The sequence below is a fragment of the Klebsiella sp. MISC125 genome, from assembly GCF_051131775.1.
GTDB lineage: Bacteria > Pseudomonadota > Gammaproteobacteria > Enterobacterales > Enterobacteriaceae > Klebsiella.
In genome coordinates this window covers 5,564,333-5,622,003 of the sequence record NZ_CP180448.1, presented here as the reverse complement: position 1 = coordinate 5,622,003, position 57,671 = coordinate 5,564,333, and the positions used below count along the sequence as shown (strand labels likewise).

Sequence of the window (57,671 nt, the reverse complement as noted above, 5' to 3'; positions counted from 1 at the left end):
GATGGTAAAATTTTATTATTAATAAGGAAATATTAATATGCAAAAATCAATTATGACTCTCTCTATTGCAGCGGTACTGGGTTTAGCTGCGGTCTCTGCTCAGGCGGCGTCTACCGGGACTATTACTTTTAACGGCGAACTGACTGATACAACTTGTGAAGTCGACATCGAAGGTCAGGGTGCTGATGCTACCGTTACCCTGCCGACCGTTGGTATTAACGAACTGGCTGCTACTGGTGATGTGACTGGGCGTACTGCTTTCAATATGAGCCTGTCTAAATGTTCTATTGGTACAGCTGGTCACTCTACCGTTGCCACCTTCTTCCAGCCTGGTAACTCTGTTGATCTGAGCACTGGTCGTCTGAAGAATATGACGGGTAACGCAACCGGCGCTAGCCTGCAACTGTTAGACGCATCTAACAGCTATGCAGTGATTAACGTGGGTAATACCGACCAGGTTAACAACACGGCTTATGTCGCAATTGACACTTCTGCGGGCGCCACTGCAGGTAGCGCACTGCTGCCGTACGCTGTTCAGTATTATGCTGAAAGCGCGACGACTGCCGGTACCGTAAGCAGCTCCGTTGTTTACAACCTGATGTATAAGTAAGCCTCAGTAATTTCTGTACAGGGGGGAGGATCCCCCCTTTTTTATCTAAGGAAGATTCTATGCTGCGAAAATTGAGTCAGTTAGCGCTATCCGGTGGGATTATTTTTTCCTTATTATTACCTGTTTCAGGTATTGCCAGTGTAGTTGTGAATGGTACTCGAGTTATTTATCCTGGTACGGAGCGGGAAGTCACGGTTAAGCTATCAAATACAGGAACGCTACCAGTGTTGGTTCAAAGTTGGATCGATAATGGTGATGTGAGTGCTAAACCTGAAAAAATTGTCGCCCCATTTATTCTGACGCCGCCAGTTAATAGAATTGAACCCGATAAGAGCCAGACGCTACGCCTTAGTTATACTGCCTCTCCTCAATTGCCAGAGGATCGTGAGTCGGTTTATTGGCTCAATGTTCTGGAGATACCTCCCGCTAAACAGAATGTGCCTAACCGTTTGCAGATGGCATTTCGCACTCGTATAAAGCTTTTCTATCGCCCAAGTGCTATTGCCGATAGAGCTAAAGCGTCTGATGCTGCTGAGAATATTAAGTGGTCAATTGTGGGTAACGAACTGCAAGCGAAGAATACATCCCCATATTACATCTCCCTGGTTTCTATTGCTGTAAATCAAGGGGGTAAAAAGTCTACCGTTGCGGGTGAAATGGTAGCGCCAATGAATCATCTAAATTTCAAATTAAAAGGTAACGCCTCCCTCGTTAGCGGCGCCAATCTTTCGTATGAATATATTAATGACTGGGGTGCCGTAAAAAAAATTAAAGCGGTTCTCTGAGTTGATACGGAATAAAACTGTGAACAGGAATGTTTGCCATGCATCATATTTTCCATTTATCTCTGCTGGCAATGGCCGTTATGACGGCCATAATTCAGGTTGCCAGGGCTGATGACACCGCCGAGAAGGTGACCTTTGACCCTGAGTTCCTGAATACATCGGAAGTTGATACAATTGATTTAAGCCGTTTTTCTTATGGGGCTTCAGCGACCCCGGGAAAACATTTGACGGAAATTTATGTGAATGGCATCGCCGCCGCTCATGAGAATGTACTATTTGTTGAGCAGAAGACTAAGCAGGTTCTGCCCTGTTTATCCGCTGAGATACTTAAAAAAATAAGCTTTGACTATAGCAAACTTCCCTCTACTTTTACCGCGGCGTTGCAACAAAACATGTCGTGCTATCCGTTATCACAGCTTATTCCTCAGGCAAAAGTTGTCTATGATTCCGGAGTTCAGCGTTTAGATATTAGCGTTCCCCAGGCCATGATGAATAATACGGCCCGCGGCTATGTTAGCCCTGAGTTATGGGATGCGGGCATTCCTGCACTTCTTTTTGGTTATAATACCAGCACTTACTCAACCCACTCCAATGGCGAAACGAACAACTCAGCCTATGCCGGGATTAATGCGGGGCTCAATATTGGTGCCTGGTATTTTCGCCATGATGGTAGCTATAACTGGGATGAGAATAGCGGCAGCAATTACCAATCAATCAATAATTTTGTTCAGCGCGATATTCCACGGATCACCGGACGCTTACTGGTAGGGGAAACGTCAACGGGTGGACAGGTTTTTGATACGTTACCGTTCAAAGGAATTGAGTTAGTCAGTGATGACAGGATGTTACCTCAGTCGCAGCAAGGCTATGCCCCGGATATCCGCGGTATTGCGCGAACCAACGCTCGCGTGACGATATCTCAGAACAGCAGAGTGATATATGAAACAACGGTGACACCCGGTGCGTTTGTGATTGACGATCTGTACCCCACGGGTTTTGGTGGCGATCTGGATGTGACGATCACGGAAGCCGATGGCTCGATTCAGACGTTTAAAGTTCCTTATGCCTCAGTGACTCAACTCCTGCGGCCCGGTGCTCATCGCTATGACGTTGTTGTTGGTAAGATGAATGACCCATCCGTTCAATCCGATCCGGGTTTGTATATGGCGACCTGGCAGCAAGGGTTAACAAATAGTTTAACCGGATATGGCGGCATTCAGGGTAGCGGCAGTGATTACTATGGGATCATGCTCGGGGCTGCGGTCAGTACCCCTATTGGTGCGTTTGCCGCCGACGTCACTCAGGCACGAGTGCACTTGCATACCGATGAAGTTGCCGCCAGTTCCGGGCAAAGCTACCGCGTTAGCTACAGCAAATTTTTGCAGCAGACTAACAGCAACCTGACGATCGCGGCTTACCGCTATTCCACCTCCGGCTATTACGACTACAGCACGGCAATGCGGATGCGAGACGAACTGGAACATGACGGCTCAGTTGACAATATCTGGCGGCCCAAAAACCGGTTTAACATCACGGTAAACCAAGGACTGGCAGAAGGATGGGGCCAGGTATATGTCACGGGTTATACCCAGGATTACTGGAACTACGGCAAGTCTGATTTGCAGTATCAGATGGGTTACAGCAATAGCTGGCGTACGATCAACTATAACATTAGCGCCGCGCGGGTCAGAAACAGCAGCGGGGGAACAGAAACCAACTGGCTGTTTAATATGACGATGCCGCTAGGCTCCATTAACGGTAGCCATGTACCCACCCTGAACACCAGCTTGAGCCATAGCACCAACGGACGCACCGGCGAACAAGTTGGCGTGTCGGGCACTCTGGGAAGTGATAATCAGTTCAACTATGGCGTAACGGGAATGAACTACAACCAGGGAACGGGAAGCAGCATGTCTATGAACGGCGGCTATCGTTCGCCATTTACCAACATGACTGCCACCTACGGCGCGGGTGAACATTACCAGACGACATCCGTTGGCCTGAGCGGCACGGTGATTGCCTGGCAAAATGGCGTGGTGATGACGCCTTATACCGGAAATACCTTTGCCGTTGTCGAAGCGAAAGGGGCTACGGGGGCTAAAGTGGGCGGTTATTCCGGTGTTCGCATCGACCCGTGGGGGCATGCGGCCATTCCTTATCTTAACCCTTACGAGATGAATGAAATCACTATCGATCCGAAAGGGACCTCTCAGGATGTCGAACTGGAAAATACCAGCTCTAAGGTGGCCCCTTATGCCGGAGCGGTAAGCCGGGTGGTCTTTAAGACCCGTCGCGGCACGCCGTTACTTATCACTGCGAAGCGTGATAGCGGTGAGGAAGTGCCGTTTGGCGCAGACGTCTTTGATAGTCAGAACAATAACATCGGCAGCGTGGGCCAGATGGGGCAAATCTATGCTCGAGTGGAAAACCAAAGAGACACGTTGACGGTGAAATGGGGAAGCGGTCAGGCGCAGCGCTGCCAGGTGAGCTATCTGCTCACCCCACAGCCTAAAGAGGGTCCAGGGAAAAACCTTGTGCGCGTGAATTCCACTTGTAGCGGAGGTGCCAAATGATGAGTAGCAGAAAAAGAGTAATAAGGGCCATCACGCTTTTCCTACTGACTTTTTCAGGGGCCAGCTTTGCTGATGTGAACTGTACTGGATCAAAAAACAGTTTTGCTGATACGGTAACGCTGAATGGCGGCATGATTACCGTTGGCGACGATCTGCCTGACGGTACGGTCATCTATAACGCGCAATATCGCGCTGATGGCCACGTATATATGATTTGCGAACCGGATGACTATTATTTGAGTAACTGGGTTGATTATGAATCTACCCCGATGCCGCTATCGTCCTGGTCAAGCGGGTCTTTGGGGGGCAAAGTTTATCAAACCAGCGTTCCCGGTGTTGGCGCACTGGTGACCGGGCTGACCAGCTATGGTTCTATCAGCGGGGCGCTATTCCCCAGGATTGAATCTAGCTTTACATTGAATCTCACAGGTAAAGGTCATGGTTACCAGCTCTGGCTCATTAAAACCGGGCCCGTATCTGCAGGGATGATAAATGGTGCGATACTGCCTACTGTAAAATCGTATGTTCCCGCAACACCTGGATATACCGGTTTGCCGATGACGGTTGGGACGCTAAGATTTGCCGGTTCCATTAATATTGTTAAAGGGACCTGCAGCGCTTCTGATGTCACCGTAGAGTTGGGACGTCACGATCTTACGGAGTTTAGCGGCGTGGGATCCACGACGGCGTGGAAAGATGCGGCGATTATTCTGACTAACTGCTCGCAGTTTCACGGTACATATGGCAGCAGTAATTCCACTGTGCAAGTGACGGGCTCAGGTTCATTACCAACGGGTACGCCTAATGGTAATACCTTCAACGTTTATTTACAGCCGACCAGTGATGAAGTTCTGGATGCTTCCCGAGGTATCCTGAATATCAGTGCCCCGAATGGCAAAACAGCCGCTGTCGGATTCGGCATTGAAATAGGTTGGGGAAAGGCTGCTGGTTCGCCAACAACATTTGACTTTAATAGCGCAAAATCGTTTGCGGCTCCGAGTAATGGAAACCCTATCATTGCAATCCCGCTGGCTGCTCGCTATATCCAGACCCAGTCGCAGGTGATGCCTGGAATCGCCAACGGTCGGGTGACGTTTATTGTCGATTATATGTGATTTTCTCTATCGATATAAACAAACGGCTCCCAACGGGAGCCGTTGATGTTTCTGGGCTTATCCCTTCATTTCCGCATAGCGTTTACGGTACTCGCCCGGCGGGATGCCGTTATGTTTACGGAAAATTCGCGTGAAATAGACCGGATCTCCATAACCCACCGACAGCGCGATTTTATTAAGCGGCAGCGAGGTACTTTGTATCAGCCACTTAGCGCGGTTGATTCGCTGGGTCTCGCGCCAGGCGTATACCGTTTGTCCCAGCTCATTTTTGAACAGATGCGCCAGTCGCGACGGGGAGATAAAAACCATCGCCGCCAGAGTCTCAATCTTAACCTCCTGCGCGATATGCTCGTTAAGGTAGTCGCATATGGCGTTAATACGCGGATCGTGAGCGTGGCGGTTGCTGATCGGCTGTAGTTGGAAGCAACTGAGGATCAGGCGCTCCAGTGCGTTCATCGCCAGCGCTTCTGAGAGTGGGGCAGATGCCGAGTGATGACGGATGACCTCATAGAAAAGATCGCGCAGATTTTGCAACTGCTCAGGATCGTTAACCGTTGTCTTGCCGATACCGTGGGTGGATTGATCCCATTTCAGCCAGTCTATCCAATAGGGCCGGGGGATAAAGTAGATCCATAAATGATCCCAGTACTCGCTGTGTTCGTCCCGCCCATAATGGTGAGCCACGCCGGGCGGGAACAGCAAAAGATCGTTTTCACGGAACAGAAGGGAGCCGTCGCCCGCTTTGGCGCGCGCCTGCCCACGCAAGGTTAGATTGATGATATAGCCTTTCATTCCCTGCGGGCGGTTAATGTAGTAATCCAGCTTTGACCCACGGGTAATCGGGGTAAAGCCTGCGACAACCCAGGCGTTGAAGGTAAAGGTCTTCATCAAGGGTGAGAAATTGAGTAACTCGTTGATATCCAGCTCCATATTTCCCCCGCCTGAGCGCCGCTGCTTGATTAACTTTCGATGATACTAAATTCCCATGCCTTGAGACGCAACGGCTGGCCGCAGCGCACTTCATCCCCGCTCAATAACGCTTTGCCTGCCGTTTCGCTGATAAACTCCAGCGGCTCACCGGAGTAGTTGAACAAGAAGTGGATGCTGTTGCCATTGCGATTGCGCATTTTTTTGACCACCAGTGGATAGCGATATTCAGACGTGCGCGAGTGCAGATCCAGACCCGCGGTCAGGGCGTCAAACAGCTGGCTAATCAATGTCTTCTGCGGCAGAAAGCCTACGTAAATCGCGTGACCCTGACCGTAAGCCGCCTCGGTGGCGGCAGCATATTCGCCCCACGACGGATGCTGATAACGTAATAACGTGCAGGTGCCGGAATCCGGCGTCAGCAGCTCCATCCATAGCTCGGCCTGGTTATCCTTGCTGCAATCGATCGCTGCGCTGCATGAGGCCACCGTGGTCTCCTCCGGCAGGGTGAACTGACTGTAGCTCACACCGCAGGCCCGGTGCAAAATCCCCGGCTGCGTGCCGCTACGCACCTTCACATTTTCATCGCTAAAGCCTGATTTAAAGCCGATAAGCGCTCTGCCGCCCTGTTCAATATAGTGGTTGATCCGCTCCAGCAGGCCATCGTCGGCGGCGTATAACCCGGGTATAACCAGCGTGCGATAGCGCGAGGTTTCTTCGTTGACGTCGTGGATGATATCGACGCTGATATTGTGGTCGTAAAGCGCATCATGGAAACGGCGGAAAATATCGTTGTAAATATTGCCCTGCGCGTCGCCGGGGCGGAACTGGTTTAGGGCGTCCATCGCTTCATTGCTTACCAGCAGCGCGACGTCGTTTTCTGCCCGCAGATCCGCCAACTGTGGTGACAGACGGGCGAAGTCAGCGCCGATAGTGGTGGCTTCCTGCCAGGTCGCGTTGCGCGAGAAGTCATGGCTTAGCAACCCCTTCCAGTAGGTCTCGAATGAGTTATGAATTGAATGCCAGTGCCAGTAGGAGACCATCGCCGCACCGGATGCTACGTGGCTAAAAGCCTGTAGACGTAGCTGACCGGGGTAGGGTGTCCATTGGGCGAAGCCCTGTGCCTGGGTCTCCAGTACGAAGTAGTTCCGGCCCTGCTTTAGCGAACGGGTGATAGCACCGCCAAAAGCGATTTCCCGCCCGGTCAGGTGCTTTTGGCTCGGGTGATAGATATCGACACCGGCAATATCCAGCGCCTGTGCAGCCGCGAAGTGATCGACTCGCGGCTGTACGCCATAGGAGTAACCGCGCCATTCAAAATCGAAGTTATGGGTGACAAACTGCTGCGGCTGCGCATATTCGCGCACGATCTCCGCCTGCCAGGCCAGATATTCCGTCACCTGCTGGCGCTGGTAGCGGGAGAACGCGCAGGCGAGGCTGGCGTTAATGGTATTTTCGACCGGCGGAAAATCCTGCCAGCTATCGATGCGGTTGCTCCAGTAATCCAGGCCGAAGTCTTTATTCAACTGCGCCAGATCGGGATATTGCTCTTGCAGGCTGCGCACAAAGCCTTCCTGCATATAGCGGCCAATATTATCGTAATGCTTGGTTTCGTTATCCAACTGCCAGCCAATAATCGCCGGATGGTGTTGCACGTGGGCCATCAGAGTACGGATAATTTTTTCGGCATAGCGACGAAAGGTCGGGTTAACGATATCCATGATCTGTCGTGGGCCATATTTTTGCTGCCCGTCCACAGTAGTGACCAGAATGTCCGGGTGTTTCGCCACCAGCCAGGTCGGGACGGCGTAGGTCGGCGTGCCGATAATTACCGCGATCCCGGCTTCGTGCATGGCGTCCAGTACCCGGTCGATATGGTAGAAGTTGAACACTCCTTCTTGCGGCTCAAGGGTGCTCCAGGTGGACTCGGCAATACGTACCACGTTAATGCCCGTTTCTTGCATTAAGGCGATATCTTTCGCCAGCCGATCTTCTGGCATATATTCATCGTAATAAGCAACACCATAATATAAAGCAGACATAAAATTTACCTCCTTAAATTAATGCGCGGGGACCGGCTGTGGAACAAAAGTTCGGGCTTTGTCGAGAGTAATAAACGAAATCAGCGTAAAGCACAGCGCAATACCGCCGAGAACGATGTAGCTGCTGGTAAAGCCCATGCTCTGGTACATATGACCGATACCGGTAGAAAGGAAAATAGAACTAAAGCTTTTAGAAAACTGGAAGCCGATTAAATAAACGGTGGCGGAAAGCAGCGGGTTGAAATTGGCAAAAATATATTTTAATGCTGCAACGAGCAGGACCGAACTTTCGAAACCGTGGAGCAGTTTAATCAAGCTGATGGAGACCGGACCAACAGCCCAGGCGGAACCGATAATACGCAGGCTCATAATCATCCCGCAGTACAGCAGGGCGTTTTTCGGGCCAATTTTATTAACGAACCACGGGGCGAAGAACATCACGATGGCATCAAGGAAAATCTGACCGGTGGTTAAATAGCCGAAGACCTCTGCGCCGCGTGCTTTGCTCTCAAAGAAGTGGCTGTAATAGATGGCGAACTGTTGATCGTAGGTTTCATACACCGCGCCAACGCCAACCATATAAATGGCGAAGAACCAGAATTTCTTCATTTTCAGCAGCGATGTGGCATCGCTTAAGGTGACCGGTGAAGCCTTGCCAGACTGCACTGCACCTTGCTTACGAGTATCAATCTGCATTTTCCAGACAATCACCAGCAGGCAAACCCCGGCACAGCTGGCCAGCCAAAAAATCATATTCTGGTCGATCCCATAGAGCTTACCTGCCGCAAAGGTGCCGATAGCGGCGCCAATGCCGCCAAACATTCTGGCGCGGCCGAACTCAAACCCGGAAGCGCGGCTGACCTTATCAATGTAGGCTTCGCAAATACCGCAGCCTGCACCGTAGGCCAGACCAATATAGATGCCTCCTGCCAGCGCGCCGAGAAAGACGTTAATTTTTAATAGGGGGGCGAAGACGTAAATCCAGTAGGGCGCGAATAAGGTAATAATTATCGCCAGCATCCACATCAGATTCTTACGGTAAACTAATTTATCAGAGACAAAGCCGAATAATGGCTGAACGCAAACGGCAATAATCGCAGTGAAGGAATAAACCAGACCCACATCGGTGTAATTAATACCGATAGTCTCCGTCAGCCACAGAGATAAATAGGGGTAACAGCATCCCCAGCCAATAAAGAAGAACAGGAAAAATAGACAGCTTATATAGTAATTTTTATTTGATTCTATCATGGTAACCCTCGCTTCCTTTATGCAGGAATATGATCGTGTTGTCGCGAGCAAAGTTACCTTTTTGCGTAAGGGGGAGTCATGAAAGTTTCGCTATGGAGCAGTAAAAATCTGCTATCGCCAGTGAGGCGTGAGCCGCTTCACATTCGGGCAATAAAAAAGGCGGATTTTTAATCCACCTCAGTTTATTGGTAAAGTGCACTTCTCTGGAATCGCCCGGTGGCGGCTAGCGCCTTACCGGGCCTACGACAAATGCGGAATTCGTTGATAGTGTGGGTTTTGTAGACCGGGCAAGGCGTTAGCCGCCGCCCGGCAGGAACCGCGAGCACGATTGTGTTCGAGAAAAAATTACGCCGACTCTTTTTCTTTATCCGCGGCATCCGGCAGTTTAGGTACCAGCACCGTCGGTTTATTGTCGATTCGGGTCACCAGCAGCTGGTCGATGCGATAGTTGTCGATATCCACCACTTCGAACTTATAGCCGGAGAATTTCACCGCATCGGTGCGTTTGGGGATTTTCCGCAGCATAAACATCATAAAGCCGCCAATGGTCTCGTAATTGCCGGACTGCGGGAAATCATCGATATCCAGCACCCGCATCACGTCGTCAATTGGCGTGCCGCCGTCAATCAGCCAGGAGTTTTCATCGCGCGCGACGATTTGTTCTTCCAGCCCCTGACCAACCAGGTCGCCCATCAGGGTGGTCATCACGTCGTTGAGGGTGATAATCCCGACCACCAGCGCATATTCGTTCATGATCACTGCGAAGTCTTCACCGGCGGTTTTGAAGCTTTCCAGCGCTTCGGATAGCGTCAGGGTATCCGGAACAATCAGCGTATTGCGAATTTGCACGCCGCCGGTCAGCACCAGGCTCTGGTTCGCCAGCACGCGGTTCAGCAGGTCTTTGGAGTCAACGTAACCGATGATGTGGTCGATATCTTCATTACAGACCAGGAATTTGGAGTGCGGATGTTCCGCCACCTTATTCTTCAGGCTCTGTTCATCTTCGTGCAGATCGAACCAGATGACGTTTTCACGCGAGGTCATTGATGAAGGCACGGTGCGTGATTCCAGCTCGAACACGTTCTCAATCAGCTCATGTTCCTGCTTACGCAGCACCCCGGCCAGCGCCCCGGCTTCAAACACCGCGTAGACATCATCGGAGGTAATGTCATCTTTACGCACCATTGGAATTTTGAAGATGCGGAAGATGTTATTGGCCATGCCGTTAAACAACCACACCAGCGGGCGGAAGATAAACAGGCAGAAGCGCATCGGGTTGATGATGCGCAAAGCGACGGCTTCGGGCGCAATCATACCGATGCGTTTCGGAGTCAGGTCAGCAAACAGGATGAACAGGCTGGTGACCAGGGTAAAGGAGATGATAAAGCTTAACTGCTCGGAGAGCTCCGGGGATAAATAGCGGCTCAGCAGGCCGTGAAAAGCCGGTGAAAATGCAGCGTCGCCGACGATACCGCCGAGAATTGCTACCGCGTTAAGGCCGATTTGCACCACGGTGAAGAACATACCGGGGTTTTCCTGCATTTTGAGCACGCGTTGAGCGTTGACGTTGCCATCATCGGCCAGCAGTTTGAGTTTGATTTTACGTGACGCGGCCAGCGAGATTTCCGATATCGAAAAGAACGCACTGACGGCTATCAGACAAAGTATTACTAAAATACTGTTTAACATATCTTATCTGACCGTTGAGATCAGATCCTCGGAAGGGAAGTGGATAACGCTAAGTGGAATTCACAAAAAACCGGTCCGAAGGCTCTGGACCGGCGATAACACGGGGTAGTATAGCGTAAGGTACTGTAAAGCCGCCAGAGCGTTAATTATTCAATCCGGCGGCCTGCCGATCTGTGAAATCAGGCCTGCGGCGGCAAACAAACGCCAATCCCGCCGATACCGCAGTATCCATACGGGTTCTTATGCAGATACTGCTGGTGGTCATCTTCCGCATAATAGAACGGTTTCGCTGTGGCGATTTCGGTGGTGATCACGCGAGTGTCGTTCGCTTCATTCATTGCCGCCTGAAAACGCGCCAGGCTGGCCTTCGCCGCTTCACTCTGCTCTGGCGTCAGCGGATAAATCGCGGAGCGATATTGCGTACCGTGGTCGTTACCCTGCTGCATCCCCTGTGCCGGGTCGTGATTTTCCCAGAATACCTGTAGCAGCTGATCATAGCTGATGACCTGCGGATCGTAGACCACGCGCACGGCTTCGGCATGACCGGTATCGCCGCTGCACACTTCGCGATAGGTCGGGTTTGGCGTATAGCCGCCAGTGTATCCAGCAGCGGTGCTGTAAACTCCAGGCAACTGCCAGAACAGGCGTTCGACGCCCCAGAAACAGCCCATGGCAAACAGGGCGACTTCCATTCCTGCAGGTACGTTAGTCATCGAGTGGCCATTAACGGCGTGGAGTGTGGCTACCGGCATTGGCGTGTTGCGCCCCGGCAGCGCATCCGCTTGGGCGACAAGATGCGTTTTATCAAATAGACTCACGGTTGGCCTCTCAAAACAGAAAATGTGGTTAATGTGGTTAAGGTTGTAACGAAGCGTGTCTTTTAACACAATAGACACGCTCAATACGTCTAGATTTAACCATAAGAATAATTTGGGCTATCGTCACTTTTTCAACCCTTAGTTGTTAGGGTTTTGTTAAGCCGTGGAGCGGCACTTTCGTTTCCTTCGGGGGGAAACAAGGATATTCAGGAGAAAACGTGCTACAAATCCGCCAGTTATGTATCACCAGCCTTTTGCTGGTCAGCGGGGTCGCCAGCGCAGCGAGCGTGCGTTTGCAGGTTGAGGGGTTATCCGGGGAACTGGAAAAAAACGTCCGCGCCCAACTATCCACGATCCAGAGCGATGAAGTGACGCCGGACCGGCGCTTCCGTGCGCGCGTTGATGACGCCATCCGCGAAGGCCTGAAAGCGCTGGGCTACTACGAACCAACGATCGATTTTGATTTACGTCCGCCGCCGGCGAAGGGGCGTCAGGTCCTGATCGCTAAAGTGACGCCCGGCGAGCCGGTGCGTATTGGCGGCACCGAAGTGATTTTGCGCGGTGGGGCCCGAACCGACAGCGACTATCTGGATCTGCTCAAAACGCGCCCGGCTATCGGCACCGTGCTAAATCACAGCGACTATGATGGCTTCAAAAGCTCCCTGACCCGCGTTGCGCTGCGTAAAGGCTACTTTGATAGCGAGTTTAATAAAAGCCAGCTCGGCGTCTCTCTCGACAGACATCAGGCCTTCTGGGATATCGACTACAACAGCGGCGAACGCTACCGTTTTGGCCCCGTGACCTTTGAAGGTTCGCAGATTCGCGACGAATACCTGCAAAACCTGGTGCCGTTTAAGCAGGGCGACTACTACACCTCGCAGGATTTAGCCGAACTCAACCGCCGCCTGGCGGCAACCGGCTGGTTTAGCTCTGTCGTTGTGGCACCGCAGTTTGAAAAGTCCCGTCAGACCAAAGTTCTGCCTTTACAAGGCGTGGTCTCCCCACGTAAAGAGAATACCGTTGAAACCGGCGTCGGCTATTCCACCGACGTCGGGCCGCGTGTCAAAGGGACGTGGAAAAAGCCGTGGATGAACTCCTACGGTCATAGCTTGACCTCCAGCCTCAGCGTTTCCGCCCCTGAACAGCAGCTCGATTTCAGCTATAAAGTCCCGCTGTTAAAAAGCCCGCTTGAGCAGTACTACCTGATGCAGGGCGGCTTCAAGCGTACGGATCTTAACGACACCAAAGCCGATTCCACAACTCTGGCCGTGTCGCGCTACTGGGAGATGTCGAGCGGCTGGCAGCGCGCGCTCAACCTGCGCTGGAGCCTTGACCACTTTACCCAAGCCAACGTCACCAACACCACCATGCTGATCTACCCCGGCGTGTCGGTAAACCGGACCCGCTCGCGTGGCGGCCTGATGCCGACCTGGGGTGATTCGCAGCGCTACTCGGTGGACTACTCCAACACCATGTGGGGCTCGGACATTAACTTTATCGTGATGCAGGCGCAGGACGTCTGGATCCGTACCCTCTACGATCGCCACCGCTTCGTGGTGCGCGGAAACCTCGGCTGGATTGAAGCCGATAACTTCAGCAAGGTCCCGCCAGACCTGCGTTTCTTCGCCGGTGGCGACCGCAGCATTCGTGGGTATAAATACAAATCTATCTCGCCTAAAGACGATGATGGCAAGCTGATGGGGGCCTCGAAGCTGGCCACTGGCTCGCTGGAATATCAGTACAACGTGACCGGCAAGTGGTGGGGGGCGGTGTTCGTCGATAGCGGCGAAGCGGTGAGCGATATCCGTAAGAGTGATTTCAAAACCGGCGCGGGCATGGGCGTGCGCTGGCAGTCACCGGTCGGGCCGATCAAGCTGGATATTGCCAGGCCGATAGGCGACAAAGAAGAGCACGGTTTACAGTTTTACATCGGTCTGGGGCCAGAATTATGAGTTTATGGAAGAAAATAAGCCTCGGCGTGCTGATCTTTCTGGTGTTGCTGCTGGGGACGGTTGGATTTCTGGTCGGCACCACCACCGGCTTGCATCTGGTGATTAAAGCCGCCGACCGCTGGGTGCCGGGGCTGGACATCGGTAAAGCCACCGGCGGCTGGCGCGACCTGACGCTGGAGAACGTACGCTTTGAACAGCCGGGCGTGGCGGTTACCGCCGGTCAGTTTCACCTTGGCGTCAAGCTGCGCTGCCTGTGGGACAGCAGCCTGTGCGTTAACGATATCTCGCTGCGCGATATCTACGTGGCGATCGATACCAGTAAGATGCCGCCAGCGGCGCCGGTTGAGGAAGAAGATAGCGGTCCGCTAAATCTTTCTACCCCGTATCCGATTACCCTGAGCCGAGTGGCGCTGCATAACGTTAACGTGAAAATCGACGATACCGCCGTTTCGCTGCGCGACTTTTCCACCGGTCTGAACTGGCAGGAGAAAAACCTGACCCTGACGCCGACCTCCCTGCAAGGGCTGCTGATCGCGCTGCCGAAGGTGGCGAAGGTGGCCCAGGAGCAGGTGGTCGAGCCGAAAATTGACAACCCGCAGCCGCAAGAAAAGCCGCTCGGCGAGACGATGAAAGACCTCTTCTCGAAGCCGGTGCTGCCGGAAATGGCCGACGTCCATCTGCCGCTGAATCTCAATATCCAGGAGTTCCGCGGCGAACAGCTGCGCCTGACCGGCGATACCGATATGACCATCTACAATCTGCTGCTTAAAGTGAGCAGCATTGATGGGCAGATGAAGCTGGACGCGCTGGACGTGGACTCTGACCAGGGGAAAGTCACCGCTTCCGGTAGCGCTCAGCTGCAGGACAACTGGCCGGTTGATATCACCCTCAACAGTACGCTGAACATCGACCCGCTCAAGGGCGAGAAGGTACAGCTGAAAGTCGGCGGCGAAGTACGTAAAAAGCTGGCTATCGGCGTGGATTTAGCCGGTTCCGTGGCGATGACGCTACGCGCCGAAGCGCAGCTGGCGGAAGCTGGGCTGCCGCTGGATATGGAAGTGAAAAGCAAGCAGCTCTACTGGCCGTTTACCGGCGAGAAAGAGTTCCAGGCTGACGATGTGCTGCTGAAATTTAACGGCAAAATGACCGACTACACCCTGGCCTTCAGCACTGCGGTGAAAGGGAAATCCCTGCCTCCGGCGAAGATTAACCTGAACGCGAAGGGCAATGAGCAGCAGGTCAATCTCGATAAGCTGACCGTCGCCGCACTGGAAGGGAAGACCGAGCTGAAAGCGCTGCTCGACTGGCAGCAGGCAATCAGCTGGCGCGGCGAGTTGACCCTTGACGGCATCAATACCGCCAAAGAGGTGCCGGACTGGCCGTCGAAGCTCAACGGTCTGATTAAGACTCAGGGCAGCCTGTACGGTGGTAGCTGGCAGATGTCGGTGCCGGAGCTGAAGATCACCGGTAACGTGAAACAAAATAAAGTTGATGTGAGTGGCTCGCTGCAGGGCAACAGCTATATGCAGTGGAAAATCCCCGGTCTGCATCTGGCGCTAGGCCCTAATAGTGCCGACGTGAAAGGCGAGCTGGGGGTCAAAGACCTTAACCTCGACGCCACCATTGATGCCCCGCATCTCGACAACGCGCTACCGGGCCTCGGCGGCACGGCGAAGGGGCTGGTGAAAGTGCGCGGCACCGTTGATGCGCCGCAGTTGCTGGCAGATATCACCGCCCGTGCGCTGCGCTGGCAGGAGCTGTCCGTTGCTCAGGTGAACGTGAAGGGCGACGTTAAATCAACCGACCAAATTGGCGGCACCCTCGATGTGCGCGTTGACCGTATTAGCCAGCCGGGCGTCAATATCAGCCTGGTGCAGCTCAATGCCAAGGGCAACGAGAAGCAGCACGACCTGCAGCTGAGAGTGCAGGGTGACCCGGTATCAGGGCAGCTGTCGCTGGCGGGGAGTTTTGACCGTAAAGAGGAGCGCTGGAAAGGGACGCTGAGCAATACCCGCTTCCAGACGCCGGTCGGGCCGGTTGCGCTGACGCGTGATATTGCGCTGGATTACCGTAACCTCGAGCAGAAAATCAGTATCGGGCCACACTGCTGGACCAACCCGAACGCCGAGCTGTGCGTGCCGCAGACTATCGACGCCGGGGCAATCGGGCATGCAGTGGTCAACCTCAACCGTTTCGACCTGGCGATGCTCAAACCGTTTATGCCAGAAGAGACGCTGGCCAGCGGCGTGTTTAGCGGTAACGCTGACGTGAGCTGGGACACCACCAAAGAGGGGCTGCCGCAGGGCAAAGTGACGCTGAACGGGCGTAACGTGAAGGTGACTCAGACCATTAACGATGCGCCGCTGCCGGTGGCGTTCGATACGCTGAACCTCACTGCCGATCTGCATAATAACCGTGCTCAGTTGGGCTGGCTGATTCGCCTGACCAATAACGGTCAACTGGATGGACAGGTTGATGTCACCGATCCGCAGGGTCGCCGTAATCTGGGCGGTAGCGTTAATATCAGCAACTTCTCGCTAGCGATGATCAACCCTATCTTCTCGCGCGGCGAGAAGGCCGAAGGGAAGCTTAACGCGCGTCTGACTCTTGGTGGTAACCTCCAGAGCCCGCAACTGTTCGGTCAGATGCAGCTCAACGGCGTGGATATTGACGGCAACTTTATGCCGTTTGATATGCAGCCGAGCCAGCTGGCGATGAATTTCACCGGTACCCGCTCGACCCTACAGGGCACGGTGAATACCCGACAGGGGCAGATTGCGCTTAGCGGCAACGCCGACTGGACGCAGATTGACAACTGGCGTGCGCAAATTGCGGCGAAGGGCAGCCGGGTACGAATTACCGTGCCGCCGATGGTGCGTCTCGACGTGTCGCCGGATGTGGTCTTCACTGCCACGCCAAGCCTGTTCAGCCTTGACGGCAACGTTGATATACCGTGGGCGCGTATCATCGTCAAAGATGTTCCGGAGAGCGCCGTCGGGGTCTCTTCTGACGAGGTGATGTTGGATAAAAACCTGCAACCGATTAAGCAGCAGAGCGCCGGTATCCCCATCAACAGTAACCTGACGATCCACGTCGGTAATAACGTTCGTCTGGAAGCATTCGGCCTGAAAGCGCGTTTAACCGGCGATTTGAAGGTGGCTCAGGATAAACAAGGGCTGGGGCTGAACGGGCAGATCAACATTCCGGACGGTCGCTTCCATGCCTATGGGCAGGATCTGATCGTGCGTAAAGGCGAGCTGCTGTTCTCCGGTCCACCGGATCAGCCGTTGTTGAATATCGAAGCTATTCGCAACCCGGATGCCACAGAAGACGACGTGATCGCCGGGGTTCGCGTAACGGGCTCAGCCGATCAGCCGAAGGCGGAGATCTTCTCCGACCCGGTGATGTCGCAGCAAGAAGCGCTTTCTTACCTGCTGCGAGGGCAGGGTTTAAGCAGCGGACAGAGCGATAGTGCGGCCATGACCTCAATGCTTATTGGTATGGGGGTTGCACAAAGTGGTCAGGTTGTGGGTAAAATCGGTGAGACGTTTGGCGTAAGCAATTTGGCGCTGGACACCGAGGGAGTGGGCGACTCCTCCCAGGTGGTAGTTAGCGGCTATGTATTGCCGGGTCTGCAGGTAAAATATGGGGTCGGGATTTTTGACTCCCTGGCGACGCTGACGTTACGCTATCGTCTGATGCCTAAGCTATATATGGAAGCCGTGTCTGGCGTAGATCAGGCTCTCGATGTGCTCTATCAGTTTGAGTTTTAGCAATGCGAATATTTGTTTACGGCAGTTTACGACGCAAGCAAGGCAACAGCCACTGGATGACCAACGCTCAGTGGCTGGGCGATCATAGTGTCAACGATTATCAATTGTATAGCCTGGGCCACTATCCAGGCGCGGTGCCCGGAGATGGCACGGTACATGGTGAGGTCTATCGTATTGACGCATCGACGCTGGCCGAATTAGATGCGCTGCGTACCAAAGGCGGCGAGTATGCTCGTCACCTGATCCAGACGCCCTATGGTAGCGCCTGGATGTATGTCTATCAGCGCCCTGTCGAGGGCTTCACGCTGATAGAAAGCGGCAACTGGTTGGATAAAGACCAGTATTAATAACGATAACGCCACCTTCGGGTGGCGTTGTTTTTTGCGGGTTAGCACCGGCTGGTTTTTGCCGCCCGGCTTAGCGTAGCGCTTAGTTCCCCGGAGGCGGCGCTCAGCGCGCCTTGTCCGGGCTACCGGCCCGCAGACGGCTGGAAACCTGTAGCCCGGGTAAGGCGTAAGCCGCCACCCGGGAAATGCGGCAAATTAGCTATTCCTGATTTTTCGGCCAGAACATGTGTGGATAGCCGATCTCAGCTAAACCGGTATGCCGCAGGGTAAGGTATCTGGCGCTTTCTTTATCATAAATGGCAGTGGCTGAATGCGTATGACCACTGTAGTAAAGCGGTTGAATGTCATACATCTGTTCAAAAATATCCTTCTGAGCCCAGGCGGGGACATTTTCAATTTGGTAGTCATAGTCGATCTTTTTGCCTTTACTTCCCGGTCCCCCGGCAAACCAGGCCTTCACATCTTCCGTCCCGGTGGTTTTTAGGGCTTTTATCGAACCGAAGCAGAATGAGGACGTTTGTTTCCGCCAGTATTTACGCCCTTCAGCCGTGAGGATATAGCGGTTAATCGTCAACGTTTTATTATTTTCATAGGCGAGGGTTTGCGTGGCGAGCAGCCCCAAAGTGACAAGATTCTCCAGCGTCTGCTGGGTTTTTATGCTATCGGCACTTTGACTTTCCGGCTGCCTGATATCCCAGGGAAAGGAAATCCCCGGCTTACGAATCCCGAAGCAGTGCGCTTTGTCGGTCCAGGTTATCAACTGCGTGTTGATATCCGCCAGATAATCCCGATCGTCGCAGCCGAATAACGTGAAGATAAATAACCCGCAGAGCGTTTTCTTCCATAGCACAGGTAAGATCCTTATCAATTCACATTGAATAACTTGTCTTCACCAACGTAATAATTGCCGATACCGGACAGACTGCGTAGATGCGTTTTATCCGCCATATCGAATCGGGCGCTGCCAGTGATTTTGCCTTCTTTCATCTGCGGAAAAAACTGTGGCATTAATTCTTGCGCCCAGTCAGGAACGGCAGCGATATGGTAAATGAAATCGACTGTGACGGCTCTCTGGTCATTTGATGGACTTATCTGGCTAATTTTTTCCACTTGCACATTACCGAAGCACAGGCCGGTTCTCTCGCTATAGGGCCAACTTGGGCTACTGGAGGCACCTTTATCCGTGAGCCGGTAGTAGTAGTTGGTATATTTACCTGCCTCAATCTCAATTTTCTCCTCAACCAGGCCCTGTTGAATAAACCACGGGACTCCAGCAGTCGGTCGATACCAGGAGGTGAACTCCGCTTGCAGCCTTTCTCGGGTAATCATACATACCGCCTGATTGGCGTAGCGGTTAGCGATATCAAAACGTTTCTGAATTTCCGGGAGCCACTGCTGGTCGTTCAGCTGTGTAACCGGATAGGTGGTTTGCTGCTCTCTGTTATCACAGCCGGTGAGAAACAGGGCGAATGTCAGACCACAAAAGCGTAATTTTTTAATATCCATATATTAGTAGCTCCGTTTAATCCATACGGCTTTTCTTGCCATTCGTGTCCGGGAAATAAAATCATAAATGTTCTTATTGCCATCGGTATACTCAGGCAAACCATTAATTAAATACTCCATCGGATAAGGGAAACAACGTTTAGGATCGGCAGAGTAGTCGTATGCGAGACCTTCCAGCGCGCTGTCGCCTGGTGGTAGATCGCCGCAGGCAGGAACCTGATTTTCCTGATACTGGTAAGCGCTATTAAAGGTTATTCTGCTCACCCAATCGGCTAGCTGCGGCTGGAATTTTTCTGCGCCATAATAATCGCCATTGGTTAGCCAGATGATGTGCCGCTGGCCAAACATGACCGCGCTTATCTCTTGATCGGTGAAGCTTTCCGGGCGTTCATACGTTTTAGTTTTGTTGTCGTACACATAGCGATACGCCCAGGACAAGGTATGATTTTGTTTATTGTAATCAGGCAACTGTAGCCAGTTAAAATCGATTGTTTCAGGAAAGGACCAGGTATGCTTCGGTGGAATTCGCAGCTGTAGCTGTTCAGCCCTTTCTTTCAAAAGAGAAAGATCATCCGATAGTCTTAAATAACCGACGTTGGCAATTTTTATACATAACCTGTTCTTGCTGCTATTACGCGGTGATATATATCTGGTACATCTGAATTCTGAGGTGTTTTTCAGCGGATTGCCGTAGGTTTTTATCTCTTCAGCATAAATATAATTTTCTGGTAAATTTAGTACAGCAATCCCATTTAATGAAATTGTTGCGGGTCCGGCGATAATGGTCTTTTCTGTGCGATCGTCGAAATCATCATCTTCCCGGCTTATTTTCTTTAATTCATCCTGTGTTAAGGACGCCCCGGCGCTGGTATGTCCCGGTAATAGCATCAGGGCAATAAATACCGGCAGTGTTATAGCTATTGTTCTCTGAGCCATGAAGTCTCCTTTTGCTCAACTCTCCGTAAATAGGGACAGGCAGATTATTCAAATGTACCGATCTGATAGTTCAACGTACGGTAATACTCAGGGAAACGGATAAACCGATCGCCAGCGCCATCAAATACCACGTTTTTCCCCGGTAGCTTATAGCGTTGCCAGTTCTTGCCGTCATCGCGGGAAAGATACAAATGTGTTCTGTCGCCGATATCTTTTTCTACCGCCAGAAGATTGTTCCCGGCATAAATTTTCCCTAACCGATCGATATGCTCAAGCACCAACTGCGACGTACCATTTTCCTCTAGCCGATACAGGCCATAGCGTGAAGCGCTTATTCTGCTAACGAGGAAAATCTCCCCCTGCGGCGAACGGGCGATATCGCGGATATTGGTGGCGAGAATTTGCTCCTGCTGTGCGGAGATAATTTGATAGAGAAAACGGCGTTCTCCCCGGCCTTCAGGAAGCGAAACTGTGACGTCGGCCAGTAGCCGCTGGTGGTTATCGATATACCAGCGTAGCTGGCTCAGCCTGGCAGACTGTTCTGCGCTATTGTCCCACTGGATAGTGTTGCGCTTTAGTAGCGGGCGAATATCGGCTGCGATTTGCCAACTTTGTCCCTGGTCTTCTGAAACGGAAAGCGTGTACTGATCCGCCAGCCATAGCTTGCCTGCCTCGGCGCTGACCAGTTTCTGGGAATAAAAGTGTGACGGTATATCTGGCTCAGGAAAGCGCCACTGTGTCAGTTGCTGCCAGTTGATGCCGCCGCCCGGGCTATACCAGACGCTCTTGTTGGCGTGAAAAGGCCCATCGGCAATCAGATAGCACTCACCCTGAAGCGTGCAAACAGGGGCGTCGATGTTTCCCAGCCATAGCGCGGAAGTCTGGAGCTGGCCCTGGCGAGCGAGATGCATGATGCTGGTCAGAGGAATGTTAAACCTGTCATCCCCGCGGTCGGTAGAAGTAAACCGGTTATACCGGCCTTTAATATCGCGTTCCAGCTGCTCTTTTGCCACGAGACGGACATTAAGCAACTGGGACATAAGAGGCGTTATTCGTTCAAGCGGCGGGTTGTAATGGTGAATAACGCGCCGCTGTTGTTTATTCAGCTCATAGCGTTTGACGGTAAACAGCTGTTCGTGGCTGATAAACAGCGCACCGTTGGTAAAGCTGCTGATAATCGGGTCTTCAACCTCTTTTTCCTCGCCGCTCAGTTGGTGCTGCTGCCACGAGATGTTGGGCAGGAAGAGGTTAAACGAAAACGTCGCGGACCACAGGAACGCCGCCAGCGTGACTATCGCGAGAAACAGTAACCGGCGCTTTATCGTGCTGAACATCACATCAGCTCCTGAAGCGTGGTATTAGCTTTGGCGCGACCGAGGTAGCGCTTAAATGCACGCTGTAACGTTAGCCAGTCGCCCACGCGGCCTGAGAGCATACGGGTCGCCAGACTGCACAGTTCGAGGAGCGCGATTATCCCGCCGATGCACAACAACGTTAAGGAAAACAGGTCGAGCATCTCTGTGGCGAATTTCCAGCCGTCCCAGCCGGATGCTCGCATATCATTCATCTCCAGGCCGAACATAAACAGGAACATGACCAGCGCGATGCTATAAAACACCTTATAGACCAGCGACATTTGCTGTTCACCGGGATAGAACGGATGAGCTTTCAGATAAGCGCCGCCATCGCTGCCGTTATAGAGCGCTTGAATATCGCGATTGTCGCGCCGATATACGGCGATTATTCGATCGCCGCCAGCCAGAAAAGGCGGATGACGGCGGTAAAAAAGAGGGTGGAGGTCCCATCGGGTGCCGGTGGTTTGCCAGGAGAAAGAGAGCGGCGCGGCGTTGCACTGGAACAGGACGCCGTGATAGTCGCGATGCGTTTTTCCTGCGCCGGTGGACCACTTCTTAAAATAGAGGCTTTTGATTATCCCTTCTTCAACGCTGAAGCGCTCTGGAACGGGAGTATCGTCGGGAAAGGGGGGGATGCTGCGCCTGGTGGCGGTCGCTACAGGCTGACAGAAGGAGAAATCTCCGCGCCGGACCCGTTCCATTTTCAGCAGTAGCTCGCGCATTTCGGGATGTGCCGTTTGGGCAAAGCGGTGCACCAGGCCGCATAGCCCCACCAGCGCAACTCCCAGCGCCAGCGCCGCGATGACACCGAAAGTGATGACAGCCCAGACTGCGGTTAAATAAATGTAGGTTGGGCAGGCGATAGAGATAAACGCCAGAGTGCCGATAAAAAACGCCAGTAGTTTACCTTTCAGCGACGGCCTGGCCGGTTCGAGCAGAACGTTGCCGTCGCTCAGCCAGTGGATCCAGAAGCTGCCGTCCGGCAGGCGGCGAGCGCCAATATGCAGCGGCTGGTTGAGCTTAAGCTGCTCAAAAAGCGTGGGATCCTGGAAGTAACGCGTATCGGTATAAAAAACGTGGTCACCAGCGACGAGGCGCAGATAGCTCTGCTTCTCAGAAGCGGCAGGGGTAAATCCGGTAAAATTCAGGGTGAAATAGCGGGTGTTTTTCACAAGGTTCCCTCTTGTGCAAGGCTGCAGCGATCCGTTGCTGCAAACAGGCAGGGCGGGCGCCCTGCCTGAAAGAGATTACTTCTTAGCGCGCTCGAAGGAAGCAACGATTTCAGCTTTAGCTGCTTCAGCGTTGTCCCAACCGTCAACTTTTACCCATTTGCCCGCTTCGAGATCTTTGTAGTGCTCGAAGAAGTGGGTGATCTGCGCTTTCAGCAGGTCTGGCAGGTCGTTCACATCTTTGATGTGATCGTATTCTTTGCTCAGCTTGGTGTGCGGTACCGCAACCAGTTTCGCATCTTCGCCGGATTCGTCGGTCATTTTCAGAACGCCAACCGGACGGCAGCGGATCACAGAACCTGGCTCCAGCGGATACGGCGTCGGGACCAGAACGTCTACCGGGTCACCGTCCAGAGACAGGGTGTGGTTGATGTAACCGTAGTTGCACGGATAGAACATCGCCGTGGACATGAAACGGTCAACGAACAGTGCACCGCTCTCTTTGTCGACTTCGTATTTGATTGGGTCTGCGTTCGCCGGGATCTCGATCACGACGTAGATGTCTTCCGGCAGATCTTTGCCCGCAGGTACGTTGAGTAAGCTCATGTCTGTTTCCTTTAAAATGTATGGCAAACAAGTGCCCGGTATTATAGCCAACTCACATCGAATGTCTTTGCTTCTTTTTCCCCAGAACAGGTGGGCGAAGTCTGAATTTTTTGCCGCAAGACAACCTGAAAATCCATAAACATAGCTGCATCCTGAATAAATTTATGTAACCGTTTTCATCGCATATGCTTGATATCTCAAAGTGTGAAAAATTCCGGCATAAATGGTGAGGATGGCGTAGGTCGCGAAGCCTCACCGGCTCTCTACTGCCGTGAATCACGTCAGTTAACACCTGATTAACTTTTTTGAAGTGTGATGTAACGCATTCAGTTACATCTCCGATTGTCTATAGTTTGTCCGCAGGTGAGGCTTTAACCAACAATAACCCTACGAGGATCCTCTTATGTGGAAGCGCTTACTTCTTGTCACAGCAGTTTCCGCAGCTATGTCGTCTATGGCTATGGCTGCCCCTCTGACCGTAGGTTTTTCTCAGGTCGGCTCTGAATCCGGCTGGCGTGCGGCTGAAACCAACGTTGCGAAAGAGGAAGCCGCCAAGCGCGGCATCACTCTGAAGATTGCTGACGCCCAACAAAAACAGGAAAACCAGATTAAAGCCGTACGTTCCTTTATTGCTCAGGGCGTCGACGCCATCTTTATTGCCCCGGTGGTCGCGACCGGCTGGGAACCGGTACTAAAAGAAGCGAAAGAAGCAAAAATCCCGGTATTCCTGCTCGACCGTTCTATTGATGTTAAAGACAAAGATCTCTACATGACCACCGTCACCGCCAACAACGTGCTGGAAGGCCAGCTGATTGGCGAGTGGCTGGTGAAAACCGTTGACGGTAAACCGTGTAACGTCGTTGAGCTACAGGGCACCGTCGGGGCCAGCGTGGCGATTGACCGTAAGAAAGGCTTTGCTGAAGCGATTTCTAAAGCCTCCAATATAAAAATTATCCGCTCCCAGTCCGGCGACTTTACCCGCAGTAAAGGCAAAGAAGTGATGGAGAGCTTTATCAAAGCGGAAAATAACGGCAAGAACATTTGCATGGTTTACGCCCATAACGACGACATGGTGATCGGCGCGATTCAGGCGATTAAAGAGGCCGGGCTGAAGCCGGGTAAAGATATTCTGACCGGCTCTATCGACGGCGTGCCGGATATCTATAAAGCGATGATGGCCGGTGAAGCGAACGCCAGCGTAGAGCTGACGCCGAATATGGCCGGCCCGGCGTTTGACGCGCTGGAGAAATACAAAAAAGACGGCACTCTGCCGGAGAAAGTGACCATCACCAAATCGACGCTCTACTTACCGGATACGGCGAAAGAAGAGTTAGAGAAGAAGAAAAATATGGGCTACTAAGCGGCTGATACCCTCACCCCAACCCTCTCCCTGAAAGGGAGAGGGAGTCGGGCGGTGCGGGTTGCTAGTTGGGCACAATATGTTCCCTCTCACCCTCGGGGAGAGGGCCAGGGTGAGGGGGAGCGCAGCATGACCACTGAAACCAACCTGGAAATCCTCCGCACTGAGGGGCTCTGCCAGTATTTCCCCGGCGTGAAAGCGCTGGATAACGTTAACTTCAGCCTGCGGCGTGGTGAAATTATGGCGCTGCTCGGCGAAAACGGTGCTGGAAAATCAACGCTCATCAAAGCGCTGACCGGTGTTTACCATGCCAACAGCGGCAGCATCTGGCTGGAAGGTCAGGAGATCTCGCCGAAGAATACCGCCCATGCCCAGCAGTTGGGGATCGGCACCGTTTACCAGGAAGTGAACCTGCTGCCGAATATGTCGGTGGCGGATAATCTGTTTATTGGTCGTGAACCACGGCGTTTTGGCCTGCTGCGGCGCAAAGAGATGGAAAAGCGCGCCACGGCGCTAATGGAATCCTACGGTTTTTCCCTCGACGTGCGCGAACCGCTCAACCGCTTTTCGGTCGCGATGCAGCAGATTGTTGCTATCTGTCGGGCGATCGATCTGTCAGCAAAAGTCTTAATTCTTGATGAACCCACCGCCAGTCTGGATACCCAGGAGGTGGAGATGCTCTTCACCTTGATGCGCCAACTGCGCGATAGCGGCGTCAGCCTGATTTTCGTCACCCACTTCCTCGACCAGGTTTATGCCGTCAGCGACCGGATCACCGTTTTGCGTAATGGCGGCTTCGTCGGCTGTCGGGAAACCCGCGAGCTGCCGCAAATTGAACTGGTGAAAATGATGCTGGGCCGCGAGCTGGAGCATAACGCCCTGCAGCGTGCGGGCCGCACTCTGCTAAGCGACAAACCGGTTGCCGCCTTCGAGGGTTTTGGCAAAAAAGGCACCATCGCCCCGTTTAATCTGCAGGTTCGCCCCGGGGAAATCGTCGGCCTGGCGGGTCTGCTAGGCTCAGGGCGCACGGAAACCGCTGAGGTCATTTTCGGCATCAAACCCGCCGACAGCGGCAAAGCGTGGATCAAAGGCAAACCGCAAACCCTGCGCTCGCCGCATCAGGCCTCCTGCCTTGGAATCGGCTTTTGCCCGGAAGATCGTAAAACCGACGGCATCATCGCCGCCGCCTCGGTGCGGGAAAATATCATTCTCGCGCTCCAGGCACAGCGCGGTTGGCTGCGCCCGATTGGTCGGCGCGAACAAAATGAGATTGCCGAGCGTTTTATCCGTCAGTTGGGGATCCGTACCCCCAGCGCCGAGCAGCCGATCGAGTTCCTCTCCGGCGGCAATCAGCAGAAAGTGCTGCTCTCGCGCTGGCTGCTGACCAAACCGCAGTTTCTGATCCTGGATGAACCGACTCGCGGTATCGACGTGGGTGCCCATGCGGAGATCATCCGCCTGATTGAAACCCTCTGCGCCGATGGTCTGGCGCTGCTGGTTATCTCTTCGGAGCTGGAAGAATTGGTGGGTTATGCCGACCGGGTGATTATCATGCGCGATCGCCAACAGGTGGCGGAACTGGCTCTGAGCGAGCTCTCCGTCCCGGCGATCATGAACGCTATTGCGGCATAAGGAGTAACCGATGATGCCTCGATCTGTTCCGAAAACCGACCAGCCAAAACGACGCTTTAGCTGGCCAAAAGGGATGCCGCAAATTATTGCGCTGCTGTTGGTGCTGGTCGTTGATAGCCTGGTGGCCCCGCATTTCTACCAGATAGTGTTGCAGGAAGGACGGCTGTTCGGCAGCCCGATTGATATTTTGAATCGTGCAGCGCCGGTAGCTCTGCTGGCAATTGGTATGACGCTGGTTATCGCCACCGGTGGGATTGACCTGTCTGTGGGCGCGGTGATGGCGATTGCCGGAGCCACGGCGGCGTCGATGACCGTGGCGGGCCATAGCCTGACCGTTGTGCTGCTGGCATCACTGGCGGCCGGTGCGCTGGCCGGTTTGTGGAATGGGATTCTGGTCGCGATACTGAAGATCCAGCCGTTCGTCGCCACTTTGATCCTGATGGTGGCCGGACGCGGAGTTGCCCAACTGATCACTTCCGGGCAGATCGTGACATTTGATTCTCCACATCTTGCCTGGCTCGGCAGCGGGTCTCTGCTGCTGTTCCCGACGCCGGTGATCATTGCCATCGTTACGCTGGCGCTATTCTGGCTGTTTACCCGTAAGACCGCGCTGGGGATGTTTATTGAAGCGGTGGGCATTAACATCCGTGCGGCGAAAAACGCCGGGGTGAATACCCGCATCGTGGTGATGCTGGCCTACGTATTAAGCGGCGTTTGTGCGGCTATCGCCGGGATTATCGTGGCGGCGGATATTCGCGGTGCCGATGCCAATAACGCCGGATTATGGCTGGAGCTGGACGCTATTCTGGCGGTGGTGATCGGCGGCGGCTCGCTGATGGGCGGGCGCTTTAACCTGCTGCTCTCGGTGGTCGGGGCACTGATTATCCAGGGGATGAATACCGGGATCCTGCTGTCAGGATTTCCGCCGGAGCTTAACCAGGTGGTCAAAGCCGTGGTGGTGCTGTGCGTACTGATCGTTCAGTCGCCGCGCTTTATCAGCTTACTGAAGGGGATACGTGGCCATGATAAAACGTAATTTACCGTTAATGATCACTCTGGCGGTGTTTGTGCTGGGCTATCTCTACTGCCTGACCCAATTTCCCGGCTTTGCCTCGACGCGGGTGATCTGCAATATCCTGACCGATAACGCTTTCCTTGGGATCATTGCCGTCGGCATGACCTTTGTGATCCTCTCCGGCGGGATCGATCTGTCGGTGGGTTCGGTGATCGCGTTTACCGGGGTCTTTCTTGCCAAAGCGATCGGCTTTTGGGGGATCTCGCCGCTGGTGGCGTTTCCGCTGGTGCTGGTGATGGGCTGCGCCTTTGGCGCGTTTATGGGCTTGCTGATCGATGCGCTGAAGATCCCGGCGTTTATCATCACTCTCGCCGGAATGTTTTTCCTGCGGGGCGTCAGCTACCTGGTTTCTGAAGAGTCGATTCCCATCGATCACCCGGTCTATGACACCCTTTCCAGCCTGGCATGGATGATCCCCGGCGGCGGTCGCTTAAGCGCGATGGGTCTACTGATGCTGCTGGTAGTGGTCGCCGGGATTTTTATGGCCCACCGCACTCGCTTTGGCAATCAGGTTTACGCCATTGGCGGCAGCGCCACCTCGGCGAATCTGATGGGTATCTCTACGCGCAGTACCACCATTCGCATCTATATGCTCTCCACCGGGCTGGCGACGCTGGCCGGAATTGTTTTCTCCATTTATACCCAAGCGGGCTATGCGCTGGCGGGCGTTGGCGTTGAGCTGGACGCCATTGCTTCGGTGGTTATCGGCGGCACGCTGTTAAGCGGTGGGGTAGGAACGGTGCTGGGCACGCTGTTTGGCGTGGCGATTCAGGGGCTGATTCAGACCTACATCAACTTCGACGGCACCCTGAGTTCGTGGTGGACCAAAATCGCCATCGGGATCCTGCTGTTTGTCTTTATTGCGCTTCAGCGCGGCCTGACGGTGCTGTGGGAGAATCGGCAGAGTTCACCGGTCACGCGAGTGAATAACGTGCCAGCCAATCATGCTGGTGCGACCGACAAGTGGTGAAGTGACCGGGCCTGATGAGCAAAACGCCATCAGGCACTGGTTTTTTTAAAATCCATGAATATAAAACAGGTTCACGATCGCGCTGTTTCTGAGCCGGTTTTCCACCGCCGTTTCGGTGTAGAAGTTTAGCGTCAGGGTGTTATTGGCCGAATGATTCCACATCAGCCCGGGGCCAATGCCTAATACCTGCTCGCGTGAGTTTGGTAGGTCATCGCCATTTACTTTATCGTCGGAAATTTGCTTCAGATAATAGCCGTTAATACCCAGATGCCACTTGGGCGCCACTTCATATTCGGCAGCAAAGTTGAGCCAGGCCAGCTGACCGGCGCGGGTGCGTTGCACGCTTTCGCCTTTCCAGTCCAGCGGGGCGCTGCTGGCCGGGTTGGTATTATTGAAGTTCACCAGGTACTGTAAACGCCAGTTTAACGAGGCGCGCGGGGCAAAGAGCCAGGTGGCGGCCCAGGTTGGCGTAAACGACCATTGGTTCGCCCCCGGATTAATGTCCTGCTTCGCGTCATATTTTCCGGTGGGCACGTTGAAGCCGATTTCAAAACGCTGGGCAAACAGCGGCGTGCCCTGTGCATCCATCACCGGGTTAATTTGCAGATAGGTGCCGATAAAAATATCGCCAAACCCAGCGTCATTGGCCTGCAATTTTGCCGGAGCATCGCCGAAATCGGTATGAAAGCCGACGATCGGAATAATCAGGTCTAAACCCAGCGAGGCATTCTCAAACGGGGAGTGTGCAAAGGTATAGAGAAATTGGTGGCTGGTTAGCCAGGTATCCACATTGCTTTTGCCAAAGGCATCTATTTTATTCCCGGCGCTGTCTTTAATCGCATTCGCATGGGTATAGCGATAATAGCCCAGATAGGACAGCTGTCCCGGCGCGGCGGCCGGGAAGCCGTCAAAAAAGCTGGTCAGGCCGAGGTTGATGCCAGCAGGCTCTGCCACCGACGGTGTAGCGGCTTCTGCCGGAGCATGGGTCAGTAAAATGAGCGCAAGAAGCCCCCCGACTCTGCGAGAGAGCCTGGTAAATGATACGGACATGATTTTCTACCTTTTAACGACCTACCGTCTTTCCAGTTGCAGGGAGGAACCAAGTCGACACATCGGAATTGACCCGCCTTCCTGCAACTCGAAATCCATTAGGGTATAAAATAATCGTTTCTGGAATACATCGACCAGGCTTATCAGGAACGGAACTAGGCGATACGACGGGTCTGCACTGGCTCACCGTTGCGATAGAGCAGACAATCGCGGTCGTTCCGCTCAACGGCGACGACCGTGGCGGTCACGATGCTGTGGGTGGTGTCATCAATGATCTGATCCACCACGCAGTCGAAGCTCACCGCGGTGCCTTCCAGCATTGGTGCGCCTGACTTCAGCGGATACCAGTTTCCCTGGCTGAAGCGCTGCTCGCCGTGAAACGCTTTACTGGCGAAACGCATGGCGTGGTCGAGCTGTTCACTGGCCAGCACGTTGATGCCAATCCCCTCGCCAACGTTCAGCTGGCGATGGGCGCTGGCGCTTTTGCCAACGCAGACCAACACGCGCGGTGGATCGACGCTCACCGAGCAGAACGACGAGGCGGTTAAACCGTTACGCTGCTCGTCGGAATGGACGGTAATCACCGCCACCGGCAGCGTCAGTTGACGCATGCCCAGTTTGAACTCATCAGCAGACAGAGAACTCATGCGGCTTCTCCTGAGGCGGAATCATACGGACGGAACGGCTCACGCAGGCCACGGGCTTCCAGGCGCGGCAGCACTTTGTCGCGGAAATAGGGGAACTCGCTGACATAGTCGGTGAACGACAGCGTGGTGCCGGAGAAACCGGTACGATACAACTGCTCCAGGCCGTCGGCGACATCGTCCGGCGTCCCGACCAGCGGGAAGCCGCCGTGGCCGGCAGAGAAGCGGTCGCGAATCAGTTTGAGCTGATCTTTCGGGAACGATTCGGCGTTCTCGAACATCAGACGAATAATGTTATCCACCGCTGCCCAGTCGGCGTTCTGCTGGGAATAGTAGTGGTGATACTCCTCGGCTTCCGCGCGAGTTGGGCGGCAGACGACGTAGGAGAAGGTCAGAATATTGAGCGCTTTCTGGCGTGCGGCATCGAGGGCCTTCTGCTTCAACTCGACAATCTCTTTTGCGGAGCGCTCCAGGGTGATTGCGGAGGTGAACAGGAAATCGGCGTTGCGAATGGCGAAATCGCGCCCTTCGCCGGAACCGGCGGCGTTAAATATCGGGATGTCTTGTTGCAGCGGTAACGGCAGACCGTAGGTGTCTTTCAGCTTGAAGAAATTGCCGTCCCAGTTGAAGGCTTTCTCTTCGCGCCACAGTTTGCGGATCACCTCAAACCACTCCTGGCCGTAGGCGTAGCGGCTTTCGTGATCGTAGGCGAGGTCGCCGCCCAGCGCTTCATATTCCGGGCGGTTCCAGCCGCAAACCACGTTCAGCCCCGCGCGGCCCTGGCTGATGTGATCCATCGTTGCCAGCTGTTTTGCCACTACCACTGGATGGTTAAAAGAGGTATGAACGGTAGAAAAGACGCTGATATGGCGAGTCGCCGCCAGCAGCGCGGAGGCCCAGGTGACGGTCTCCAGCACGTTGCCGTGGAAGTTGGTTTCGCCGCCGTAGCCGATCCAGCGGGCGATCGGCAGCAGAAACTCGATCCCGGCTTCATCGGCGAGCTGTGCCATTTTCAGGTTGTTTTCCCAGGAGTTGTTCCAGCGATCTTCAATTTTGGTGACAGCCATACCGCCGGAGCAGTTCGCTGCAAAGAAACCCAATTTAAACTTATTGTTATTCAGGATCCGGTTTACTTTAGTGTTTGCCATGAGGTGGCTCCTTTCGAAAGTAGGTGATGACTTAACACAACTAAGCAATGGGTATATATTTTATACATGAATATTTTATGCTTAAACAATATCGATTGCTTAATAATCACCCACCTGTGAGAGCAATCACATAATAAAATGTGATGATTAGGCTGGGATGTGATGAGAAAAAGAGGTAAATAATTAATGAAATCAAATGTATCTGCTATTTCACTTGAAGCCGGCTCGCGCGATGTCAAACTGTGGCTGCGGCTGTTATCGTGCGTCAACATCATTGAAACCGAACTTCGTCAGCGGATGCGTGAGCAGTTTGGCAGCACGCTGCCGCGCTTTGATATGCTGGCGCAGCTGGATCGCTTCCCGGACGGTATCAAGATGGGCGAACTGTCGCGACTGATGCTGGTGACGGGCGGCAACATTACAGGGCTTGCCGATAGTCTGGAAAAAGAGGGCATGGCGGTGCGGGTGTACGATCCCAACGATCGTCGCTCGTGTCGGATCAAACTGACCGCGTCCGGCAAACAGCAGTTTGATCTGATGGCGGCGGCGCACCAGGGCTGGCTGAACGAACTGATGGCCGCTCTGCCGGTGAAAGAAAAAGATCAGCTCTATACGCTACTGGGCAATTTTAAGAGCCAGTTCCCAGGAATGTAACGCCAACGGAAGTTTTTTCACTTTCTGGATAACAGCTTCAGGAAATGGATAGAGCGTTTGCCGGGCCTGCTTACAATGTTACTTGTTTGTTAATTTCAATTTCCCAAACAGGTGACCGCGTATGAACAAAGCATTGCTGACTGAATTTTCTGAGGGGATCGCTCAGGGCGCGATCCGGATTGTCGATTTAACGCAAACGCTGAGCGAACGCTTCCCGACGCTGCAGCTGCCGCCGCAGTTCGGCCAGGCCTGGGGCTTTAAAAAAGAGACCATTTCCCACTACGATGAAAATGGCCCCGGTTGGTACTGGAACAACTTTACCTGTAGCGAACACACCGGCACTCACTTTGATGCGCCGGCGCACTGGGTGAGCGGTCGTGAGCATCATGAAAATACCGTTGATACCATCAACCCTGCGGCGTTCATCGGCCCGGCGGTGGTGGTGGATGCCAGCCGCGAGGTAGCGGAAAATCCGGACTGGATCCTGTCGGTAGATTACCTGGAAAGCTGGGAAAAACAGCACGGGAAGATCCCGGAAGGCGCCTGGGTGCTATTCCGCACCGACTGGTCGAAAAAGGCTGATGACGGCGCGGCGTTCCTCAACATGCGCGAAGATGGCGCCCACACGCCAGGCCCGGCGCAGGCAACCGTCGAATGGCTGATTGAAGCGCGCAACGTACGTGGCTTTGGCGTGGAAACCATTAACACCGACGCCGGGCAATCCTACGCCTGGCCGGTGCCCTATCCCTGCCATACCCTGATGCACGGCGCTAATAAATATGGCCTGCAATGCTTGACCAACCTCGATCAATTACCGACGCGCGGTGCGGTGATTATCGCGGCCCCGCTCAAAATTGAGCAGGGTTCCGGTAGCCCGTTACGCGTACTGGCGTTGATTAGCGAATAACTTCAACACAAATACACGCAGTCATTCGAGTTGCAGGAACGAGCGCAGCCAACGCATCTGCAACTTGAAGCACGACGTGTATACTCTAAATAATTCGAGTTGCAGGAAGGCGGCGACGCAGGGAATCCCCAGGAGCTTACTCCAGTAAGTGACTGGGGTGAGCGAGGAAAGCCAACGCACATGCAACTTGAAGTATGACGAGTATATTGCCGGTTAGCGCTTACGCATGCTCTGACTGGGCGTCTCACCAAAGCGCGCTTTGTACTCGGCGCTAAAGCGCCCCATATGGGCGAATCCCCAGCGCAGCGCAGCGCCTGTTACGTTGTTTACCTCGCCGGAAAGCAGCTCGGCACGCACCCGCTCCATACGGGTATCTCGCAGATATTGCATCGGGCTGACGCCAAGAAAATTTTTAAACCCCGCATACAGTCCACGCAGGCTAACGCCGCCAATCCCCGCCAGCGCTTCCGCGCTCAGCGTTTCGTGCGCGTGGGCGTGAATGTACTCTTGCACGCGGCGGACGTGGGCCGGGCGAATGCTGGAACGCTTGCTGTCAGCGGGTTGGCGGTAGTTATGCTGGTGGCTATTGAGCAGCGTGGTGGCGACCAGTTGCTCCATCTGCTGGCGAATCAGACGGTGTTTTTCCAGGTCCAGCCCCTGGCTGGCGCACTCCAGCAGATAACCAATGAGCGCACACCACGCCGGATTATCCTGCCAGCGAAACGCGGTCTCGAAGCGCAGCGGTTCGTTCAGAGGCTGGCCAAGCTGGCCGACCAGCATGTTCTCCAGCAGCGAGCGGGAGATGCGCAGCAGAAACTGATCGTTGCCAGGCTCCCAGCGCATACGGGTGACGTCTTCCGGGTTAATCACCGTGGCCAGCTGCGGACCGGATAGGATCTCCTGACCTTCGCTCACCACTGTGGCGCTACCGTGCAGCGGCATCTGCACCAGAAAAAAATCCTTCATCAGGCACGGCGCGATATCCACCCGCGAGCTGTAGCGCAGGCGGTTAAGTGAGATTTCACCCATCGGAATGTGGTGCATCCGCACGTCGGCGCGTGCGCCGCGATCGACCAGATCCACCTGGCAAGGTTTGAAGATCCGTCCTACGACGGCACCTGCTTGCTCCAGCGTGGCGGAGGTAAACAGCAAGTTGGCGGACGAATTGAGATGACTAAGCGCAGCGGACAGGCGCGGTGAGACGATATCGTTGATCAACATAACAGACTCCTCGTGGAGACGACGTAAAGGTGAAACGTCCTGCCTGTTGTTGATTTCTGGCCGTCATACGCGAACGCGTTGCTTTAATCAACATTCCATTAACAACTTGCTAACGCATACACGTTAACTGGAATTCAGAAGTTATGTCAGAGCAAATTCCGATAACGAGAGATGGATCGCGCAGATTTTGTTATCGCTGAGGGCGGAGAAATGCCATTTTGCGCGGTGATTATCCGGCTTGTGCAGATATAACTGCTGGCCGACGGAGGGAGGATTGATCCTTTGCGCCACTTTTCTTATCGCTGATGGTGTGTCCACTAACCGGAGTTTGCCATGACCATTGCGATGACAAAGAGTGCGGTGCGTCCGTACGCCGTGACCCGCCGGGTATTACTGGTGTGCTGGTTGAGTATTTTATTTGAAGGCTATGATGTTGGCGTGATGGGGGCGGTGCTTTCCAGTATGGCGGAAGACGCTGGCTGGGGGCTGACGCCGCTGGAGCTGGGGGCGCTCAGTAGCTACGCGCTGGTGGGAATGTTCTTCGGCGCATTCGCTGCCGGTTCTCTGAGCGAACGTATCGGGCGTCGGCGGATGCTGCTGCTGTGCGTCGGGCTGTTCTCGCTTTCGATGATTGCCACTACCTGGGCGCCGACGCCGCTGCTGTTCGGCGTGGCGCGCTTTATCGGCGGGCTGGGGCTGGGCGGGGTGATCCCGGTGGCGGCGGCGCTGACCGTTGAATATTCGCCGCCGGAGCGGCGCAGCTACAACTACGGGATTATGTATTCTGGCTACTCGCTGGGCATTCTGTGCTCGGCACTGGTGGCGATGTGGCTGATTCCCCATTTCGGCTGGCGCAGCGTGATTGGCGTGGGCGCACTGCCGCTGCTGGTGCTGTGGCCGATGTCGCGCCTGCTGCCGGAGTCGCTAGAGTATCTGGTCAGCAGTGGGCGAATGATTGAGGCGCGTGAGCTGTCATCGCGTCTCGGCGTTCCGCTGCCGGAAGCGGAAACGCCGCGTCTGCAGCAGGAGGGCTGGCGTAAAACCGGCAGCCTGCTGTTCTCGGGCGACTATCTGCGCGCCACGGCCTGCTTCTGGGTCGCCTTATTCTGCGGCATGTTGCTGGTCTATGGTCTCAACACCTGGCTGCCGAGCATCATGCGCAAAAGCGGCTATGCGCTGGGGCCGAGCCTGCTGTTTCTGGTGGTGTTTAGCCTCGCCTCGGCGGTGGGCGGGTTGTTCCTCGGGCGCATTGCCGATCGTATCGGCGCGAAGCGGGCGGTGGCGCTTTCTTACCTCGTGGGCGGCGCGGGCATCTGCGCGCTGATGTTCCCGCACTCGCTGCCGGTCAACATTCTGCTGACCGCGCTGGCAGGTGTCGGCAGTATTTCTGCATCGCTTATTTTGACCGGCTATCTGGCGACCTGGTATCCGGGCAACAGCCGCGCGGCGGCCACCGGTTGGGCGCTGAGCTTTGCGCGTATCGGCGCGATGAGCGGGCCACTGTTTGGCGCGTGGATAGCCAGCAGCGGGCTATCGCTGTCGTGGAACTTTGGCGCGTTTGCGCTGGTGTCGCTGGTCGCGGCGGTGACGGTGATGTTGTTGCCGAAACGGTAAAATGGTAGGCCTGATAAGCGCAGCGCCATCAGGCAATTCGGCGCACAGTGCCAGATGGCGGCGTTGCCTTATCCGGCCTACACGCTTTTAAATTACGGTGCGTTAACCCTCACCCATCCCCATTTTTATCCCCCTTCTGCAATCGCTATCCATCTTCCGCACAAATGACAATTCCATGACAAATCATGGATTGCCCCTCCTTCGCACGTTGCTTACAAGTTAATCAGACCAAATTGAAATGAAAGTGAGGTTGTGATGGCTGAACGTTCGTTTGTTGAAGAGGTAAAGAAACTGACTTTACCGGCAGGTTCTGTATTTAGCGGCGAAGGTATTCTGGCCGTCACTAAAGCGCTGCTGGAATCCGGTGTCTCCTACGTGGCTGGCTATCAGGGCGCGCCTATTTCCCACTTGATGGACGTGCTGGCCGATGCCCAACCGATCCTCGACGAGTATGGCATTCGCTTTGAAAACAGCGCCAGCGAAGCTACCGCGGCGGCGACGCTGGCGGCGTCGGTCAACTACCCCCTGCGCGGCGCGGTGACCTTTAAGGCGACGGTTGGCACCAACGTGGCTTCCGACGCGCTGGCCAACCTCTCCTCCGGCGGCGTGCTGGGCGGAGCGTTGATTATCGTCGGCGAAGACTACGGCGAAGGTTCATCAATCATGCAGGAGCGCAGCCATGCGTTCGCCATGAAATCGCAGATGTGGCTGCTCGACCCGCGCCCGAACCTGCCGTGCATCGTGCAGGCGGTGAAGGATGGCTTTGAACTGTCTGAGGCCAGCAACACCCCGGTGATGTTGCAAATGCGCATTCGTTCTTGTCACGTTCACGGCCAGTTTGTCACCTCGGAAAACCGTGCTCCGGCGTTTACGGTGAAACAGGCGCTGGAAAATCCGCAGCGCGACGTCAGCCGCATCGTGCTGCCACCCGCCAGCTTCCTGCATGAAAAAGAGAAAGTTGATCAGCGCTGGCCTGCTGCGGTGCGCTTCATTCGCGAACGTCGCCTGAACGAGTTCTTCTCCTCTGACGCCGATGATATTGGCATCGTGCTACAGGGTGGCAACTACAACACGCTGATTCGCGCTCTTAACCAGCTGGATCTGGCCGATGTGTTTGGCAACAGCAAAATCCCGCTGTACGTGATGAACGTCGCCTACCCGCTGGTAGAAGAAGAGTTGGACGAGTTCTGCTGCAACAAGCGTGCGGTGCTGGTGCTGGAGGAGGGACAGCCGAACTTCGTTGAACAGAATATTGCTAACATCCTGCGCCAGAAGGGGCTAAGCGCCAAACTGCACGGTAAAGACCTGCTGCCGCTGGCCGGCGAGTACAACACCGCCACCGTGCTGGCGGGGCTGCGCGCCTTCTTTGAACGTTACGATCGTTTGGAGCCGGATGCCCTGGCAGCCGCGCGCCAGGTGCGTATTCCGCTGGCCAACGTGATGCCGGACGTCGTCAACGCCGCGCCGCCTGCGCTGGCTGATGCGATTCACGCTCGCCCGCCGGGATTCTGCACCGGCTGCCCGGAGCGGCCGATTTTTACCGCCATGAAGCTGATTGAGCGCGAGCTTGGCCCGCACCACATCAGCGCCGACATCGGCTGCCATCTGTTCTCGATTCTGCCGCCGTTTAATCTCGGCAATACCACCATGGGCTACGGCCTGGGCGGCGCGGGAGCTGCGGCGCTCAATAGCAAAGACGGCAAGCGCGCCATCTCGGTGATGGGTGACGGCGGTTTCTGGCACAACGGTTTGACCAGCGGCATCGCCAACAGCGTATTTAACCAGAGCAACAACCTGACCATCGTGGTTGACAACAGCTACACCTCGGCCACCGGCGGACAGGACATTCTGTCGTCCACCGCGCAAAACGCCACCCGCAGTACCGGTCACGCTATTGAGCAGGCGGTGAAGGGCGTTGGCGTGAAATGGGTGAAAACGGTGCGTCGCACCTACGACCTGAAAACTATGACCGCTACTCTGCGCGACGCTTTAACCAGCAAAACGCCGGGCCCGAAGGTGCTGATTGCCCAGAGCGAATGCATGCTCAACCGCCAGCGCCGCGAAAAGCAGCAGGTGCGTAAAGCGCTGGAGAGCGGCAAACGCGTGGTGGCGGAGCGCTTCGGCGTGGATAGCGACACCTGTACCGGCGACCACTCCTGCATTCGTCTTTCCGGCTGTCCGTCGCTGTCGATTAAACCGAACCCGGATCCACTGCGCACCGACCCGGTCGCAACGGTGATCAACAGCTGCGTCGGCTGCGGCCTGTGCGGCGAAGTGTCGCATGCCGCCGTGTTGTGCCCCTCGTTTTATCGAGCGCGCATCGTCACCCATCCGGGGCGCAGCGAACGCTGGAGAGAGGCGATTCGTCGTCCATTAATCAACTGGTTACAGCGCCGGAACGCCCGTCGCCTGGCCCGCGTTAGCCTGTAAGGAGCACTCAGATGCCGAAAGTACAGCCCATCAAAATCGCCATTCTGGCGATGGGCGGGGAAGGGGGCGGCGTGCTCGCCGACTGGATTGTCAACCTGGGCGAAGAGAACGGCTATTTCGCCCAGACCACCTCGGTACCGGGCGTGGCGCAACGTACCGGCTCCACCATTTATTACGTCGAGTTGTTTCCCGGCCTGCACGAGCTGGATAAACCGCCGGTGCTGGCGTTGATGCCGATGCCGGGCGACGTAGACGTGGTGCTGGCCTCCGAGCTGATGGAAGCCGGGCGCGCGGTGCAGCGCGGGTTAGTGACGCAGCAGCGCACCACGCTGATCGCCTCCACCCACCGCGTTTACTCCATTGGTGAAAAAACGGCGATGGGCGACGGTCGTGTGAATAACACCACGTTGATCGACCACGCCAGCAGGGCCGCGCGCAAATTTATCCGCTTCGACATGGCGAAAACGGCGGAAGAGAGCCGCAGCGTGATTAGCGCCGTACTCTTTGGCGCGCTGTGCGGTTCTGGCGTGCTGCCGTTCAACCAGCAGCAGTTTGAAGAAACCATTACTCGCGGCGGCGTAGGGGTGAAAACCAGCCTTGTCGCCTTCGCCCAGGGGGTGATGAACACCCGTCTGGAAGAGGCGGAACCGGCAGTGGTCACCACTCAGGCGCCTCAGCCTTCCAATGAGAAAGTGGCGGCGTTGCTGACGCGCATCCATCAGGAACTGCCGGAAAGCGCACAGCCGACTGCCATTGAAGGCGTGCGCCGCCTGTTGGATTACCAGGACGTGGCCTACGCGCTGAACTATCTCGATCGTCTGGCCTCGCTGACCGCTGCGCCCGGCGGTAACGATGAGCTGCTGCTGCGTGAGGCCGCGCGTCATCTGGCGCTGTGGATGTCGTGGGAAGACACCATTCGCGTGGCGGACCTGAAGATTCGCGGTAGCCGCTTTGAGCGTATCCGCAGCGACGTGAAGCTGCAGGAAAACCAACATCTGAGTATCAACGAATACATGCACCCACGGCTGGAAGAGATCTGCGAAACCCTGCCCACCGGGCTGGGGCGCTGGCTGCAACAGCCGGGCTTTTGTCAGCGGCTGTTGAGCAATGCCACACGCAAAGGACGCGTGGTAACCACCAGTTCGCTGCGTGGCTACCTGCTGCTGTGGACGCTGGCGCGCTGGCGTCGCGGGCGTCGCCTGACCCTGCGCTACCAGCTGGAAACGGCGCGTATTGACGAATGGCTGCAGTACGTTATCCGCGCGGCGGCGTTCAACCCGGCGCTGGCGCTGGAAATCGTGCAGTGCCAGCGGCTGGTGAAAGGCTACGGCGATACCCACGCCCGCGGGTTACGTAACTACCAGACGTTAATCGGCATTGTGGAGCGCCACGATTGTCGTCTGCCGCCCGCCACTTTGCGCGAGCTGCGCGATGCGGCGCTGGCGGATGAACATGGCGATAAGTTGCGCGAGTGCCAGGTGCGCCTGGCGCTGAACTAAGGAGCTTTTATGAGTGCTACAACCTTTACCCAGCCGCACCGCATTCGCTTTGCCGAGTGCGATCCGGCGGGGATTGTTTTCTATCCGCAATATTTCGTGATGTTCAACAACCTGCTGGAAGCGTGGGTTGATTCGCTGCTGCCGTATGGTTTTGCCGGTTTTATCGGCGAGCGCCGCTTCGGCATGCCGACGGTGCACCTGGAAGCAGATTTTAAAGCCGTCAGCCGTATGGGCGACGACGTCATTCTCCATCTGGAAGTGATTCACATTGGTTCGCGCTCGCTGAAGCTGGCGCTGAACTGCACCAGCCTTGAAGGCGAGCTGCGCATGCAGGTTACCCAGACGCTGGTGACTACCTCCCTTGAAACCCATCGTTCTATCGATATCCCGGCGGAGCTGCTGGCCGCGTTGCAATCATCAGGAGAGAGTCTATGAACATTGTGTGTATCGGCGGCGGTCCGGCGGGGCTTTACTTTGCCCTACTGATGAAGCTGCAAAACCCTGCCAACAACATCGTGGTGGTGGAGCGTAACCGCCCGTACGACACCTTCGGCTGGGGCGTGGTGTTCTCCGACGCCACGCTGGAAAATTTGCGCCAGGCCGACCCGGTGAGCGCCGAGCAGATTGCCCGGCAGTTCAACCGCTGGGACGATATCGAAATCCACTTTAAGGATTCGGTGAACCGTAGTGGCGGTCACGGCTTTATCGGTATTGGCCGCAAAAAGCTGCTCAACATTTTGCAGGAGCGCTGTCAGTCGCTCGGTGTTGAACTGGTGTTCGACACCCTGGTGGAAGATGAAGAAGCGTTGGTGGCGCGTTATCAGGCGGATCTGGTGATCGCCTCCGATGGCATTCACAGCCGTATTCGCAGCCGCTATCAGCAGCAGTTTCAGCCGGATATCGACAACCGTCAGTGTCGTTTTGTCTGGCTGGGCACGCGCAAAGTATTTGAAGCTTTTACCTTTTTATTCGCCGAATCGCCGCACGGCTGGTTCCAGGTACATACCTACCAGTTCGAGCCGGGGTTATCGACCTTTATTATCGAAACCACCGAAGAGACGTGGAAGGCCGCCGGGTTGGATGAGATGAGTCAGGAAGAGGGCATTGCTTACTGCGAGAAGCTATTCGCCCCGTGGCTGGACGGCCAGCCGCTGATGGCCAACGCAGCCCACCTGCGAGGCGCGGCGATCTGGATCCGTTTCCCGCGGGTGATTTGCGAGAACTGGGTGCACTGGATTGAACATCAGAAGAAGCCAGTACCGCTGGTGCTGATGGGCGATGCTGCTCACACCGCCCACTTCTCAATTGGTTCCGGCACAAAGTTAGCGCTGGAAGATGCTATCGAACTGGCTAACAGCTTACAGCACACCAGCGGCGACCTGCGTCGCGGCCTCGACCACTATCAGGCGGTGCGTAGCGTCGAGGTGCTGAAAATCCAGAACGCGGCACGTAACTCCACCGAGTGGTTTGAGAACGTCGCCCGCTACGAAAATTTTGCCCCGCAGCAGTTTGCCTACTCGCTGCTGACCCGCTCCCAGCGTATCTCTCACGAGAACCTGCGACTGCGCGATCCGCAGTGGTTAAATCAATACGAGCAGTGGTTGGCGAAAGCGCCGGGCGTACCGCCGATCCTCACGCCATATCAGGTACGCGGCGTGACGCTGAAAAACCGCACCGTGATTTCGCCGGTGCTGCTGTACCAGGCGAAAGAGGGCGTGCCGGGCATGTTCCACCTGATGCATCTGGGCAGCCGTGCCGTCGGCGGGGCGGGGCTGGTCATGACCGAAATGACCGCCGTGTCGCCGCAGGGGCGCATCACACCCGGTTGTCCGGGGCTGTGGAACGACGAACAGGTGCTTACCTGGCGGCAGGTGACCGATTTTGTCCATCAAAACAGCGGTGCCAGCATTGGTGTACAGCTGGGGCACTCCGGGCGTCGCGGTTCCACCCAGCGTGGGGATGAGAAGCCGGATCACCCGCTGGCGCAGGGCAACTGGCCGCTAATTTCCGCGTCGCCGCTGCCGTACCGTCCTGGCGTGTCTCAGGTGCCGGCGGAGGCGACGGCGGAACAGTTGGAAACGGTTATTACTGAGTTTGCCGATGCCGCTCGTCGTGCCGCCAAAGCCGGGTTTGACTGGCTGGAAATTCAGGCGGCGCACGGTGTGCTGCTCTCCAGTTTCATCTCGCCGTTAACCAACCAGCGCCAGGATGAATACGGCGGTTCGCTGGAAAACCGTCTGCGCTTCCCTCTGGCGGTGTTTCGCGCGGTACGGGAAGTGTGGCCGCAGCATTTACCGATTTCGGTACGTATCTCCGCGACCGACTGGGTGGAAGGGGGGACTACGGTGGACGAGGCGGTAGAGATAGCCCGCCGTTTGCGCGAAGCGGGCGTGGACATGATCACCTGCTCCTCCGGCGAAGTTTCTGTCGATCAAAAACCGGTGTATGGCCGTATGTTCCAGACGCCGATGGCCGACCGTCTGCGCAATGAAGGCGGCGTTGCCACCATGGCGGTGGGCGCGATTAGCGATGCGGATCAGGTGAACAGCATTATCGCTTCCGGGCGTGCCGATCTGTGCGCCATTGGCCGCCCTGCGCTGGCGGATGCCAACTGGTTACAGCGCGAATGCGCCCGCTATGGTTGGAATCAGGTGGCCTGGCATCCGGCCTATCGCTATGGCCGCGATTTGTTGCAGCGCGCGTTACATCCACAGGAGAAATCAGCATGAAATATGACGACTTTCGTGAAAGCACCGCCGGTCGCGCGGACGTAGAAGATACCCCGGAGCTGGTGGCCTACTACCAGCAACTCTCGGAGCTGAAAACCGGCGCGCTGTGGACGGTGGCGAACAAAATCGAACCATGGCAGCCGAAATCCGCTTCCGTACCGGTGCTGTGGCGCTACCAGGATCTGCGCGAGCACGTGCTGCGTTCGGTGGAGCTGGTGACCCCGGAGAAAGCCGGGCGTCGCGTCATTTATCTGAATAACCCTGGCCGTCAGGACGTGGCGGCGGCGGTGGGTTGGCTCTACTCCGGCCTCCAGGTGATGCACCCCGGCGAAGCGGCGTCGGCGCACGCGCACTCTTCATCGGCGCTCCGCTTCATTATGGAAGGGCGCGGGGCTTACACCATCGTCGACGGTCACAAGATGCCGCTGGAGGCCAACGACTTTGTGCTGACGCCGAACGGCACCTGGCACGAACACGGTGTAGAAGCCGACGGCCTGCAGTGTATCTGGCAGGACGGGCTGGATATTCCGCTGGTTAACGCGATGGAGGCCGGGTTCTACAAGGTACACCCGGATATGCATCAGCAGGTCACCGCGCCGGTTGATGACCGCGTGGCGCTGTGGGCCGCCGCCGCGCTGCGCCCGCACAACGTCGGTTGGGATAAACCCTATTCGCCGCTGTTTAAGTATCAGTGGCAACCAACTTACGAAGCGCTGTGCCGTGCGGCGAAGGTTAGCGACGGCTCGCCGTTTGACGATGTACTGATGCACTACACCAACCCGGTGACCGGTGGCCATGTGATGCCGACCATCGGCGCCAGTATGCAGCGCCTGCGGCCCGGATTTGTCGGCAAGGCGCACCGCCATACCGGCAGCTTTATGTACCAGGTGGCGAAGGGTAAAGGCTACTCGATTATCGACGGGCAGCGCTTTGACTGGCAGGAGCGCGATATTTTCTGCGTGCCGTCCTGGGCCTTCCATGAGCACGTCAACCTGTCGCAAACCGACGATGCGTGCCTTTTCTGTTTCAACGACTTGCCCGTGATGCAGTCGCTCAGCCTCTATTACGAGGACGCGCTGCTGGACAACGATGGTCAGCAAAAAATAGTGTCTGAGGAGAAAAAATAATGCGCCTGATTACCTACCGTAGCAACGTCAACGCCGCGTCCCGTCTGGGCGCAATCGTCGGGGATTATGTGGTGGATTTAGCCAGGCTGGCGCAGTACCGCAGCCAGTCGCTACCGGACAACATGCTGGATTTCATCGACCTTGGTCCGTCGGCGGTGGCAGCAGGCACGGAACTGCTGAACGCCTGTGAGGGCAACTGGCCGGTCGGCTGTGCTCAGCCGCTGGTCAACGTGAAAGTGCTGGCGCCGATCCCGCGTCCGCGCAAAAACATCTTCGGCATCGGCCTGAACTATGTTGAGCACGTGGCGGAGTCCAGCCGCACGCTGGACACCTCCAAAGATCTGCCGAAAGAGCCGGTGATTTTCTCCAAGCCGCCGACCTCGGTGATTGGTCCGGATGATGCCATTGAACACAACGCGCAGATCACCCAGCAGTTGGACTGGGAAGTTGAGCTGGCGGTGATTATCGGCTCGCGCGCCAAACGCGTTAGCGAAGCGCAGGCGCTGAACTATGTCTTCGGCTACAGCCTGATGATCGACATGAGCGCCCGCGACTGCCGCCGCGCCGGACAGTGGATCTACTCAAAAGGTCAGGACACCTATGCGCCGTTCGGGCCGTGTATTGTCACCGCTGATGAGATTCCGGATCCGCACAATCTCAACCTCAGCCTGCGCGTGAACGGCGTCACCAAACAAAGCTCCAACACCTGCCACATGCTGTTCAAAGTACCAACGCTGATTGCCGACATCAGCAAAGGGATCACCCTCGAGCCGGGCGACATTATCGCCACCGGCACGCCGGAAGGCGTTGGCGCGGGCCGCAGCCCGCAGGAGTGGGTCTGGCCGGGCGATGTGATTGACGCCGAAGTGGAGTTTATCGGCAAGCTGCGCCACCCGGTTGTGGCGGTGTAAGAGGAGAACGAATGATGCTGGAATTAGCCAAATTTACCGCCGCAGCCGTACAGGCCTCGCCGGTGTTTCTCGACACTGACGCCACCGTTGATAAAGCCTGCTGCCTGATTGCCGAAGCGGCAAGCAACGGCGCGAAGCTGGTGGCCTTCCCGGAAGTGTTTATCGCCGGTTATCCGTACTGGAGCTGGGTGATGAACCCGGTGGAAGGAAGCCCGTGGTTTGAAAAGCTGTGCCGTAGCGCGATTGAAGTACCCGGGCCGGAGATTCGTAAAATCGCCCAGGCCGCCGCACGCCATAAGGTGAACGTAGTGATTGGCGTCAACGAACGCCATCCGCAGAGTATCGCCACGCTCTATAACACGCTGGTGACCATCAACGACGAAGGCAAAATTATTGGCCGCCATCGCAAACTGGTGCCGACCTGGGCGGAAAAACTGACGTGGGCCAACGGCGACGCGTCGTCGCTGCGAGTGCACAAAACCAGCATCGGCCCGCTGGGGGCGCTGGCCTGCGGCGAGAACACCAACACGCTGGCGCGTTTTTCGCTGCTGGCGCAGGGCGAACTGGTACACGTGGCCAGCTATATCGCGCTGCCGGTGGCGCCGAAGGATTACGACATGGCGGAGGCTATTCGCCTGCGCGCCTCGGCGCACTGCTTTGAGGGCAAGGTGTTTACAGTGATCGCTTGTTCGACCGTTAGCGAAGAGATCGTTGAGGCAATGGCGCAAACCCATCCCGAAGCGCGTGAACTGCTGGCGCGGCCGAATAGTGCCTTCTCCGGGGTGATTGGCCCGGACGGACGCGTAGTGGACGAACCGCTGATTGATAAAGAGGGCATCGTCTACGCCGAGATTGACCTCAACCGCTGTATTCAGCCGCGGCAGATGCACGACATCACCGGCCACTATAACCGTTTCGATATTTTCGATTTGCAGGTTAACCGTCGCGCCCAGAACGCGGCGACTTTCCATGATTCCGTTGAGAGTTCACTGGATTTTAGCGGTCAGAATGAAGCGGCGGAGCCGTTCCAGGAGCAAAACTGATGCAGACCCCACGTCATTTCCGTATTGGCCAGATTGTACCGTCGTCGAACACCACCATGGAGACGGAGATCCCGGCGATCCTGCGCGCCAGAGAGGCGATTGCCCCGGAGCGTTTTACCTTCCACTCCAGCCGGATGCGCATGAAGAAGGTATCGAAAGAGGAATTGTCGGCGATGGACGCGGACAGCGATCGCTGCGCGCTGGAACTGTCCGACGCCGCTGTGGACGTGCTGGGCTACGCGTGCCTGGTGGCCATCATGAGTATGGGTAAAGGCTACCACCGCATTTCCGAAGAGCGTCTGCACGCGCGGACCGTGGAAAACGGTCATCCGTCGCCAGTGATTACCAGCGCGGGCGCGCTAGTGGAAGGGCTACAGGCGATCGGCGCGAAGCGGGTATCGATCCTCACGCCGTATATGAAGCCGCTGACGCAACTGGTGATCGACTACATTGAAAATGAAGGGATCGAAGTGGTGGATAGCCTGTCGCTGGAGATCCCCGATAACCTCGAAGTAGGCCGCCAGAATCCGCTGGCACCGGTTGAGCTGACTAAAAAGCTCAATACCAATGTTGATGCGATTGTCGCCTCGGCCTGTGTTCAGATGCCGTCGCTGCCCTCTATCCAACTGATTGAGGATCGCGTGGGACTGCCGGTGATCTCGTCGTCCGTCGCCACTACATGGATGATGCTCAACCGTCTGCGCCTGGATACCAGGGTGCCGGGCTTTGGTTCGCTGCTGTCCGGGCGCTATTAACCGCAGGAGGTACCGATGTCAGGCTCACCGACATTCATTAACAGCTATTTACCGGCGCTGCTGGGGCAAGCGTGGCTGGTGGTGTCATCGGAGTTCCACACGGTAGTGGAGGCGCGCGGCTTCTCGGTGCTGGAGTGGCGCGTGCTGTCGGTGCTGGAAGGCAATGGGCCAACCAGCGTCAGCGAGCTGGCGTTAAAAACGGTGAGCAAGCAGCCGACCATTACCCGACTACTGCATCGGCTGGAGAAACAGCAACAGGTGGAGCGCTGTGAAAGCCAGAGCGGCGATCGGCGGCAGAGTTGGGTGACGGTGACGGAGGAAGGGCGTCGGCTGGTGCGCGAGCTGAACACCGAGGCGGCGCGCTTTGAAGAGAGCGTACTAAGTGAGTTGGGGGAGGCGCGCAGCGCAGTGCTGAAGAATACGTTGCAGACATTGATTCAGCGCTATAGCGTGGCGTGATTTGGGGCTACCCCTCTCCCCACGGGGGAGAGGGGTATCTTCGAGCTGATTACGCGTCCGGGAACTCTTTAATTAAGTTCTCAACGTCTTCAACCATATGGTTGTTGCCGACGAAGAAGGAACGGCGCTGGTGCAGGCTTTCCGGGATGATATCCAGAATGCGCTCTTTACCGTCGCTGGCCTTGCCGCCCGCCTGTTCTGCAAGGAACGCCATCGGGTTGCATTCGTACAGCAGACGTAGCTTACCGTCCGGGTGGCTGGCGGTGCTTGGGTAGAGATAGATGCCGCCTTTGAGCAGGTTGCGGTGGAAATCCGCCACCAGAGAGCCGATATAGCGCGAGGTATACGGGCGCTGGGTGCCGATATCTTCTTCCTGGCAATATTTAATGTACTTCTTCACACCCATCGGGAACTTGATGTAGTTGCCTTCGTTGATGGAGTAGGTGTTGCCCTTTTCCGGGAAGCGCATGCGCTCCTGGGACAGGCAGAAGACGCCAAGAGACGGGTCATAGGTGAAGGCGTGAACGCCGCAGCCGGTGGTATAGACCAACATGGTCGATGAACCATAAACCACATAGCCTGCCGCGACCTGTTTGCTGCCCGGTTGCAGAAAATCTTCTTCGGTAACAGGCGTACCTACCGGCGTGACGCGGCGGTAGATAGAGAAAATCGTTCCGACGGAGACGTTAACGTCGATGTTAGAGGAACCATCCAGAGGGTCCATCAGTACCACGTATTTAGCGTGTTCACACCCTTCAAAGACGACGATTTCATCTTCTTCTTCGGAGGCGATCCCGGCGACAATATCGCGTGCTTTCAGTGCTGCTTTTAATTTTTCATTAGCAAACAGGTCGAGTTTTTGCTGCACCTCGCCCTGAACGTTTTCAGCACCGCTGGCACCCAGGATATCGACCAGACCGGCCTTGTTGATATCGCGGTGGATGATCTTGGCGCCTAACTTTATTGCCGATAATAACGAAGTCAGCTCGCCAGTCGCGTGAGAGAATTCGTGCTGCTTTTCGACAATAAATTCACCTAACGTTTTCATAACCCGTTCCCTGCATGTTTATGTGAAGTAAAACGAACGCAACAATCTTAACAAAGAATAAAAAAATCTCGCACAGGTGAATCGCGCCAGCAAAATACGGATTCGCCTGAAATGCATTTCTTTCCCCCCCCACATCCCGGTAAACTGTGCTTCAGATAAGAGAAGGAAATGACGAATGCGCATTCATATTTTAGGAATCTGTGGCACGTTTATGGGGGGGCTGGCGATGCTGGCGCGTTCCCTCGGTCATGAGGTAACGGGGTCGGATGCGAACGTTTATCCGCCAATGAGTACCCTGCTGGAAAATCAAGGAATTGAGTTAATTCAAGGATATGATGCCAGCCAGCTGGATCCTCAGCCGGATCTGGTGATCATCGGTAACGCGATGACGCGAGGAAATCCATGCGTGGAAGCGGTGCTGGAAAACAACATTCCGTACATGTCCGGGCCGCAGTGGCTGCACGATTTCGTGCTGCGCGATCGCTGGGTGCTGGCGGTAGCCGGGACGCACGGAAAAACCACCACTGCCGGAATGGCGACCTGGATCCTCGAAGTCTGCGGCTATAAGCCGGGATTTGTCATCGGCGGCGTACCGGGTAACTTTGATGTTTCCGCGCGACTTGGCGACAGCCCATTCTTCGTGATTGAAGCCGATGAATACGACTGCGCTTTCTTTGATAAACGCTCCAAGTTTGTTCATTACTGCCCGCGCACGCTGATTCTCAACAACCTTGAGTTTGATCATGCGGATATTTTTGACGACCTGAAAGCGATTCAGAAACAGTTCCATCACCTGGTGCGAATCGTGCCGGGCAAAGGCAAGATTATCCTGCCGGAAAATGACATCAATCTAAAACAGACGATGGCGATGGGCTGCTGGAGCGAGCAGGAGCTGGTCGGCGAGCAGGGCCACTGGCAGGCGAAAAAACTCACCACCGATGCTTCCTCATGGGAAGTGTGGTTGGACGGCGAGAAAGTCGGTGAAGTGAAATGGGAGCTGGTCGGAGAGCATAATATGCATAACGGCCTGATGGCGATTGCCGCCGCCCGTCATGTGGGCGTGCTGCCTGCTGACGCGGCCAATGCGTTGGGCAGCTTTATCAATGCCCGTCGTCGTCTGGAGCTGCGCGGCGAAGCCAACGGCGTTACCGTATATGACGACTTTGCCCACCATCCGACGGCGATTCTGGCGACCCTGCAGGCATTACGCGGCAAGGTCGGCGGCACTGCGCGTATTCTTGCCGTGCTTGAGCCACGTTCCAACACGATGAAGATGGGGCTTAGCAAAGACGATCTGGCGCCGTCTCTCGGGCGTGCAGATGAAGTCTTCCTGCTGCAGCCACAGCATATTCCGTGGCTGGTGGCTGAAGTTGCCGAGGCCTGCATACAGCCTGCTCACTGGAGCGCTGATGTTGATACGCTGGTGGATATGATTGTCAAAACGGCGCATCCGGGTGACCACATCCTGGTGATGAGTAACGGCGGTTTTGGCGGTATCCATCAGAAGCTGCTGGATAAACTGGCTCAAAAAGCCGCCGCGACCGAGTAAGCAATACTCTTCGTTTGGCTGCCCTCCACGCGAGGGCAGCTGTCTTTTGTGACCAGGAGCCGTCATGTTGATCTCTGAAAGAGTGACCTCCCCCAATTCCGCTCATTTTCCCGCGCTCGATGCGTTGTACTGTCGGGCGTTTCCGTGGCATGAACAACGTGAAGCCGATGCTAAACTGCAGGCGCTTCACAATCAGAATTATGTGCTGGAAGCCTGGTTTGACGACGCGTTGTTTATCGGGCTGAGCGGTTGCTGGCGTTTTGCCGATTACAGCTATATTGAGCATCTGGCTATTGACGATACGCTGCGCTCGCGCGGCTACGGCAAGCAGCTATTGGCTGAAATCCTCAAACGTGAACCGCTAACTATTCTGGAAATTGATCCGCTGACCAGCGAGATAGCCCACAAGCGCCTGCGCTTCTATGAAACGATGGGCTTTTACGCGAATACCTGGTCACATAGCCACCCGACCTATCATCAAGGGATAGCCGATCATGAGCTGATTGTGTTGAGTTATCCGCAGCCGATTGATGAGGCGCAGTATCAGCGCTTTGCGCAGGGTTTGCGTCAGGTGGTCATGGATCAGGTTGGTGTGTTCAAGGTTCTGTAGTTCTGTAGCCCGGACAGATGCGCAGCATCGCCTCCGGGAATTCAGCCACTCTGCCCCGGGGGCGGCGCAAAGCGCCTGCCCGGGCTACAGGTGCATCACCGTCTGCGGACCGGTAGCCCGGAGAGATGCATAGCACCGCCTCCGGGAAACAGCGCTACTCCTTCGCGATCGGCGTTTCGTTTTCTGCCACTTTGGTATCGCCCTGAATCGCCGCAATTTTCTTCTCAACGTCGGCCACCTGCTCGCTACTGTGCAGCAGCGTATAGGTCAGGTCAAATTGGGTGCTGGCCCCAGGCTGAAGCTGCTTAACGCGTTTCTGTTCACGCTCAATGGTTACCGGATAGGCGTAGCTGGTGCCCGGCTCAATACCGGTAACGTAGCCCTGTTTCTCGGTATCGGTGTTTTTCCACAGCGTCAGCACCGGCAGCTGGCGGGTATCAAACTGAATCGATGCCCCTTTATCTCCGGCTTTATTGACCACTGCAGCTAGCGTCTGGTGATTCTCGTCCGCTAACGGCTGCATATTAAACACCATTTCATCGAAATCTTTAGTCGGGCCTGCGTAGGTTTGCCACGTTTTTAAACCGGCTTTGGCATAATCATTGAACGGACTGATGCTGGCGATCGGTGCCAGGAAGCGGGCACCCTCTTCGAGAATCGGTTTGCCGAAGTTGCTGTGGTAGATAATTTGATAGTCATGCGGATAGTCGGCATGGTTGGTTAACACATCATGCAGGCTGAAGCTGTTGCTGCCGGGCACATAGCGCAGCTCGGTCATGGTCTGCAAATCTGCTTTCTTGAAAGTGCTCTCTTTCACCAGTCCGCGAATGCGGATTTCATACGGCGCGGTATCTGCCACTTCAACTTCCACCTGTGAGGCGGGCGTATTACCGACTTTGCCATGCAGGGTATAAATCTGCCCATCAGCAGTCACCGGGTGACCGGTCCATTCGTAGCCGCAGCGCACCATCATCTCATTGAAACCTTCCAGCCATCCCAGACCGTTGCGGCTTTCGAGGTTAATAAAGGCCGGGTTGACTACCTCTTTCACCGGCGAATCCCAACCCATTCGTGAACCGAATCCTTCGATTTTCAGCAAGTTCATGCCGCGAGTTGGGCTTAGAGTGATAGTCAGGCCGTCTTTACTCTGGATCACAAGGATTTTGCTGCCTTCTTGTTTACCGCCGTGAAGGACTTTTTGCTCAATGCTGAAATGATGATCTTTAATCTTCAGCTGGTCGCTGGTTATCTGCCAATTTCCTTTATCCATGCCGCTTTCAGCGCTTGTCAGCACCCACGTTTTAGCCATGGCTGGCGCAGAGATAAGCATCGCAATTGCTGTCAAAGCTAATGTCTTTTTCATTTTTCATTCCTTTTGCTGAATCGATTGTGTTGCTGATGTAAGGAATTTAGTGGCAAGTGGATGATGAAAATGTGAAGTGCCTCACCTGGTGAGAAAACACGCTATTTCATGTTTGTAAATGAGGAATTGATCGCTTTAATCGGTAACAACAATGTGTTGTTACTAAAAAATATGTGAATTTAATCAATTTTAGCTTTAACGATTCAGCTTTGGTTTTGCGTTGAATGTTATATGCTTACAGAAACAAGAAGGCCGCAGGGGATCTGGTTACCCATGCGGCCTTCTTTAACGACTTTTTAGCTTAAAAAACGGGTGCGATGAGCATCATGCGCCGTAAAATGCTTTGGTATATAACCCCTTCACATCCTGAACTGAAGGATAATTAGGGTTAGTTAACGTGCACGGATCGTCAACGGCATTACCGCTCATTCTGTCGAGTACATTAACGAAGGTGACTTCATTGATCTCAACTTCATCACATTGACTTAACGTTTTCGGAATGCCCAGACGCTTATTCAGCTCATTGAGCGCCTCAATCAAATTATTTATTCCTAAGGCCTCTTCCAGCTGGCGATATTTTTTAGTGAACTTCGCATTATATTGGATGATATAAGGCAACATAATGGCGTTCGCCAGGCCATGGGTAATTCCAAATTCACCACCTATTTTATGCGCCATCGAATGCACTAACCCTAATGATGCGTTAGTAAAGGCAATCCCCGCCAGCGCAGAGGCATTATGCATATGCATACGCGCGTTTAAATCATCAGGTGAGCGGTATGCGGTTTCCAGATGCTCAAACACCAGACGAATGGCCTCGATGGCATAGGGATCGGTAAACGAGTTGGCTGCAGTGGACACATAAGCTTCGAGCGCATGGGTCATGACGTCCATCCCGGTATGAGCGGTAACGTGCGGCGGCATTTTGGCCGGAATTGTGGGGTCAAGAATGGCGATATCCGGCACCAGGTCGGCGGCAACAATGGGGTACTTGATATGGTTCGCCGTATCGGTAATCACCGAGAATGCAGTGATTTCAGAGGCGCTGCCGCTGGTGGAGGGGATGGCCACAAACCGGGCTTTGTTGCGCAGCGGCGGCATGGAGCCGACGGGGATAATGTCTTCAAACTTCAGCTCTGGGTGCTCATAGAAACACCACATCACCTTGGCGGCATCCAGCGCGGAGCCGCCGCCAATCGCCACAATCCAGTCCGGTTCGAACGCCAGCATCTCTTTTGCGCCGCGCCAGACGGTCTTAATGGACGGGTTGGGCTCGACATTATCGATAACAATGCATTCCATACCTGCTTTATTTAGTTCGCCGATGGCTTTATCCAGAAAACCAAAACGCTTCATTGAACTTCCGCCGGTGACTAATGCGGCTTTTTTACCGCTCAGCGTCGACAGATGTTCTAAAGCATCTTCGCCATAAATAATACTGCGTGGAATTGAGAAGGCCTGGGTCATAGGAAACTCCATTTAATATTAAGGATTTTTTTAGTGTGCATTCGTCATTTGAAACTCAGCGACACGTGCAGAGTAAAAAAATCCTATTAATGCTCCAGATATTGCCGGGGCAATATCTGGAGGGAGCTATACTAGTCATACTTCAAGCTACTGGTGTGCTGGTTTCCCGGCAACTTGAATTATTTAGGATAATATTTATATTTCCGATTAAATCGTACCGTCCCAGGAGTCGACTTTTTCACGTTTCGCTTCTTCTTCATCAAACCAGCGCGAGGTCACGCATTTTGATTCGGTATAGAAACGCACGCCGTCTTTGCCCAGGCAGTGCAGGTCGCCGAAGAATGACTGTTTATGGCCTGAGAACGGGAACACTCCAACCGGTACCGGGATACCAACGTTAATTCCCACCATGCCGCCGTGGGTGCGTTTCTGGAACTCACGCGCGTAGTAGCCGCTTTGGGTGAAAATAACTGAACCGTTGGCGAACGGGTTATTGTTCATTAACTTCAGACCTTCTTCGAAGGTTTTCACCCGTTTAAAGCACAGCACTGGCCCGAAGATTTCCTGGGTCCCGACGCCCATCTCTTCGGTCACATGATCCAGCACGGTTGGACCAACGTAAAAGCCCTTTTCCAGACCCGGCACCGTGGTATTGCGACCATCGAGCACCAGCTTCGCGCCTTCTTCGATGCCTTTATTAATCCAGTTGATAACCGACTGTTTGTGATCTTTGGAAATCACCGGACCCATATCGGTATCGTGCAGATACCCGGGGCCGATTTTCAGCTGTTTGGCTTTTTCGACGACGGCGGCAATCAGCTTATCGGCGATCTCTTCCTGCACCACGACGACCGGCAGCGCCATGCAGCGTTCACCCGCGCAGCCGAAGGCGGCGTTGATAATCCCTGCGGCGGTGCGGTTAATCGGCGCGTCAGCCAGCACCAGTGCGTGGTTTTTTGCTTCGCACAGCGCCTGGACGCGTTTGCCATGGGCGGCGGCTTTGGAGTAAACGTGCAGGCCCACGGAGGTGGAACCGACGAAGGAGACGCCGTTAACATCCGGGTGGGTCAGCAGAATATCGGCTTCGTTACGCGAACAGGTCACGACGTTGATAACCCCATCCGGCACGCCCGCTTCCTGATAGAGTTTGGTGATTTCCATACAGGTCATCGGCGTCATACTGGCGGCTTTAATGACCATGGTGTTACCGGAAGCGACGCATAATGGCGCCATCCATCCCATCGGGATCATCGCCGGGAAGTTAAACGGCACGATACCAGCGAACACGCCAATCGGTTCGCGGTACAGGTTGGTGTCAATACCGGCGGAAGCATCCATCAGGTTTTCACCCGCCAGCAGCGTGGGGATAGAACAAGCCAGCTCGGTGCCTTCTTTGGCTTTTAAGACGTCGCCCTGGGCATCGCCCCAGGCTTTACCGTTTTCTTTTGCCACCAGCTCGGTTAAGCGTTCTTGATGCTGCATTAATAATTCGCGAACGCGGAACATAATTTGCGAGCGTTTAATCGCCGGAGTATCTGACCACGCCGGGAAGGCTTTGCGGGCCGCAGCAACGGCATCCAGCACTTCTTGTTCGGTGCAGCATGGGGCCTGAGCCATGACTTCGCCGGTGCTTGGGTTGTAGACGTCCATATAGCGTTCGGTCTGCGAAACGCGCCATTGACCATCAACGAAATATTTCAATCTTGGTACAGTAGTCATATTTTTCTCCATGATGATATCTTTCGACTCTCTCTAAAATCTGGCTCTGAGCGGCGGTAATCACTTACCGCCGGGTCAGCCACTCTTTTGAATGTTGATTAACTGATTATTTCTGCGCGACAGTCTCCGCTTTACTGGGCTTTTCTGCGGCAGCGGCCGGTAATTTTTCCTCGTATTTATTTCCGTAGTAGCTGTCTAACAGCAGCTGTTTTAATTCAGAAATCAGCGGATAGCGTGGGTTAGCGCCGGTGCACTGGTCATCGAAGGCGTCTTCGGACAGCTTATCGACGTGGGCGAGGAAATCGGCTTCCTGCACGCCCGCCTCGCGGATGGATTTCGGAATGCCCAGCTCGGCTTTGATGCTCTCCAGCCACGCCAGCAGCTTCTCGATTTTCGCCGCGGTGCGGTCTCCCGGCGCGCTCAGGCCTAAATGATCGGCAATCTCTGCGTACCGACGGCGGGCCTGTGGACGGTCGTACTGGCTGAAAGCCGTTTGCTTGGTCGGGTTATCGTTGGCGTTATAGCGAATGACGTTGCAGATCATCAGCGCATTCGCCAGACCGTGCGGAATGTGGAACTGCGAGCCCAGTTTGTGCGCCATGGAGTGGCACACCCCGAGGAAGGCGTTAGCAAAGGCGATCCCGGCGATGGTTGCCGCATTATGGACGCGCTCGCGGGCCACCGGGTTTTTCGAGCCTTCATGGTAAGAAGCTGGCAGGTACGCTTTCAGCAGCTTCAGCGCCTGTAGCGCCTGGCCATCGGAGAACTCTGAGGCCAGCACGGAAACATAGGCTTCGATAGCGTGGGTCACCGCATCCAGGCCGCCGAAGGCGCACAGGGACTTCGGCATATCCATCACCAGGTTAGCATCGACAATCGCCATATCTGGGGTCAGGGCGTAGTCCGCCAGTGGATATTTCTGCCCGGTGGCATCGTCGGTCACCACCGCAAACGGCGTGACTTCGGAGCCGGTACCGGAAGTGGTGGTGATCGCCACCATCCGGGCTTTGACGCCCATTTTCGGGAAGGTGTAGATACGCTTGCGGATATCCATAAAGCGCAGCGCCAGCTCTTCGAAGTGGGTTTCCGGATGCTCGTACATCACCCACATGATTTTCGCCGCATCCATCGGCGAGCCGCCGCCCAGGGCGATGATGACGTCTGGCTTGAAGGCGTTAGCCAGCTCTGCGCCTTTGCGCACGATGGTCAGCGTCGGGTCGGCTTCCACTTCAAAGAAGACTTCGGTTTCGACGCCCGCCGCTTTCAGCACCGAGGTGATCTGATCCGCGTAGCCGTTGTTGAACAGGAAGCGGTCGGTGACGATCAGCGCGCGCTTATGGCCATCGGTGATCACTTCATCCAGCGCGATAGGCAGAGAGCCGCGGCGGAAATAGATGGATTTCGGAAGTTTATGCCACAGCATATTTTCAGCTCGCTTTGCCACTGTTTTCTTGTTGATCAGATGCTTCGGCCCGACGTTTTCTGAGATAGAGTTACCGCCCCAGGAGCCGCAGCCCAGGGTCAGGGAAGGCGCGAGACTAAAGTTATAGAGATCGCCAATGCCGCCGTGGGAGGTCGGGGTGTTAATCAGGATGCGCGCGGTTTTCATTTTTTCGCCAAAGGTCATCACCCGCGCAGCCTGGTTATCCTGGTCGGTATAGAGGCAGGAGGTGTGGCCGATGCCGCCCATATCGACCAGCTTCACCGCTTTCTCCACGGCGTCGGCGAAATCTTTCGCCCGATACATGGCCAGCGTCGGGGAGAGCTTTTCATGGGCAAAAGGCTCGCTGTCGTCGATAGCTTTAACTTCGCCAATCAGGATTTTGGTATCGGCAGGCACGCTTATCCCGGCCATTTCGGCAATTTTAACCGCCGATTGCCCGACAATCGCCGCGTTTAGCGCGCCGTTTTTCAGCAGGATGCCCTGAACCGCTTTCAGCTCTTTTCCCTGTAACAGGTAGCCGCCGTGGCTGGCGAAACGCTCGCGCACCGCGTTATAGACGGTATCGACCACCACCACCGACTGTTCGGAGGCGCAGATCACGCCGTTATCGAAGGTTTTGGACATCAGGATGGAGGCCACCGCGCGTTTTACATCAGCGGTTTCATCAATGACCACCGGGGTGTTACCTGCACCGACGCCAATTGCCGGTTTACCCGAGCTGTAGGCGGCCTTCACCATACCCGGTCCGCCGGTGGCGAGGATCAGATTGATATCCGGGTGGTGCATCAGGCGGTTAGACAGATCCACGGTCGGTTCATCAATCCAGCCAATAATGTCCGGCGGCGCACCGGCCTCGACTGCGGCGCGCAGCACAATTTCCGCCGCGCGGTTGGTGGCGTTTTTCGCCCGCGGATGCGGCGAGAAGACGATGCCGTTACGGGTTTTCAGGCTAATTAGCGATTTAAAAATAGCGGTAGAAGTCGGATTGGTGGTGGGGACAATCCCGCAGATTAGCCCAATGGGCTCGGCGATGGTCATGGTGCCAAAGGCTTCGTCTTCGCCAAGAACCCCGCAGGTTTTTTCGTCTTTATAAGCGTTGTAGATATATTCAGACGCGAAGTGGTTTTTAATCACTTTATCTTCCACGATGCCCATGCCGGACTCGGCGACCGCCATTTTCGCCAGCGGAATGCGGGCATCAGCGGCGGCTAAAGCGGCAGCGCGGAATATTTTGTCGACTTTCTCCTGAGGAAAGTTCGCATACGCCTGCTGCGCCTTTCGTACCCGGGCGACCAGCGCGTCGAGGTCATCATTACTGGTGGTGAGTGACATAAGTTTTCTCCATAAGGGATTGAATTCTCTTAAGTAAAACATGTGCCTTACTGTAATGACGCCAAACCTTCCGCCACTGCAGATGCCTGGTTTTAATTAACAGAACTGACTGGCCAGAGTGCGCTTGCGTATGACTTCTTGTTTTGTGCGTTAATGAAATTAATTTTTCATTATAATAATGAATGAAATACAAAAATCGTTTTGAGAGGTGGATCAAAGATAAGCAAACTGCTGGTAACGTTAGCGTTTTAAAGAAAGGTTTTTTTATTTAATCGAATAAAAACAGATTGTTGAATTTATTGCGGAGTCGCTGATAGCGTAGAGGGATCGAGAGATTGTCTGGAAAAGATAACTGGTTTTGTGAAATAAACGTTAAATTAAGAAGTGATCTTAAATGAAAATGAAAAATTAAAACCGATTTTAAAAGATGTACGATCGGTTTGGTCGCCCGGATCAG

45 protein-coding genes are annotated in these 57,671 nt (G+C 55.0%); 25 read left to right on the top strand and 20 right to left on the bottom strand.

Annotated features, from left to right (window positions below; translation table 11 throughout):
• Positions 1-37 precede the first annotated feature (37 nt).
• Genes ACMYSL_RS26270 through ACMYSL_RS26255 form a run of 4 tightly spaced genes read left to right on the top strand, consistent with a single transcriptional unit; the run spans position 38 to position 5,083 of the window.
• Positions 38-610: a fimbrial protein gene (locus ACMYSL_RS26270; protein ID WP_182235765.1), complete on the top strand. Its 573-nt coding sequence runs from the start codon at positions 38-40 to the stop codon at positions 608-610.
• A 59-nt stretch (positions 611-669) separates the two neighbouring features.
• A complete protein-coding gene (locus tag ACMYSL_RS26265; protein WP_434660484.1) occupies positions 670-1,395 on the top strand; it encodes a fimbrial biogenesis chaperone in 726 nt (241 codons plus the stop codon).
• Positions 1,396-1,433: 38 nt separating this feature from the next.
• Positions 1,434-3,968 (top strand): fimbria/pilus outer membrane usher protein, encoded by a 2,535-nt coding sequence (locus ACMYSL_RS26260; RefSeq protein ID WP_434660483.1) that lies wholly within the window; start codon positions 1,434-1,436, stop codon positions 3,966-3,968.
• Complete coding sequence (locus ACMYSL_RS26255) at positions 3,965-5,083, top strand: fimbrial protein (RefSeq protein WP_434660482.1); 1,119 nt, start codon at positions 3,965-3,967, stop codon at positions 5,081-5,083. Before ACMYSL_RS26260 ends, ACMYSL_RS26255 begins: the two co-directional genes overlap by 4 nt.
• A gap of 57 nt (positions 5,084-5,140) precedes the next feature.
• On the opposite strand, the gene araC is transcribed toward ACMYSL_RS26255, so the two are convergent.
• From araC to msrA, 5 genes are all read right to left on the bottom strand, one after another.
• The gene (araC, locus tag ACMYSL_RS26250; RefSeq protein ID WP_182235773.1) at positions 5,141-6,013 is read right to left on the bottom strand and encodes an arabinose operon transcriptional regulator AraC; all 873 of its coding nucleotides are present in this window, start codon (positions 6,011-6,013) and stop codon (positions 5,141-5,143) included.
• A 29-nt stretch (positions 6,014-6,042) separates the two neighbouring features.
• Positions 6,043-8,052, bottom strand: a complete 2,010-nt coding sequence (locus tag ACMYSL_RS26245) for a beta-galactosidase (protein WP_434660481.1) — start codon at positions 8,050-8,052, stop codon at positions 6,043-6,045.
• Positions 8,053-8,070: 18 nt separating this feature from the next.
• Positions 8,071-9,303 carry an oligosaccharide MFS transporter gene (locus ACMYSL_RS26240; protein ID WP_434660480.1) on the bottom strand — a complete coding sequence of 411 codons (1,233 nt, stop codon included), beginning with the start codon at positions 9,301-9,303 and terminating at the stop codon, positions 8,071-8,073.
• 345 nt (positions 9,304-9,648) lie between these two features.
• Positions 9,649-10,992 (bottom strand): hemolysin family protein, encoded by a 1,344-nt coding sequence (locus tag ACMYSL_RS26235; protein WP_110274423.1) that lies wholly within the window; start codon positions 10,990-10,992, stop codon positions 9,649-9,651.
• A 179-nt stretch (positions 10,993-11,171) separates the two neighbouring features.
• Positions 11,172-11,810, bottom strand: coding sequence for a peptide-methionine (S)-S-oxide reductase MsrA (msrA, locus tag ACMYSL_RS26230; RefSeq protein ID WP_434660479.1), 639 nt, complete (start codon positions 11,808-11,810; stop codon positions 11,172-11,174).
• 218 nt (positions 11,811-12,028) lie between these two features.
• On the opposite strand from msrA, the gene tamA reads away from it, so the two are divergent.
• From tamA to ACMYSL_RS26215, 3 genes are read left to right on the top strand one after another with little or no spacing between them, the layout of a single operon-like run.
• The gene (gene tamA, locus ACMYSL_RS26225) at positions 12,029-13,762 is read left to right on the top strand and encodes an autotransporter assembly complex protein TamA (protein ID WP_434660478.1); all 1,734 of its coding nucleotides are present in this window, start codon (positions 12,029-12,031) and stop codon (positions 13,760-13,762) included.
• On the top strand, positions 13,759-17,535 hold the full coding sequence (tamB, locus tag ACMYSL_RS26220; RefSeq protein WP_434660477.1) for an autotransporter assembly complex protein TamB: 3,777 nt from the start codon (positions 13,759-13,761) through the stop codon (positions 17,533-17,535). Before tamA ends, tamB begins: the two co-directional genes overlap by 4 nt.
• Positions 17,536-17,537: 2 nt before the next feature.
• On the top strand, positions 17,538-17,882 hold the full coding sequence (locus tag ACMYSL_RS26215) for a gamma-glutamylcyclotransferase family protein (RefSeq protein ID WP_004098039.1): 345 nt from the start codon (positions 17,538-17,540) through the stop codon (positions 17,880-17,882).
• A 199-nt stretch (positions 17,883-18,081) separates the two neighbouring features.
• Here the strand turns inward: ACMYSL_RS26215 and ACMYSL_RS26210 are convergent, their stop codons facing one another.
• From ACMYSL_RS26210 to ppa, 6 genes are all read right to left on the bottom strand, one after another.
• Complete coding sequence (locus ACMYSL_RS26210; protein ID WP_434660476.1) at positions 18,082-18,732, bottom strand: hypothetical protein; 651 nt, start codon at positions 18,730-18,732, stop codon at positions 18,082-18,084.
• Positions 18,733-18,746: 14 nt separating this feature from the next.
• On the bottom strand, positions 18,747-19,388 hold the full coding sequence (locus ACMYSL_RS26205; RefSeq protein ID WP_182235794.1) for a hypothetical protein: 642 nt from the start codon (positions 19,386-19,388) through the stop codon (positions 18,747-18,749).
• Between the two features lie 3 nt (positions 19,389-19,391).
• The gene (locus ACMYSL_RS26200; RefSeq protein ID WP_434660475.1) at positions 19,392-20,324 is read right to left on the bottom strand and encodes a hypothetical protein; all 933 of its coding nucleotides are present in this window, start codon (positions 20,322-20,324) and stop codon (positions 19,392-19,394) included.
• Positions 20,325-20,368: 44 nt separating this feature from the next.
• Positions 20,369-21,658, bottom strand: coding sequence for a hypothetical protein (locus ACMYSL_RS26195; RefSeq protein ID WP_434660474.1), 1,290 nt, complete (start codon positions 21,656-21,658; stop codon positions 20,369-20,371).
• Entirely contained in the window at positions 21,658-22,851 is a 1,194-nt protein-coding gene (locus ACMYSL_RS26190) for a hypothetical protein (protein ID WP_434660473.1), read from the bottom strand. Before ACMYSL_RS26190 ends, ACMYSL_RS26195 begins: the two co-directional genes overlap by 1 nt.
• 75 nt (positions 22,852-22,926) lie before the next feature.
• Entirely contained in the window at positions 22,927-23,454 is a 528-nt protein-coding gene (gene ppa, locus ACMYSL_RS26185; RefSeq protein WP_005134479.1) for an inorganic diphosphatase, read from the bottom strand.
• Between the two features lie 403 nt (positions 23,455-23,857).
• Here ppa and ytfQ point away from each other — a divergent pair, with 403 nt between their 5' ends.
• The 4 genes from ytfQ to yjfF all read left to right on the top strand — a co-directional run bounded on the left by ytfQ (position 23,858) and on the right by yjfF (position 28,491).
• Complete coding sequence (ytfQ, locus tag ACMYSL_RS26180) at positions 23,858-24,814, top strand: galactofuranose ABC transporter, galactofuranose-binding protein YtfQ (RefSeq protein WP_064356162.1); 957 nt, start codon at positions 23,858-23,860, stop codon at positions 24,812-24,814.
• 129 nt (positions 24,815-24,943) lie between these two features.
• Positions 24,944-26,446: a galactofuranose ABC transporter, ATP-binding protein YtfR gene (gene ytfR / locus ACMYSL_RS26175; RefSeq protein WP_434660470.1), complete on the top strand. Its 1,503-nt coding sequence runs from the start codon at positions 24,944-24,946 to the stop codon at positions 26,444-26,446.
• Positions 26,447-26,456: 10 nt separating this feature from the next.
• Positions 26,457-27,482 (top strand): galactofuranose ABC transporter, ATP-binding protein YtfT, encoded by a 1,026-nt coding sequence (ytfT, locus tag ACMYSL_RS26170; protein ID WP_434660468.1) that lies wholly within the window; start codon positions 26,457-26,459, stop codon positions 27,480-27,482.
• Positions 27,469-28,491: a galactofuranose ABC transporter, permease protein YjfF gene (gene yjfF / locus ACMYSL_RS26165; protein ID WP_182235804.1), complete on the top strand. Its 1,023-nt coding sequence runs from the start codon at positions 27,469-27,471 to the stop codon at positions 28,489-28,491. Before ytfT ends, yjfF begins: the two co-directional genes overlap by 14 nt.
• Before the next feature lie 45 nt (positions 28,492-28,536).
• Here the strand turns inward: yjfF and ACMYSL_RS26160 are convergent, their stop codons facing one another.
• From ACMYSL_RS26160 to ACMYSL_RS26150, 3 genes are all read right to left on the bottom strand, one after another.
• The gene (locus ACMYSL_RS26160) at positions 28,537-29,541 is read right to left on the bottom strand and encodes a SphA family protein (RefSeq protein WP_434660464.1); all 1,005 of its coding nucleotides are present in this window, start codon (positions 29,539-29,541) and stop codon (positions 28,537-28,539) included.
• 155 nt (positions 29,542-29,696) lie between these two features.
• Positions 29,697-30,188, bottom strand: coding sequence for a flavin reductase family protein (locus ACMYSL_RS26155; RefSeq protein WP_182235808.1), 492 nt, complete (start codon positions 30,186-30,188; stop codon positions 29,697-29,699).
• Complete coding sequence (locus ACMYSL_RS26150; RefSeq protein WP_434660462.1) at positions 30,185-31,333, bottom strand: LLM class flavin-dependent oxidoreductase; 1,149 nt, start codon at positions 31,331-31,333, stop codon at positions 30,185-30,187. The genes ACMYSL_RS26155 and ACMYSL_RS26150 overlap by 4 nt, the downstream gene beginning before the upstream one ends.
• A 186-nt stretch (positions 31,334-31,519) precedes the next feature.
• Between ACMYSL_RS26150 and ACMYSL_RS26145 the strand changes: the two genes are divergently transcribed.
• Both ACMYSL_RS26145 and ACMYSL_RS26140 read left to right on the top strand, forming a co-directional pair.
• Positions 31,520-31,987 carry a MarR family winged helix-turn-helix transcriptional regulator gene (locus tag ACMYSL_RS26145; RefSeq protein WP_434660460.1) on the top strand — a complete coding sequence of 156 codons (468 nt, stop codon included), beginning with the start codon at positions 31,520-31,522 and terminating at the stop codon, positions 31,985-31,987.
• 121 nt (positions 31,988-32,108) lie between these two features.
• Positions 32,109-32,894 carry a cyclase family protein gene (locus ACMYSL_RS26140; RefSeq protein WP_289179133.1) on the top strand — a complete coding sequence of 262 codons (786 nt, stop codon included), beginning with the start codon at positions 32,109-32,111 and terminating at the stop codon, positions 32,892-32,894.
• Positions 32,895-33,107: 213 nt separating this feature from the next.
• On the opposite strand, the gene ACMYSL_RS26135 is transcribed toward ACMYSL_RS26140, so the two are convergent.
• Complete coding sequence (locus tag ACMYSL_RS26135) at positions 33,108-34,115, bottom strand: AraC family transcriptional regulator (protein WP_182235816.1); 1,008 nt, start codon at positions 34,113-34,115, stop codon at positions 33,108-33,110.
• Positions 34,116-34,448: 333 nt separating this feature from the next.
• Between ACMYSL_RS26135 and ACMYSL_RS26130 the strand changes: the two genes are divergently transcribed.
• From ACMYSL_RS26130 to ACMYSL_RS26085, 10 genes are all read left to right on the top strand, one after another.
• Positions 34,449-35,729, top strand: coding sequence for an MFS transporter (locus ACMYSL_RS26130; RefSeq protein WP_434660458.1), 1,281 nt, complete (start codon positions 34,449-34,451; stop codon positions 35,727-35,729).
• Positions 35,730-35,984: 255 nt separating this feature from the next.
• Positions 35,985-38,159 (top strand): thiamine pyrophosphate-dependent enzyme, encoded by a 2,175-nt coding sequence (locus tag ACMYSL_RS26125; protein WP_434660456.1) that lies wholly within the window; start codon positions 35,985-35,987, stop codon positions 38,157-38,159.
• An 11-nt stretch (positions 38,160-38,170) separates the two neighbouring features.
• Positions 38,171-39,658 carry an indolepyruvate oxidoreductase subunit beta family protein gene (locus ACMYSL_RS26120; RefSeq protein ID WP_434660455.1) on the top strand — a complete coding sequence of 496 codons (1,488 nt, stop codon included), beginning with the start codon at positions 38,171-38,173 and terminating at the stop codon, positions 39,656-39,658.
• 9 nt (positions 39,659-39,667) lie between these two features.
• On the top strand, positions 39,668-40,093 hold the full coding sequence (locus tag ACMYSL_RS26115; RefSeq protein WP_182235824.1) for an acyl-CoA thioesterase: 426 nt from the start codon (positions 39,668-39,670) through the stop codon (positions 40,091-40,093).
• The gene (locus tag ACMYSL_RS26110) at positions 40,090-42,387 is read left to right on the top strand and encodes a bifunctional salicylyl-CoA 5-hydroxylase/oxidoreductase (RefSeq protein ID WP_434660453.1); all 2,298 of its coding nucleotides are present in this window, start codon (positions 40,090-40,092) and stop codon (positions 42,385-42,387) included. Before ACMYSL_RS26115 ends, ACMYSL_RS26110 begins: the two co-directional genes overlap by 4 nt.
• A complete protein-coding gene (locus ACMYSL_RS26105) occupies positions 42,384-43,514 on the top strand; it encodes a cupin domain-containing protein (protein ID WP_434660451.1) in 1,131 nt (376 codons plus the stop codon). The genes ACMYSL_RS26110 and ACMYSL_RS26105 overlap by 4 nt, the downstream gene beginning before the upstream one ends.
• Positions 43,514-44,425, top strand: coding sequence for a fumarylacetoacetate hydrolase family protein (locus tag ACMYSL_RS26100; protein WP_434660450.1), 912 nt, complete (start codon positions 43,514-43,516; stop codon positions 44,423-44,425). Before ACMYSL_RS26105 ends, ACMYSL_RS26100 begins: the two co-directional genes overlap by 1 nt.
• Before the next feature lie 11 nt (positions 44,426-44,436).
• A complete protein-coding gene (locus tag ACMYSL_RS26095) occupies positions 44,437-45,468 on the top strand; it encodes a carbon-nitrogen hydrolase family protein (protein WP_434660448.1) in 1,032 nt (343 codons plus the stop codon).
• Positions 45,468-46,223: a maleate cis-trans isomerase family protein gene (locus ACMYSL_RS26090; protein WP_434660447.1), complete on the top strand. Its 756-nt coding sequence runs from the start codon at positions 45,468-45,470 to the stop codon at positions 46,221-46,223. The genes ACMYSL_RS26095 and ACMYSL_RS26090 overlap by 1 nt, the downstream gene beginning before the upstream one ends.
• Before the next feature lie 15 nt (positions 46,224-46,238).
• The gene (locus ACMYSL_RS26085; protein WP_110274398.1) at positions 46,239-46,682 is read left to right on the top strand and encodes a MarR family winged helix-turn-helix transcriptional regulator; all 444 of its coding nucleotides are present in this window, start codon (positions 46,239-46,241) and stop codon (positions 46,680-46,682) included.
• A 49-nt stretch (positions 46,683-46,731) separates the two neighbouring features.
• On the opposite strand, the gene fbp is transcribed toward ACMYSL_RS26085, so the two are convergent.
• A complete protein-coding gene (gene fbp / locus ACMYSL_RS26080) occupies positions 46,732-47,730 on the bottom strand; it encodes a class 1 fructose-bisphosphatase (protein ID WP_110274397.1) in 999 nt (332 codons plus the stop codon).
• 175 nt (positions 47,731-47,905) lie between these two features.
• Between fbp and mpl the strand changes: the two genes are divergently transcribed.
• A complete protein-coding gene (gene mpl, locus ACMYSL_RS26075; protein ID WP_434660446.1) occupies positions 47,906-49,279 on the top strand; it encodes a UDP-N-acetylmuramate:L-alanyl-gamma-D-glutamyl-meso-diaminopimelate ligase in 1,374 nt (457 codons plus the stop codon).
• 64 nt (positions 49,280-49,343) lie between these two features.
• Positions 49,344-49,889, top strand: coding sequence for a GNAT family N-acetyltransferase (locus ACMYSL_RS26070; RefSeq protein ID WP_434660444.1), 546 nt, complete (start codon positions 49,344-49,346; stop codon positions 49,887-49,889).
• A 154-nt stretch (positions 49,890-50,043) separates the two neighbouring features.
• Here the strand turns inward: ACMYSL_RS26070 and ACMYSL_RS26065 are convergent, their stop codons facing one another.
• From ACMYSL_RS26065 to adhE, 4 genes are all read right to left on the bottom strand, one after another.
• Entirely contained in the window at positions 50,044-51,252 is a 1,209-nt protein-coding gene (locus tag ACMYSL_RS26065; RefSeq protein ID WP_434660442.1) for an aldose 1-epimerase family protein, read from the bottom strand.
• A 324-nt stretch (positions 51,253-51,576) separates the two neighbouring features.
• The gene (locus ACMYSL_RS26060; RefSeq protein ID WP_304255434.1) at positions 51,577-52,719 is read right to left on the bottom strand and encodes an iron-containing alcohol dehydrogenase; all 1,143 of its coding nucleotides are present in this window, start codon (positions 52,717-52,719) and stop codon (positions 51,577-51,579) included.
• A 207-nt stretch (positions 52,720-52,926) separates the two neighbouring features.
• Positions 52,927-54,438 carry a CoA-acylating methylmalonate-semialdehyde dehydrogenase gene (locus tag ACMYSL_RS26055; protein WP_434660441.1) on the bottom strand — a complete coding sequence of 504 codons (1,512 nt, stop codon included), beginning with the start codon at positions 54,436-54,438 and terminating at the stop codon, positions 52,927-52,929.
• 106 nt (positions 54,439-54,544) lie between these two features.
• The gene (gene adhE / locus ACMYSL_RS26050) at positions 54,545-57,214 is read right to left on the bottom strand and encodes a bifunctional acetaldehyde-CoA/alcohol dehydrogenase (RefSeq protein WP_434660440.1); all 2,670 of its coding nucleotides are present in this window, start codon (positions 57,212-57,214) and stop codon (positions 54,545-54,547) included.
• Positions 57,215-57,671: the final 457 nt, after the last annotated feature.

Excerpts from the sequence above, each read along its gene's own strand:
- adhE (WP_434660440.1), bottom strand. The coding sequence starts at position 57,214 with ATGTCACTCACCACCAGTAATGATGACCTCGACGCGCTGGTCGCCCGG.
- ppa (WP_005134479.1), bottom strand. The coding sequence starts at position 23,454 with ATGAGCTTACTCAACGTACCTGCGGGCAAAGATCTGCCGGAAGACATC.
- ACMYSL_RS26110 (WP_434660453.1), top strand. The coding sequence starts at position 40,090 with ATGAACATTGTGTGTATCGGCGGCGGTCCGGCGGGGCTTTACTTTGCC.
- ACMYSL_RS26065 (WP_434660442.1), bottom strand. The coding sequence starts at position 51,252 with ATGAAAAAGACATTAGCTTTGACAGCAATTGCGATGCTTATCTCTGCG.
- ACMYSL_RS26100 (WP_434660450.1), top strand. The coding sequence starts at position 43,514 with ATGCGCCTGATTACCTACCGTAGCAACGTCAACGCCGCGTCCCGTCTG.
- ACMYSL_RS26135 (WP_182235816.1), bottom strand. The coding sequence starts at position 34,115 with ATGTTGATCAACGATATCGTCTCACCGCGCCTGTCCGCTGCGCTTAGT.
- ACMYSL_RS26155 (WP_182235808.1), bottom strand. The coding sequence starts at position 30,188 with ATGAGTTCTCTGTCTGCTGATGAGTTCAAACTGGGCATGCGTCAACTG.
- ytfT (WP_434660468.1), top strand. The coding sequence starts at position 26,457 with ATGATGCCTCGATCTGTTCCGAAAACCGACCAGCCAAAACGACGCTTT.
- ytfQ (WP_064356162.1), top strand. The coding sequence starts at position 23,858 with ATGTGGAAGCGCTTACTTCTTGTCACAGCAGTTTCCGCAGCTATGTCG.
- tamB (WP_434660477.1), top strand. The coding sequence starts at position 13,759 with ATGAGTTTATGGAAGAAAATAAGCCTCGGCGTGCTGATCTTTCTGGTG.
- ACMYSL_RS26085 (WP_110274398.1), top strand. The coding sequence starts at position 46,239 with ATGTCAGGCTCACCGACATTCATTAACAGCTATTTACCGGCGCTGCTG.
- ACMYSL_RS26115 (WP_182235824.1), top strand. The coding sequence starts at position 39,668 with ATGAGTGCTACAACCTTTACCCAGCCGCACCGCATTCGCTTTGCCGAG.
- ACMYSL_RS26235 (WP_110274423.1), bottom strand. The coding sequence starts at position 10,992 with ATGTTAAACAGTATTTTAGTAATACTTTGTCTGATAGCCGTCAGTGCG.
- ACMYSL_RS26215 (WP_004098039.1), top strand. The coding sequence starts at position 17,538 with ATGCGAATATTTGTTTACGGCAGTTTACGACGCAAGCAAGGCAACAGC.
- ACMYSL_RS26095 (WP_434660448.1), top strand. The coding sequence starts at position 44,437 with ATGATGCTGGAATTAGCCAAATTTACCGCCGCAGCCGTACAGGCCTCG.
- fbp (WP_110274397.1), bottom strand. The coding sequence starts at position 47,730 with ATGAAAACGTTAGGTGAATTTATTGTCGAAAAGCAGCACGAATTCTCT.
- ACMYSL_RS26265 (WP_434660484.1), top strand. The coding sequence starts at position 670 with ATGCTGCGAAAATTGAGTCAGTTAGCGCTATCCGGTGGGATTATTTTT.
- ACMYSL_RS26130 (WP_434660458.1), top strand. The coding sequence starts at position 34,449 with ATGACCATTGCGATGACAAAGAGTGCGGTGCGTCCGTACGCCGTGACC.
- ACMYSL_RS26145 (WP_434660460.1), top strand. The coding sequence starts at position 31,520 with ATGAAATCAAATGTATCTGCTATTTCACTTGAAGCCGGCTCGCGCGAT.
- ACMYSL_RS26150 (WP_434660462.1), bottom strand. The coding sequence starts at position 31,333 with ATGGCAAACACTAAAGTAAACCGGATCCTGAATAACAATAAGTTTAAA.
- ACMYSL_RS26205 (WP_182235794.1), bottom strand. The coding sequence starts at position 19,388 with ATGGATATTAAAAAATTACGCTTTTGTGGTCTGACATTCGCCCTGTTT.
- ACMYSL_RS26160 (WP_434660464.1), bottom strand. The coding sequence starts at position 29,541 with ATGTCCGTATCATTTACCAGGCTCTCTCGCAGAGTCGGGGGGCTTCTT.
- ACMYSL_RS26140 (WP_289179133.1), top strand. The coding sequence starts at position 32,109 with ATGAACAAAGCATTGCTGACTGAATTTTCTGAGGGGATCGCTCAGGGC.
- ACMYSL_RS26060 (WP_304255434.1), bottom strand. The coding sequence starts at position 52,719 with ATGACCCAGGCCTTCTCAATTCCACGCAGTATTATTTATGGCGAAGAT.
- araC (WP_182235773.1), bottom strand. The coding sequence starts at position 6,013 with ATGGAGCTGGATATCAACGAGTTACTCAATTTCTCACCCTTGATGAAG.
- ACMYSL_RS26195 (WP_434660474.1), bottom strand. The coding sequence starts at position 21,658 with ATGTTCAGCACGATAAAGCGCCGGTTACTGTTTCTCGCGATAGTCACG.
- mpl (WP_434660446.1), top strand. The coding sequence starts at position 47,906 with ATGCGCATTCATATTTTAGGAATCTGTGGCACGTTTATGGGGGGGCTG.
- ACMYSL_RS26070 (WP_434660444.1), top strand. The coding sequence starts at position 49,344 with ATGTTGATCTCTGAAAGAGTGACCTCCCCCAATTCCGCTCATTTTCCC.
- ACMYSL_RS26120 (WP_434660455.1), top strand. The coding sequence starts at position 38,171 with ATGCCGAAAGTACAGCCCATCAAAATCGCCATTCTGGCGATGGGCGGG.
- ACMYSL_RS26125 (WP_434660456.1), top strand. The coding sequence starts at position 35,985 with ATGGCTGAACGTTCGTTTGTTGAAGAGGTAAAGAAACTGACTTTACCG.
- ACMYSL_RS26255 (WP_434660482.1), top strand. The coding sequence starts at position 3,965 with ATGATGAGTAGCAGAAAAAGAGTAATAAGGGCCATCACGCTTTTCCTA.
- ACMYSL_RS26090 (WP_434660447.1), top strand. The coding sequence starts at position 45,468 with ATGCAGACCCCACGTCATTTCCGTATTGGCCAGATTGTACCGTCGTCG.
- ACMYSL_RS26270 (WP_182235765.1), top strand. The coding sequence starts at position 38 with ATGCAAAAATCAATTATGACTCTCTCTATTGCAGCGGTACTGGGTTTA.
- ACMYSL_RS26105 (WP_434660451.1), top strand. The coding sequence starts at position 42,384 with ATGAAATATGACGACTTTCGTGAAAGCACCGCCGGTCGCGCGGACGTA.
- ACMYSL_RS26260 (WP_434660483.1), top strand. The coding sequence starts at position 1,434 with ATGCATCATATTTTCCATTTATCTCTGCTGGCAATGGCCGTTATGACG.
- ACMYSL_RS26245 (WP_434660481.1), bottom strand. The coding sequence starts at position 8,052 with ATGTCTGCTTTATATTATGGTGTTGCTTATTACGATGAATATATGCCA.
- ACMYSL_RS26055 (WP_434660441.1), bottom strand. The coding sequence starts at position 54,438 with ATGACTACTGTACCAAGATTGAAATATTTCGTTGATGGTCAATGGCGC.
- ytfR (WP_434660470.1), top strand. The coding sequence starts at position 24,944 with ATGACCACTGAAACCAACCTGGAAATCCTCCGCACTGAGGGGCTCTGC.
- ACMYSL_RS26240 (WP_434660480.1), bottom strand. The coding sequence starts at position 9,303 with ATGATAGAATCAAATAAAAATTACTATATAAGCTGTCTATTTTTCCTG.
- yjfF (WP_182235804.1), top strand. The coding sequence starts at position 27,469 with ATGATAAAACGTAATTTACCGTTAATGATCACTCTGGCGGTGTTTGTG.
- ACMYSL_RS26200 (WP_434660475.1), bottom strand. The coding sequence starts at position 20,324 with ATGGCTCAGAGAACAATAGCTATAACACTGCCGGTATTTATTGCCCTG.